Source organism: Haladaptatus sp. AB643, from assembly GCF_024136975.1.
In the GTDB taxonomy this organism is placed as follows: domain Archaea; phylum Halobacteriota; class Halobacteria; order Halobacteriales; family Haladaptataceae; genus Haladaptatus.
This window is the reverse complement of record NZ_JAMYJW010000002.1, coordinates 230,687-288,357: the sequence shown is the minus strand read 5'-3', so window position 1 is coordinate 288,357 and position 57,671 is coordinate 230,687. Positions and strand designations below refer to the sequence as shown.

Below are 57,671 nucleotides of genomic sequence, written 5' to 3'. Positions count from 1 at the left end.
GAACACGAGAAGCCCGAAGCCGACGATCGGAAGCGGAGCCCCCGTCCGAACGACGGCCGCAACCGCGAGGAGTGTGGCGGTTAGTAGTCCGAGCGTGATTCCCCACGCTCGAACGACTACTGAACTCATTATATAAACAGACACTCTCGGGGAGAATAATAACCGAATCGGTCAGCGACCAATCGAGCGGCGAACGCTCGCCGTATGGCGAAGACAGTGGGGAGAGTTATCAATCTCAGCACACACTGTCTTCAGACGTATCATAGCGATCGACGGACATCTGTGTCTCTCTCGAGACAAATTACGATACTACCGATTCCGATCTAAACCTGCCGATCTGACAGTCACTGCTGTCTGTTCTCCGGGACGAGTGCGAACACCGCCGTGGAGTGGTGTCTGTAACACGTCTTGATTCATCGGCCATTGTTAGACGAGCGTCAGACATACATCGAGAAAATTCGAAAACACATATATTAATTCTCCAATATATGGATATTATGTTCCGTAGTAACCCTCCAATAAATTCTCTGGGTCAGCCGATCTGTGGTCGCGCTAATCCCATCGCCGACGAGCCGTGTCAATGTGTCGTCCCGTTTCCTGGGAGAGCGTGTCCACAACATAGAACGTGAACCGGACACCGAGTACACGAACGCACTCGTAACTGGCTCTCGAACGGTCGGTCGATCTATCATCTATTCTCGACAGTGACGCTCGCTCTCGAACCCTTCGACGGGGTCGCGTTCACACGAACCTAGCCGCTCACTTGGCCAGCGAGACCCTCGACGTCACCCAAATCGTCCGGTACCAAGATCAACCGAAGTCGTGGCCGACCGACATCGATCGGGACCTTTTCCGTATCGATGAGGCCACGGTCTTCGAGCCGTGTCTTCGTCCGCGAGAAGGTTGCTTTACTCGCGACACCGGTGTCCTCACCCCATTTGCTGATGTCGTAGAGGAGCACCTCGTTGTTCGCCGCCACCAACAAGGCGATGGCCACTTCATCCAACTCGTCGTCTTCGCCGGGAATCGTATCGACCGAGTCGACGACCATCATGAAGTCCTCTTCGACGTCGTCGCCGAAGTCCTCACTGAGCGTTTCCTGGATGCGCGACAGCGGTGGCGTTCGCAGGGAATACACATCCCCGTCCTCCCAGTCGTCCGAAAACGTCGATTGGACGTTTTCGACCAAATCGCCATCCGTCGAGCGAAGCCCCGTCAACTCCCCATCCAACGTGATGACGGTTACGACCTCGTCATCGCTGACGAGCAACGAACTACGTGCGATATCGCCCGTCGTCCGGAGTTCGAGGGAGTCCTGGTCGATCAAATCCGAAACCTGGCTCGCGAGGATGAAATCATCCAGCGACGCTTTCAGCACGTCCGGATCGGCAAGTACCTGCATGTGCGGCAGATCACCGTCGAACGAGGCTGCCGTCAACATCACCGTTTGGAAGACGTTCGGCGCTGGATTGACGATGAGCACCGTGTCTGCGTCTTCGAAGAACGAATCGATCATATCGGCGAATTCCTGGTCCATGACTGTTGCATCTGCGGACATACTTTTTCAAACGAGTAGTGCTTCCATTGTTCTACGCACATTACTACTCGAAGGTCGTTCCTAAAAATAGGAGATGGAACGGAGTAACTCCATGAATTTCGAGCCGAAAAGCCGTTTTGCCACGAGTTTGTACGAAGTCGAATCGTGTCCGATTCGGAGGAAATCTCGGAGATGCTGGGAAGAACGATACTGCCCGTCCTACCGCCAAACCTCGTGAAATCCGACGGTACGAGCGTGCTCCTCCTCCCGACGAACGATCGTTCACGTCCGACGTTGTCGATCATTGAACGTATCGATGACCTCTAGTTATGTGCTTCTACCCCGTTATCCTCCCCTTATCACTAACTACGAGGGGAGCGAACGCCCATTCGATGCGTGTCGCAGCTTTCAATGATCTTTCCGGCCCGGATGGCGTCTCGATAATCAACCGACCGATTCCCGAACCGGGACGTCGAGAGGCGGTGGTTTCGGTCGAGGCGTGTTCGATCAACCGTCACGACCTCTGGATTCTCGAAGGCGACTCCGCGATGGTCGATACGGACGATCTGCCGTTCGTCAGCGGTCTCGATGTCGCCGGAACCGTCCGGGACGTTGGCGATGACGTCCCCGATATCGAACCCGGTGACCGCGTTGTACTCTGCCCGAACGAGACGTGCGGGACGTGTCGCTACTGTCGGGAGGGTCCGGAGAACCTCTGTGAGAACTTCTCCCTCTACCACGGCGGCCTCGCCGAGGCCGCTCGCGTCCAAGCTGACCGCCTCGTTCCGCTCCCGGATTCCGTGGGTATGGTCGAAGCGGCCGCGCTCCCGACGGCCTACATGACCGCGTATCACATGCTCCGTCGGGTCGAAGCCGGTCCGACCGACGTGGTGTTCATCCCCGGCGTGACCGGCGGTGTCGGCGTCGCTGGCGTGCAACTCGTGGCCGTCCTCGATGCACGGAGCGTCGGGACGTCCTCCTCGCGGGCGAAACTCGACCGCCTCGAATCGCTCGGCCTCGACCACCCGGTCGAGGGAACCGACCCGAACGACATCCGGGATTTGGTCGCCGACATCGGACCGGTCGATGGCGTCCTCAACCACCTCGGCGGCGCGTATACCCAACTCGGCTTGGACGTTCTGCGACGCGGTGGCCGAATGGCGGTCTGTGGGCGGACGGCCGGTGGAACGTCCGAGATCGACATACCTGACCTCTTCCTCGGTCACAAACACGTCATCGGCAGCACGATGGGGACACAGGGCGATCTGGAGACGCTCGTCGAACTCGTCGCCGACGGCGCGTTCACACCGGAGATCGACGAAACCTACTCGCTCGAACGAACCGACGCCGCGTTCGCGACGATGCAGGACCGTGAGAGCGTCGGTAAGCTCGTCGTAACGCCGTAGTCGTCATTCCGATCTCTCCCCCGTGATGAGAACCGCTCAACGCGGATAATCGATGCCTACCCCTCACAGCCCGTGCCTACCGGAACGGTTCGTTTTCGTAGCCTTCCCGAAACGTGCAGTAGACTCGGTCCGTCCTCCGATAGGTGGTCCTCCTCGGTCGTCTATCCGACTAGCTACATCGTGGCGAGACCCAAAACGCCGAGACAGTAGAGGGAGAGTACCAGCAGTGAGTCGATTCCCATCCGGAACCGTTGCCGACGCGGTCGGACGATGAGGCCGATGCTGTAAATGCTCGTGAGGAGAATGCCGAGGGCGGTGAGATAGAGGGTGCTCGGCGGCATCGTGGCGAGTACGGCCCGACCGGAAAGGAGCGAGGCTACGAGGAACAGCGTCGGCAGAAACCCGTTGCCGCCGAAGATGTCGCTGATGGCGAGTTCGCAGTCGCCGAGTTTGATCGCCGCCATTCCCGTCGCGACCTCAGGCAGCGAGGTGACCGCCGCCAACGCTGTCGCTCCGAAGATTGCGCCACTGACCCCAGTCCTGCGTGCGATCAGGTCGCTGGTGCGTTCGAGCACCACGCCACCGACGAGCGTCGCAAGCGCGGCGAGCAGGAAGACGCCCACGACGTACCGCGTCGAATTACCGGCTGCTTTCATTCGGCGATGTTTCTTCCGTTTGGCGGTTCCCCGCGGCGCTTGCTGCCCGCCGGGGGCCGCACCCTCCCGTTCCCACGGCAACCCCGTGCGGGCCTTCGCGATGATCCACACGCCGCCGAGCCAGAGGCACACGATCAGTATCTCCGGTGGTGTCACGCGAAACACGAGAAACGCCGATGACAGTTGGCTCCCCATCACCGTCACGGAGAGGACCGCGACCACGACGCTCGCCTCGATGACCAACTGTAGTGATGATGCCCAGTACGTGAGTCCCTTCGACCGTCCGGTACCGAAGACGTCGAACACGACCAGAACGACCGTTTGAATCGCGATTCCGCCGAGAACGTTCCCCACCGCCAAGTCCACGTTGTCGGCGAGCGCGGCACTCACCGTGATGACGAGTTCCGGGAGGTTCGTGACGACCGCGAGCAGGACGAGCCCACTCAGCGCCTGTCCCAGTTTCCACCGTATCGAGAGGACGTCGGTCGTGTCCGAGACGTAGATGCTGGCGACGTACACGACCGCGGCCGCGCCGAGGAACACCACCGAGAGAAGGGGAAGCGAGGCACTTTGCAGCATCCGCTCACTGCCTCGTGATTTCGAGAACCGTCATCAGGTCGGTCCGTGTGACCAAGCCGATGATCTCCCCGTAAGGATCGACCACGAACATGCGGCCGACGTTACTGCGTTGGAAATCCGTCATGAACTCCTCGACGCTCTCGTCGGCGGACACGGTTTCGAGGTCACTGCTCATCACGGATCGAATCGTGTTCTCGTCGCGCTTTTCGACCGGAACGCGAGCGGCGTCGTCCAGTGTGACGATGCCGACCACCTGGCCGTCCTCGATCACGGGATAGCCGACGTGTCGCTGGTCCAACATCCGTTCGAACAGCTCCGAGACGGTCGATTCGGGTTCGACGGTATCCCAGTCGGCGACCGGAGTCATGATGTCGCTCACCGGGATGTCCTCGACCCCGGATAGCGTCTCTTGGACCACTTCGCTGGTGGCGCTGAGATACACGAAGAAGGCGACACCGATGAGAAAGATGTTGAGCGACAGGAGTCCGACGATACCGAAGACGACCGCCACGCCCTTCCCGACGGTCGCGGCGATTTGCGTGGCACGGGCGTGAGAGCGGGTTCGGGAGAGGAGCGCACGGAGGATTCGGCCACCGTCCATCGGAAACCCGGGTAACAGGTTGAACAGCGCGAGAACGAAGTTGAGCAGACCGAGATAGGCGACGATGAACCGAACCGCATCGAGACCGGCCGGGACGACCACGAGAGCCCCGTAACAGATCACGCCGAGAACGATACTCACGAGCGGACCGGCGATGGCGACCAGAAACTCCTGACGCCAATCCTCCGGGATTTCTTCGAGGGCGGAAACACCACCCAAAAACCAGAGCGTGATCGATTCGGTGCCGAACCCGAACCGTCGTGCGACGAGCGAATGACCCAGTTCGTGAAGGATCACGCAGACGAACAACCCGACCGCCGACAGAACCCCGAGTATCCACGGCATCCACCCGCCGACGAGCGTGCCCGTCTCGATCCGAGCGTTCCACAACTGATTGAGGACGTCGGCGAGCGGGGCGATTTGAATGCCGATCAGATACGCGACTAACGGGAGGACGATGAGAAAGCTCAGGTTCAGTTGGATGGGAATCCCGAACAACGACCCGAGACGGATGTTCCTCATCGTTCGATCGGACCGGTGGTGAACGACGGTTTCTCACCGCTTCGGCTGCTCGACACCCGCCGTGCTCGTTTTACAGAGTCGTCACGACGCCCGCAGGCGCTCGTAACGGATAGACGACAGCACCTCATGTACGTGTTCCAAACACCGAACGACTCAATAAGAAACGGTGATCGTTTGCCTCGACGGGTGGCCTCGAAAGACCAGCCTACGGTGCGGTAGGGGGAGTTGGAGAGACGCAGTTCAACTCGACGGGGGTAGTTTCACTGTGGTGCGCGACGAGTGTGCTGACGGGGGGAATTATCGTGGGGAACGATCAGTTCGTACGACAGCTTGCGGACGTAGGGAGTGCCAACGTCGATATAGTCGGGGGCAAAAGCGCGAACCTCGGAGAGCTTACCACGCTCAACGTACCCGTACTTCCGGGATTCACGACCACCGCGGCGGGGTACGACCACTACTTGTCGGAAACGGGCCTCGAAGAATCGATCGCCGCTCGACTCGTTGGCCTCGACCCGGACGATATCGATACGTTGCAGCGGCGAGGATCGGAGATCCGAGCCGACATCGAACCGGCGACGATACCTGCAGACCTCGAACGGGCAATCGTCGAGGAGTATCGTCTGCTGGGCGGACGACTGGGCGTCGAGAACCCCACCGTCGCCGTTCGGAGTTCCGCGACGGCGGAGGATTTACCGACCGCGTCGTTCGCGGGCCAACAGGAGACGTTTCTCAACGTCTCCGGGGAGACGGAGCTAATCGAGGCGATCGAAGGCTGTTATGCGTCGCTGTTCACCGACCGTGCCATCACCTACCGCTTCGACCACGGGTTCGACCACCTCGCGGTCAAACTCGCCTGCATCGTTCAGGCGATGGGCCGGGCGGACATCGGTTGTTCCGGAGTGGCGTTCACCCTCGACCCCGATACGGGGTTCGAGAACGCCGTCGTCATCGAGGCGACCTACGGGTTGGGGGAACTACTCGTCCAAGGGCAGGTCGATCCGGACCGATACGTCGCCTTCAAACCGACGAACGGCATCATCGAGCGGGAACTCGGGACGAAAGAACGACGGATGATCAGGCGGGGAACCGACACCGCCATCGAAGCGGTGCCTGACAACGAACGGGATCGCTTGACGCTCACTGACGAGCAGGTCACATTGCTCACGACGTACGCGAAACGCATCGAGGACCACTTCGACCGACCGATGGATATCGAGTGGTTGCTCGACGGCGAGCGGGACGAACTGTTCATCGTCCAAGCGCGACCGGAAACGGTGCACGCGGCGACGACGGAACGAACCGTCCGAACCTACCGCCGAACCGAGGAAGGCGACGTTCTACTGGAAGGCGTTTCGGTCGGGACTGCAATCGGCACCGGACCGGTTCGAATCCTCTCCGATGTCCGCGAGATGGATCGGTTCGAAGCGGGGGACGTTCTCGTCACCGAGACGACCGACCCCGACTGGGAACCGGTGATGCGGAAGGCGGCGGGAATCATCACGGAGCACGGCGGGAAAACGTCGCACGCGGCCATCGTCTCGCGGGAACTCGGACTGCCCGCCATCGTCGGTGCCGACGACGCGATGAAAACGCTCCGCGACGGCGACGAGGTGACGGTCGATTGTACCGAAACGACGGGTCGCGTGTACGCCGGAACGCTCGTCTACGACGTTCACGAGGAGCGGATCGACGAGATCCCCGAGACGGAAACGGACGTGATGCTGACCCTCGGGGACCCGTCCCGTGCGTTCTCGCTTTCCGATCTTCCGGTCGATGGGATCGGACTCGCCCGCGAGGAGTTCATCATCACGTCCGCCATCGGCGACCACCCGCTGTACGCCATCGAACACGACGCGTCGGAGCTGTTCATCGAACAGCTTCGAACCGGCATCGCGATGATCGCCGCCGCGTTCCACCCCCGGGACGTGATCGTCCGTCTCAGCGACTTCAAGACGGACGAGTATCGAAACCTCCGCGGCGGCCGTCGGTACGAACCCACGGAGGCGAACCCGATGCTCGGTTGGCGCGGTGCCTCCCGATACTACGACTCGCGGTTTCGGGAGGCGTTTCGCCTCGAATGCGAAGCGCTTCGTCGCGTTCGGGAGGACGTCGGTCTCGACAACGTGATCGTGATGGTACCGTTCTGTCGAACGCCGGACGAGGGTCGGAAGGTGAAGCGACTCATGGCGGAGTTCGGGTTGGCGATGGACGACCTCGACGTGTACGTGATGGCCGAACTCCCATCGAACGTCGTTTCGGCGGATCGGTTCAGCGACGTCTTCGACGGCTTTTCCATCGGCTCGAACGACCTCACGCAACTCACGCTCGGCATCGACCGGAACTCCGCACGGCTCGCACCGTTGTTTCACGAGGACGACGAAGCCGTCGAACGCTCCATCCGTTCGCTGATCGAAACGGCACATCGCCACGACCGTCGCGTCGGTATCTGTGGCGATGCCCCATCGACCGTCCCCGGGTTCGTCGAGTTCCTCCTCGACGCGGACATCGACTCGATCTCGGTCACCCCCGACGTCGCGCTCGAAACGATGCTTCGGGTCGCCGAACTGGAGGGCGATTGAAGGGAACGGCGATTCCTGTTCGGCTCTCCAGAACCGCTTTCCCCCCGGTTCACGCTTGTTTCGCCTCGGAAACCAGACGCTGGACATCGACGGTTCGCTCTTCGGCGGCGGCCATGTATGCCGCCTCCGTCAGCGCAGTGACGTGGACGGCTTCGTCCGGGACGATCGGCCGTTCGCCGTCGTCGATGGCGGTGACGAAATCCGCCACCTTCCGTCTCGTCGCGATATCGAAGTTCGACTTCGTCCCCGTCGGTACCGTGTATCTGGTCGCTCCCTTGTGTTCGATGTACAGGTAGTCACCGGTGTACACCACACCGCCGCGTGTCCCCCACACGACGTACCCCTCGCGTGGATCCATCTCGACACCATCCCCCGTCACGGTGATACTCGCGATTGCCGCCCTCCCGTCCAGTCGCAGTCGTGTCGTGAGCGCCGCACTCACGTCGATGTCCGGCTTGGCGAACTCGATGGACGCAGTTGCCGTCTCCGGAACCCCGTTCGTCACCCACAGGAGCGCATCGAGGAGGTGTGAACCGGTGTCGTACAGTTGGCCGCCACCCGATATCGACGGGTCGACCCGCCACGACCCCCGATGTGAGGAGAACCAATTCTGTCCAATGTAACAGGCAACGGTGTGGACATTCCCGATACGATCGCTGGCGATGAGGTGCCGAATCATCTGAAAGACTGGATGAAAATGGCGCTGGTACCCGATTTTGAGGACACGGTCGTGTCGTCGTGCCGTTTCGACCAGATCGACGGCATCCCGTACGTCGGTCGTCATCGGTTTTTCCAACAAAACGTCGATTCCCGCTTCCAAGCAAGCGGTCGCTTGCTCGTAGTGATAGGCGTGCGGCGTCGCGATCACCATCCCGTCCAACTCCCCGCCATGCTCGTCGAGAAGCGTCCGATAGTCCTCGTACCCGGGCGCATCGAACTCGGATTCGAACACGGCACGCGCCCCCGTCGCTGTATCCGCGCCAGCAACGATGGTGACATCGTCCATCTCCGCTGCCAAATTCAACTCCAGTTGGCCGATTCCCCCGATTCCTATCCCTCCCATCCGTACGACCATGACTCTCACACACCGCGGTCGTGTAAAAACGTGAGGAGAGTGGACATCTTGTGGCCGGTAAGTTATTTTCCGTCGCTATCCGTATCGAGAAGTAGATGAACTATCGAACGCTCGGCTCGACGGGTACGAAAGTCTCGGAACTCTGTTTCGGCACGTGGCGATTCGGGAAACGCACCGGTGACGTCCTCGAAACGGACCGCGAGGAAGCACACGAACTGCTCGACGCCGCGTGGGAGAACGGTATCAACTTCATCGATACCGCAAACGTGTACGGCACCCCGAACGGCAGGAGCGAGGAGTACATCGGGGAATGGCTAGACGACCACGACCGCGAGGACTTCGTCATCGCCTCGAAGGTGTACTTCCCGTTCGACGGTTGGGGCGAACCCGGTCCCAACGACTCGGGACTCTCGCGTAAACATATCCGCGCCCAGATAGAGGGGACGCTCGACCGCCTCGGTACGGACTACCTCGACCTGTACTACATCCACCGCTGGGACGACGAAACCCCGATAGAGGAGACGCTGGCGACGCTGACGGAACTCGTAGAGGACGGGAAAGTGAACTACCTCGGCGCGTCCACGATGGCGGCGTGGCAACTCACGAAGGCGCTCTGGAAATCCGACGTGAACGGCTTCGAGCGCTTCGACGTAACCCAACCGCTCCACCACGCGGGCTACTACACGGACGTCGCCGATTTCCTCGACGTCTGTGCGGATCAGGATATCGCGGTCTGTCCGTACTCCCCGCTCGCGGGGGGCTTCCTGACCGGGAAATACGAACGCGCGGACCCGGACGACCCGAAGGCGGTGAAAGGCCCCGACGATGCCCGCGGGGATTTCGACGACATGTTCGGCGACTATTACGTCTCCGAGCGCGGGTGGAAAGTGCTCGACGCGATTCGATCGGTCGCGGACGAGGTGGATGCGACGCCTGCACAGGTGTCGCTTCGGTGGTTGATGGACCACGACGACTTCACCTGTGTTCCGATCATCGGCGCACGCACGCCCGAGCAGTTGGACGAGAATGTCGCGGCATGTGACATCGACCTCTCCGGGGAACAGTGGGACCGTATCATGGACGCCCGATACAAGGACGATGACACGCTCTGGGGGCACTGACCGTACTTACGGTGACTGTCCACCGTAACCGCTCACGGGGAGACGTCCGAGCGGAACTCCGGACGACCGGCGACGCCCGGCGAGAACCGAAACAGGGCACCCGCACCGTCGCCTTCTTCCTCCCGCGATCTCGGTTCGCCCTCACCCGGACCGAGAGCGGTCGTGACGTACGCGTCCTCGTATCCCTCGCCGCCGAACGTCACGCAGGAGACCTTCCGCGCGGGAAAGTCGATGCGTCGATCCTCTTCGCCGTCCGGCGTGTAGCGGACGAGACACCCCCCGTTCCAGTAGGCGGTCCAAACGTACCCGTCCGCATCGACGGTCATCCCGTCGGGACTTCCCTCCTCGTCTTCCGTATCGACGAACACGTCCCGGTTCGAAATCTCCCCCGTCTCCGCGTCGTACTCGAATCGATACACCGACTCCGCCTCGGTCTCGTTGAAGTAGAATCCGGAGCGGTTCGGGGTGAACCCCATCCCGTTCGGGATCTGCAACCCGTCGAGCACCTTCGTGATCGTCCCGTCGGGGTCGAGTCGATACAGACTACCGAGGTGGTCGTCGCTCGGCATCGTGCCGCAGAACACCCGTCCTTCCGGGTCGGCGATCACGTCGTTGAAGCGCGTGTCGCGTTCTTCCGGAATCTCCTCGATGACGGTCTCCGTCGTTCCGTCGCGCCAGATTTCGACCTTCCCGGCGTCCTCGAACAGCAGCAGCGATCCGTCCTTCTGGATGGTGAACCCGCCGATGGCGTCCGCCTCGTAGCAACGTTCGTGCTCGTCCGTCGCCGGGTCGTATCGAAGCAACTCGCCGTTCGGGATGTCGAGCCAGTAGAGGCGCTTTTCGTCCGGGTGCCAGAGCGGTCCTTCGCCGGTGTGATTGTGGGTATCCGCGACGCGTGTCGGTTCGGGCATGCGTTCCGTTTCGTCTGTGTGCCAGATAAAATTTGATGCGAGCGCTCCCGTCAGGTATCCAACCCTTCGACGATTCTGTCCGGGTCGATGTCGCGAGCGCGAAGGCGTTCCTCGATGGCACAAAGGGCCTGTATCGTCCGGTCGTCGATACCGTACTCCCGGAGGAGGAGGCTATTGCGTCGGTACCCATCGACCAATCGTTCGTCGGACCACTCGTCGTACGGTGACGCCGGGGAGGTCCCGACGTCACTCCGACGAAGGTTTCGATTCATCTTTTCGGCGATCCGGACGGTTTCGTCGACCATCGTTAGAAGTCCCCCTTGATGATATCCGCGACTTCTTGACGGTCGAACAGTTGTTCGTCCGCCGGGAACTCGGGGTACGGTCCGCCGTCGGAGGTGGACCACTCGCCGAACTGGTCGGGGTAGAACTGCTTGGCGCTCATCTCCAACTGGAAGAGGTTCAGGATCGGCCCCTGATAACGCGCCCCTTGCGGGTAGACGTGGCCGTTCTCGACCGCGGAAATCTTCGCGGCGACGGGATCGGATTCGAGCGTCGAGCGGAGGTCGTTCATGCTCACGTCCGGTTGCATCCCGCCGAGGAACAGTATCACGTCCGGATTCGCCTCCAACATCGCTTCCAAGTCGACCGTCGCCCCGGAATCGACCGATCCACCGAACGCATCCTTGGGCCGTAGCGGTCGCGTGTGTGCCGTCAGGAATCCCGGACTGACGACCGGATACGCCCAGATCTGCTTCGTCACGTCGCCGGCGGTGATCATCGCCACGCTCGGACGCTCGTCCTTCGGCGGGAGACCGTCTCGTATCGTTGCGAGAAGGTCGTCGTGAACGCTGGCGAGCGCCTCGTAGCGCTTCTCCTCGCGGAACACCTTTGCGACCTTCTCGAACTGCTCCCACAGGGTGTAGTACTGATAATCGCCGGTCCACTCGGAAGTCACCTTCTGCTCGCGCGCGCTCAACGAATTGCCGAACCACGGCGCGATGTTGTCGGCGATTTCGTCGATGTCCTTCATGTTCCAATTGTCGAGTTGAATCACCGACGCGGGGTCGGCCAAGTGAACGTCGCTGTCGAGTGCGTAGAGTTTCTCCTTGCTCACTTCCCACGACGGGTACAAATCCGACCAGTCCACCGAAACGCCCGGGAGACGAGGTGTGAACTGGTTCCACGTCGTGTCGTAGTACTCCGGCCCGTTGACGGCGTTGACGTCGTCGCCGCGGCCGAGCGCGAACGCCATACCGGTGTGATGTGACAACCGAGTGAATATCTTCTTCGGGACGGCATCGAACTCGACGGTCCCCACGGGGGACATCGTCACTGAGTACGAACCGTCCCCGGACGTCTTCGTCTCCGATTCCGTTTCGGTTGTCGTCGTGGAGTCGGTGTCGGTCGCCTGCGTCGTGGTCGTTTCGGATTTATTGCCGGAACAACCGGCGAGCAGGCCGCCGCCGATGACTGCGCCGCCGCCTTTGAGGTAGTCCCGTCGTGTCGGTGCATCGCGCGTGTCGCCGCCTTGTGGCATACGTTTTAGGCTCGCCTAAACCACTAAAGCAGTTTCGATTTTTTGGCCAGCCTAAAACACTCGTTTGGTGAGAATCACGGTCGTGTGGAAAGAACGATGATACCCCCCGTGGGACCATATCGACCGCCAACCAGCACGCCACCCCACCGACGCCGTTTCCTCGCCGTTATCTCGCCGTTCTATCGGCGTGACCGGCGGTCTTCGACCGTCCGGATCTTCTCTCAGTTTAAATCGCACTTTACTTCTAGATATTATATTGTATATTATACTATTCATATATTTATAATTAAGGTTATAACCATCCCTCCCACATCGTTAATGATGCCATCCGTTACCAGAAGACGATATCTCGCCGGCACCGGTGCGGTCACGCTCTCGGGCCTCGCTGGCTGTTCGGGATTTTTCAGTACCAGTAGCGGCCCCCGGAGCGGTGAATTGAACAAACTCGGTATCTCGATGTACGTTCGCGGCGGTTCCTGGATTACCGCGTTCAAGGAAGCCGCGGAGTTCTACTGCAAGGATCAAGGGATCAAAGTCGATATCGTCCCGAACCAACAGAGTGCCAACAAGCAGGCATCGGACATCCGTCAATTCGCGAATCAGGGATACGACGGTATCCTCGCGAGCATCTGGTCGACCGGTGCTATCAAATCCGCCATCGACTCCTCGGAGAAACAGGGCGTTCCGGTGTTCACTGCCAACGCGGACACGGCGAGTTCGAAGGCCAAAATGTACGTCGGATTCAGTAACACCGCAGGCGGGCAGAAATCCGGCGAGCAGATGATCAAGTCGCTGAAAGAACAGAAAGGCGGCAAGGACAAATGGCGCGTGCTGAACGTCCGCGGTCCGCAGGGGAACCAATCCGCGAACCAGCGCAGTCAGGGGTTCCTCGACGCCGTGAAGAAAAACGACAAGATCGAAGTGGCGGACACCATCAACGCGGAGTTCGCTCAGGACGAGGCCAAGAGCAAGGTGAGCCAGTGGCTCAACTCCAACGGTAACGTCGACGGCATCTACTCAGCCAACCTTTCAATGGGGCTCGGGACGAAGACGGCCGTCGAACAGGTGGGAAAACTGAAGAAGAAAGGGGAGAAGGGACACATCGTCCTCACGCAGATGGACGGAAGCCCGCAGGTCAACCCGCTCGTCAAAAAGGGGTACATCGACGCCGCCGTCGACCAACCCAACTACTTCTACATGCCCATCGCCATCGAGTACATGCGCAAGTACATCGAGAACGGCGACGATGCGATACCGAAGGTCGGAAAGCAAGTCTCGAAGAGCGACCTCAGTGTCAAAGCGCATAAGCACAAGGGCGTGGACCTGTGGAAGAAGGCCATCTGGAGTCCGGCGTCCATCAAAAAGCAGAACGGTCACCCGTGGTTCCAGACGAACAGCATCGTCATCACGCAGGAAAACGCCGACAAACCCTACCTTTGGGGGAACATTTGGGGCTGATCGAGATCCATGAGCACATCAACTAGTGGGATTCTCGGGCGGTTCGCCGACGATTCTGAGGACCTCGTCCTCACGTTGCTGGAGTACATGATCTGGCCGATCCTCCTCCTCGTCGTCGTCTGCGTGGCGGTGCTCGTCCCGAACACGTTCCGGAACATCATCTCGGTCCAGTTGATCCTGTGGCAGGCGGTTCCCATCGGACTGCTCGTCCTCGGGGAGAGCATCTGTCTCCTCTCGGGTCACTTCGACCTCTCGGTCGGGGCGATAATGGGTTTCTCGGCCATGTTCACCGGGATGTTGCTCGGCAACTGCCCGAGTTGCTGGGGCGTCATCGGGAGTCCGGCGCTCGGCTTCGTCATCATCCTCGTCGTCGGGGGACTGATCGGCGTTTTCAACGGCGCGATGATCAGCAAACTCGGCATCAACCCGTTCCTGCAGACCCTCTCGACGCTCATCATCCTAGAGGGGGCGAAAACCGCGCTCAACACACAGCCCGTTCCCGTTCCCAAGGGCTACCTCGTTCCCGGTTCGATTCCCAACCTCGCCATCCTGCTCACCCTCGTCGCCTTCGTCATCGTCGGCTACGCGATGAAGTACACCGAGTTCGGGCAGGAGGTGTACGCACTGGGAAGCGACAAGGATTCGGCGCGTGCCGTCGGCGTCAACACCGACCACATCACCATCGCCGTTTACGCGATCAGCGGAGTTCTCGCCGGACTCGCCGGATTGATGAGCACCGGCTACACCGGTGTCGTTCCACCGCTCATCGGGGAAGGGCAGGTATTCCCCGCGTTCGCCGCGGCGGTGATCGGCGGTATCAGCCTGTTCGGTGGCCGAGGGAAGATTTCGGGCGCGCTCGGCGGCGTCCTCCTGCTCGGCGTGATTCAGGCGGCCCTGAACATCAGCGGCGTTCCGGCGACGCAAGTGCAGGTCGTCAACGGTTTCGTCCTGCTCGTCGCCATCCTCCTGTACAACACGCAAGAAAGCATTCGAAACCGCATTCTCGCGGCAAGCGCCTGATTATGAACGCGAACCCCAACGAAACGACCCGAACGACGGCGGAACCGGACGTGAAAATGCGGTTGGAAGGCGTGGAGAAGCGCTTCGGCCGCATCGTCGCGCTCGAAAACATCGACCTCGACGTGTACGAGGACCAAATCTTCGCGCTCGTCGGCGACAACGGTGCCGGAAAGTCGACCATGATGAACGTGCTGTGCGGCGTGCACGAACCGACGGCCGGTCAGTTGTACTTCGACGGCGAACCGGTGTCGTTCTCCAACCCGAACGACGCTCGGGAGACCGGGATCGAAACCGTGTATCAGGATCTGGCCCTGATGAACGACCTCGACGTCGCCACGAACATCTTCATGGGACAGTTCCCGAAGCGTGGCGTCGGACCGCTCAGCGTCATCGATTGGGAGGAAACGTACGAACGCGCCGACCACATCATGTCGGACCTGCTCGGCCGCAACATCGACGCGGAAACCGAAGTGGAGTTCCTCTCCGGCGGGCAGCGGCAACTCGTCGCGGTGGGACGCGCGCTCGCGTTCGACCCCGACGTCATCATTCTCGACGAACCGACCAGCGCTCTCTCGGTCGATGCGACCGAACTCGTTTACGAAACGATTCGGCGATTGCAACAGGACGGTCACACCATCATCATCGTCAGCCATAGCTTGGAGACGGTCATGGAGTACGCGGACCGTATCGCGGTTCTCTATCAGGGCGAACTGGTCGAAGTCGAATCCACGACCGAAACGGACGTCGAGACGCTTACCGAACTGATGATCGCCGGAACGGCGTCGTCGGGTGACTGAGAAGTAAATCCGTTTTCGGTGGACGTCGTTTCCGTCGTGTGCCACCCAATCAGCCGACCACACCCGTCGTCCGATACCGATTTTCCACCGGTCGTACCGATCAGACACCGGCAATAGTTCGACGGTGTCGAGGAGAAGACAAATCCGCGAATGATAGTAACTTATATTCTCGCGCACTGGATGCCGGATACGATGCTGCGAGTGGAATTCCGAACACGACCGACCGGTGTCATAGAACACCTCGGGGATCTGATCGACGGTGTTCGGAGCGTCGAACTCGACAACGCATTTTACATCGAGGACGGAACGTGGATCGAGTCGCTCACCGTCTCGGCGACCGATTCGTTCGATTTTTCGAGTATCTGTGAAGCCATCTCCGGCGTCAGTATCTTCAACCGTTCCCCGCTCCCGACCGGACCGATGGGAATTCAATCCGAGCGGGCGATCATCACCGCGAGGGAACCGTATCCATCGATACTCGGACTCGTCCTCAGGAACGAAGCGATTCCGAACCGAATCGTCCTCGCCAACGATCAAATCACGGTCGTCGCGACCGTCCGCGATTGGGAGCAGTTCAGGGAGTTGGGTGACGATATCGAGCACAAACTCGGCACGTTCGGCTTGGAGAGCGTCACGCAGGTCGATACCATCGGCGAACCGCTCGACAGCGGCCGATTGACGGCTACCGTCCTCTCGAAACTCTCCGACGAACAGCTCCAGACGCTCGAAACCGCGTACGAGATGGGGTATTTCGACGTCCCGCGACGGACCTCCGCGACGGACGTCGCGGACCGCATCGGCGTCAGCCAATCGAGTTTCAGCGAACGGCTCCGACGAGCCGAACGGAACCTCGTTTCACTTCTCTTCGGTCCGACCTCGTCGGAGGCCGACGGCTGAATATCGTGCTCGAAACCTTGCCATAACTTCATACCCCATTTAAAGAAAAATCCATATCGGACCCCTTCGGACATAGGACCATGAATCAAGAGTATATAGAGCACCAATGTCCATGGAAGAACATGGGAGATCAACAGAGGCAAACGGTCAGGAGGGGACGCTCTCACGCAGGAGATATCTCTCCACCGCTCTCGCTACGACGGCCGCAGTCGGGTCGTTAGCTGGGTGTAACGGCAACGCCGGAGAATCCATCGCGGCGAACGTCCCTTCGGGCGTCCCGCACTCGGTAGAAACACGGTACTGGCACGATTGGCCGACCATCGACGCCGACGCACCTGGAATGGAGTACACGGCATCGGCAGGTGCACGGCTCGATCCGATCACGGTCGAATATTCGAGCGAGGACGACCCCTGGATGCGCGAACACGCGCTGATGTTTCGGCGCGCACTCGGCGACTTGGGGGCTCCGATGAAGCTCATCGACCGGCCGCTCAACCAGTTGTACGCACAGAGTTGGGAGACCGGCGGCCTCGAAAACATGATTTCGATGAGTTCGCAGGGTCCGGACCCGCAGCGTGGACTCGACCCGAACCCGTTCCTGATGCGGTTGTACGAGGAGAACTCCTCGAACTACACGAACTACTGGGACGACCGGATCAATCGGCTCCTCGAAAAACAGCGCCAGATGACCGGCGAAGAGGAAAAGCGCAAGAAGCTGGTTTCGAAGGTTCAGCGGCTGTTCGGCGAGGACGTCGGCGACATAATCACGCTGTTTCCGAACGTGATCACGGCTGTCAACACCGACAAATGGAAGGGATACGTTCCGACGCCCGGAAACGGGCCGACGGGCGATTCGTTCCAGTGGACGGAGGTGAACCTCCAACCGAAGACGAACGAGCGGACGTACGTGAAGGGGGTTTCGACCTCGATGAACTCGCTCAACCTCCCCTGGTCCGCCGGTGGGGCCGAGGAGGCGCGTCTCAAGTTCATCTACGACGGACTGTTCGACGCGTCCCCGTCGCTCGAAGTGATCCCCGGATTGGCGACGAGCGCCGAGTTCACCGGCGACACCACCGTCGAAGTCTCGCTTCGAGACGGCGTCGAGTGGCACGACGGGAAACCGTTCAGCGCCGACGACGTCGTTTTCTCGACGAACCTCTACATCGAGAAGACGTCGACGAGTCAGGGGACGTTTTACGAGCCAATCGAGTCGGTGGAGAAACTCTCGGACTCGCGGGTCCGGTTCGAACTGAAACGCCCCGACGCTTCGTTCACGACCCAGCGCATGGTCCGGAGCATCATCGTTCCGAAACACCGCTGGAAGGACGTCGAAACGCCGTCGCAACACAATCCGGGCTCCCCCGTCGGAACCGGTCCGTTCCGGTTCGAGGATTGGGACCAAGGAACCCGATTCGCCGTCTCGCGCAACGACGGCCACTGGATGTTCGACGACGAGTGGCGACGGAACCACCTCGGTGACGCCGCCGTGAGCGGTCCGGGAATCGAGCGCGTGGTCTGGATCAACGTCGGGAACATCGACGCGATGATCGGGGCGCTGAAAAACGAGGAACTCGACGCCATCGGGACGACGCTCTCGAACACGCAAGCCGACCGGGCCGCGAACTCGGCCCACATCGAACGGATGTCGACGAAGAACTTCGCCCCCGTCGCGGTGAAGCTCATGCACTCGAACCCGCTGATTCGGGACAAGGAGTTCCGCGTTGCCCTCGCCAAATCGCTGCCAAAGCAACAGTTCGTCGACGACGTGCTGCTCGGCGAGGCGACGGTTCCGGACGGCGAGAACTACATCTCGGAACTGACGAAGTGGCACGCAACGGGCGTCAAACACTACGAGTACGAGCCGAAACGCGCGCGGAGAATCCTGGAACGGGCGGGTTACATCTGGGACGACGACGGCGTAATGCACTTCCCGAACGGGAAGGCATGGAAAGCGTTCGTCGAACGAACCAAACCCGGAAAGACGCACGAACGCCGGACGGAACTCGGCCAACCCGACTTCTCGGACGAAACGAACACGACCACAACATAAAAACACATGACACGAACCCTTTCGACCACGACGACGGTGACAATCGACCGTTTCCACCCCGTCTCGACTCGGGTTTCGATGCCCGAGCGTGACGTGAACCGACCGCACGACCGGCGGGCCGCTTCGCATCGGAGGCAGCGCGATGAGTGACTTCCGACGGGTGTTCCTGAAGCGAATCGGCATCGCGGCGGTGCTCACGCTCGTCGCCGTCACGGTGATTTTCGTCGTCCTGCGAATGCTCCCGGGTAGTCCGTTCGAGTCGCTGATCACCACCGGCAATCTGAACGAGGCACAGGCTCACCGGATCATGGCGTTGTACGGCCTCGACAAGCCGCTCTGGCAGCAGTATCTGCTCTACCTTCGGAACCTGCTCACGTTCCAGTTCGGCTACTCCATCCTGCAGAGTCGGCCGGTGTGGGATATCCTCGCCCCGAAACTGGCGAACACGCTCGTCCTGCTCGTTCCGGCGCTGATAACGACGGCCGTCCTGAGTTCCCTCTTGGGAATGGTCGCCGGGTGGAACCGCGGTTCGGCGCTCGAAACGGGGAGTATCCTCACGACGACGGCGCTCCGCTCGACCCCGGTGTTCATCACCGCCATCCTCTTCATCATCCTCTTTTCCTACACGTTGGACCTCACCCCCGCGTTCGGCATGCGCGACATCACGGCGACGCCCGACGGGTTGGGCGCGACCTATCTCTCCGTCGATTTCCTTCACCACTACGTCCTCCCGTTCACCGTCGCCGTCCTCTACTACAGCGGCGATTTCCTTCTCCTGGCGCGAAACGGCGTCGTCGAGAAACAGGGGTCCGAGTTCCTCAAACTGCACCGGGCGAAGGGGTTGTCCGAGTTCGAACAACTCCTCCGCGCCGGTCGGAACTCGATGCTTCCGATACTGACCTACTTCGCGCTTCGACTCGGGATGATCTTTCAGGGGCTCATCCTCCTCGAAGTCGTCTTCGGGTGGCCGGGTATCGGACGGGAACTCGTGCTCGCCATCCAGCAACAGGACTATCCGTTGGTTCAGGCGGCCGTGTTCATCATGGCGCTCGCGGTCATCGTCATGAACCTCGTCGCTGACCTCCTCTACGCCTACTTCGACCCGACGGTTTCGGCCACCGGAGGTGCCGCCTGATGAGCACCGAATCCGTCTCGTACCGCACTCGCCTTTCGGACCGAGCCAGCCAAATCCAGTCCCAACTCCTGTTCCTCGCCCGGGACCGCCTCGCGCTCGCGGGAATGTTAATCCTCGGCGCGTTCGTCTTCCTGGGTCTGTTCGGACCGTATCTCGCACCGCACGACCCGATCATCTCGGACGTGCACACGAAGAACGGCGAGATCATGCGGTTGGCGTCGCCGAACGCGGCGGCCCCGTTCGGCACTACCGAGTTCGGCAAGGACGTGCTCAGCCAGTTCCTGGCGGGCGCACGACCGACGCTCATCGTGGGTCTGATCGGCGGCGTCGGAACCGGCGCGCTCGGGTTTCTGATCGGCCTCGTGAGCGGCTACTTCGGCGGGTGGGTCGACGAACTCCTGATGCGGTTGACCGACCTCACGTTCTCGCTCCCGTTCATGCCGATGGCGTTGTTGCTGTTGACGTTCGTGACGCCCTCGATTTGGCTCATCACGGCGATCATCGTCCTCTTCCTCTGGAAGATGCCCGCTCGCGTCGTTCGGGCGGAAGTCCTCTCGGTCCGCGAGCAGACGTTCGTTCGCTCGGCGCGGGCGAGCGGTGCCGGTCACCTGCGGACGATGTTCGTCCACGTCGCGCCGAACGTCCTCCCCATCGGGTTCCTCTACGTGGCCTACGGCGTCGCGTGGGCGATTGCCTCGCAGGCGAGTCTGGCGTTCCTGGGCTTCGGCGACCCGACCTCAACGAGTTGGGGGCGGATGCTCAGGATGGTGTTCGAATCCGGCGCGATCCGAGTCGCCTGGTGGTGGGTCGTCCCACCGGCCGTCGGTATCGCCGCCGTCACGACCGCAGTGTTCCTCATCGGCCGCGCGTACGAGGAAGTCATCAACCCCGAAATTCAATCAGACAAATGACGCTCTTGGAGATAACCGACCTCGAAGTCGAGTACCGAACGCAGAAGGGATCGATCCACGCCGTCAACGGCGTCTCGTTCACCGTTGACGAAGGTGTCAACTACGGCCTCGCGGGCGAAAGCGGGTCCGGAAAGTCGACGGCGGCGGAAGCCGTCCTCGGCTTGCTTCCCGATAACGGCTCCGTCACCGGTGGCGAAGTCCTGTACAAAGGCCGGGACTTGCTTTCGCTCTCCGAACAGGAACGGCGGGACATCCTCTGGGAGGAGATAGCGTACATCCCACAGAGCGCGATGGACGCCCTCGATCCCGTCATGACGACCGGCGCACAGATCCGGCAGGCGATTCAGAAACATCGGAACGTCTCGAAGCCGAACGCCCGCGAGAGGGTGCGAGAACTGTTCGATCTGGTCGGTCTCGACCCGAACCGAATCGACGATTACCCGCACGAGTTCTCGGGCGGGATGCGACAGCGGGTGACCATCGCGATGGCGCTCGCGCTCGAACCGGACCTCATCATCGCCGACGAGCCAACGACCGGGTTGGACGTCATCGTCCAGGACAAGATCATCGAGACGATTCTCGACATTCAGGAGCGCGTCGATAGCTCGTTGTTGCTCATCACGCACGAAATCGGCGTCATCGCCGAGACCTGCGACGAACTCTCGATACTCTACGGGGGGAAGGTGATGGAACAGGGGAGCACGGGCAACGTGCTCATCAATCCGACGAACCCGTACACGATGGGGCTGAAGAACTCCTTCCCGGAGATCGAATCCGGGACGGAGGACGCGGTGTCCATCCCCGGGTCACCGCCCGACTTGGCCACGCCGCAGACCGGCTGTGCGTTCGTCGAGCGGTGCCCGTTCGCCGACGAGACCTGCGAAGCGTCCCATCCGGAGTTCGTGGACCTGCCGAATCGAAACCAACGCTCGGCCTGTCACCACGTCGAGCGCGCCGCACAGATCCGACGTGAAGCCCGGAAACCAGAGACGTGGGGCGTCGAAACGGCCGAGGATGAGATACGGACGGAGCGGGACGTCATCCTCTCGGTTTCAGATCTGGAGAAACACTACGCACAGAGTCAGCCGCTGATGGATAAATTCCGGGGGAACGAACCGCCCAAAGTCCGGGCGGTGGACGGCGTTTCGTTCTCGGTCTCCCGGTCGGAAATCCTCGGCATCGCCGGTGAGAGCGGCTGTGGGAAATCGACGCTCGGCGAGACGGTCGCGCTCCTCGAAGAGCCGACCGGCGGCGAGATACTGTTCGATGGCAAGTCGGCGTCGGAGTATCAGAGCGGCGAAATGAAGCAGTTCCGGGAAAAGGCACAGATCGTCTTTCAGGACCCCTTCGACTCGCTCAATCCGCGGATGACCGTCTGGAAGCTCGTGAGCGAACCGCTCACGATCCACGACCGAAACCCGGCCGACCGCGAGTCCGTGGTCCGGGAGACGTTGGAACGGGTCGGACTGACGCCCCCCTCGAAGTTCCTCGATCAGTATCCGCACGAACTCTCGGGAGGACAGCGCCAACGCGTGGCCATCGCTCGGGCGTTGGTGCTCGACCCAGACTTCCTGGTCTGTGACGAACCGGCGTCGATGCTCGACGTCTCGTTGAAAGTCAACCTGCTCAACCTCCTCCGCTCGCTCGCGGACGAGGAGGACATCGGAATCATCTACATCTCACACGACTTGGCGAGTCTCGCCCAGGTGTCGGACCAACTGGCGATCATGTATCTGGGTCGAATCGTCGAAATCGGCGACACCGAACGCGTCGTCGATGAACCGCTGCACCCCTACACGGAACGGTTGCTCTCGGCGACGCCGGAGAAGGACCCGTCCACCGACCGCGACCGGGTCACGCTCGACGGGGAACCGCCAAACCCCATCGACCTCCCGTCGGGGTGCGTCTTCGCGCCACGGTGTCCGAAAGCCCGCGAGGAGTGCCGAGCCACGGACCCCGACGTCGATACGACGGGAGACGACGACCACTCCGCGGCGTGTCTCTTCCCGGTCGAAGGCGAGTTGATCGACCAACCCTCCTCGTCCGACTGACGTCCGGCTATCCGCTTTCCTCCCTCATCGGGATTCGATACGCACACCTGCTCGGTTACGAGCGAAACAAAAGGTCGATCGTAGGTCGGCTCAGCAGCCGTCTTCGGAATCGTCTTCCGAGGACGAGTCCTTCGAATCGGAACCGCTGGATTCATCGGATCCGTTATCTTCGGTGTCTTCGCTTCCATCGGATCCACCGTCGTCACCCGACTGCTCGTCGTCTCCCGACTGATTATCGTCACCGGATTGCGTGTCGTCGGACGAATCGTCACTCGACCCATCTTCGGAATTCGATCCGATAGGGGCGACGTCGTAGTCCGACGACGCCACCACCGTCCCGTCCTCATCGAGTAACGCGATCACGTCCGAATCGTCATCGGCGATCACGTCGTGGTCGTAATCGAACTCCACGAAGTTGTTATCGCCGGGATTGATCTTCTCGTCATCGACGGCACCGGTCGCCACGTAGAGGTACATACCGGGATCGATGGTGCTCCCCTCCGGGAGTTGCCGACGTTGATCGACGTCGTCGTTCCCGTATTCGAAGTCGACCCAGTACCCGGACGCGTCGTAGGTCTCGCTGCCGTCGTTGCCGAAGACGACGAACTCGTACTCGGGGTCCGAATGTTTGAAACTCACCGCCGGACCGAGCGCATCGTCGTGGCCGTCGCCCTCGTTTTGATCCTCCGATGTTCCCGCTCCCGATTGGCCCAACACCTGCGTCGTACCGAGACCGAGTGCCGTCAGCGTTCCTACTCCTGCCAGTACCTTTCGACGATTGCTATCCATAATCCAGTCAATCGGTTGTAGTATTCCGGCAAATACTTTGTGTCCGATTGGGATTCCGATAGATTATCGAAAAATCGCTTTATGAACAACAGCGATCTGATCGTAGAACGGTAATTGATCTGTCGATTAATCGTCTCCGATTGCTGCTGTCCGTAGCGACACTCGGGTCCCTGCACGGCACGACGGGATTCGATATCGTCGTCACGAAAATGTCCCAATATCTACTAATAACCTTTCACCGAAGATAGGTGACGTCAGTAACCGCCGTGGTCACCGACTCTAGATTCTTACGAGAAGGGACGGTTCCCACGTTCCGTGTGACAGCCCTGTGGAGATTTCACGACCAAATCCATACTTGGACGACTTTATTTTTAATCAGCCAACATCAATAAGTATCTCTGGGATACTCGCTAACGAGTAGCACTCCTTGACGACGATTCGGCGGAAAAACGCAAGGAGACGTGAAAATAGGACGAAATCATGACTGTAATCGGCCTTCCAACCACGACGTTTGTAATGATCATCGCGACGCTCCTCGCGGGTAGTTTGGGAGCGATCCATTACGTTGTCGTCCACAAAGTGATGGGGAAACCGTTCTCGGACACCGCTCGCGGGGGGACTGACTGATGGTGAATCGAACGTATCTCGCCGCGTTCGTTCTCTACCTCCTCATTGTCCTCGCTATCGGCGCGTGGGGATACCTGAAAACGAACACGAAGGACGATTTCTGGGTGTACGGCCGAAACCTCGGGAAGTGGCTCGCGACCTGGTCGCTCGTCGCGAACTTCTTCAGCGCCGTCGCCGCTATCGGCGTCATCGGCGAATTTTCGAAGACCGGCTACGCCATCATGGTCGGCGTGAACTTCGGACTCGCACTCGGCATGAGCGGCCTCTATTTCGTCTCGCACAAGATACGGGAGTTGAACAAGGTGACCCTCTCGGACATCGTCGCGAACGTTACCGGTCGGCAGTATGCCCGTCCCGTCACTGGCCTTCTCCTATTGAGTAACGCGTGGGTGTATCTCGTCATTCAACTCGTCGGCGCGAGCGTGTTGGTGACCGAAATCACCGGCGTTCCGTACGAGTACATGGTGTGGGTGATCGGTCTCGTCTTCATCGTCTACACGGTGCTCGGCGGGTTGGTGAGCGTCGCGTGGACCGACCTCCTTCAGGGAACCGTCATGGTCGCGCTGATGACGATCGCGGTGGTGTACCTCGTCACGGATTTGGGCGGCCTCACGGCCATGAACCAACAGTTCGCCGCCATCGACCCCTCCAACGTTACGCCGCTCGGCGGTGGATCGTACACCCTGATCACCATCGTGAGTTCCATCGTCGCCTTCTTCGGGACCATCTTCACGGGCCAGAACGTCATCATCCGCATCAACGCGACGAAGGACATCGAAACGACGAAATTCCACATCGCCGCCGGTGGCGTCATCATCGCGATGTTTCTCGTCGTCACGTCGCTCCTCGGTGCCGCAACCGGCGTCGCGCTCCACAACGCCGGGATAACCGTCTCGAATACGGACCGGGCGTTTCCCGTCCTCATCATGCGGGTCCTCCCCACCACGCTGGGAACCATCGTCATCCTCGGGATCATGAGCGCAATCCTCTCGACGACCGACACGCGGTTACACTCCATCGGGGTCACGCTCACGCGGGACATCTACGACTACTTCAACCCGGACACGTCCGACGCCCACCAACTGAAAATTTCGAGGGCCGCCACCATCGGATTCGGACTTCTCGCGACGGCCATCAGCGCGTCCCCGCCCGGATCTATCTTCGACCTGTACGATTTCAGGGCGGTACTGCTGACCACCGGACTTCTGGTTCCAGTGTACGTCGCGCTGTACTGGCGGGGAATCGACGGCCGAGTCATCCTCTCCTCGATGGTGCTCGGAGCGGTGTTCGGGATCAGTACTAAGCTAACGGGAGGCACACTACTGGGCGTGCCAGCGACCATCCTCGGCGTCGGTATCGCGATGTTGGTTCTGGTCGCCGGACAGGTCGTCATCGGTCAATCCTCCCGAACGACGCCGGTCAACTGAGAACCATCCTCGTTCCGGTCCAGCGTTTGAGGAGGGTGACGGGGACGAAACCGAGTTAGTGGTCCGCCTCGTGCGGATTGGGTTCGGTGCCGTACTGCTCGGCGTGATCCGTGTACTCGATGAACCGCGGCGCGTCCGGATCGAACTGCCGTTCCAACGACGAGAACGCGTTTTTCTTGTCCCAGCTCTGTAGTTTACCGATCGCTTTCCGACTGTAGAGGTCCTCGTATTCGAGGTCGGGTTCGGCCAACTCCCACGCTTTCAGTCCGGTTTCGGTCCGGACGATGACGCTCGAATACTCGTTCGGGCTGCCGACCGAACCGACGGTGAGGTCGGCACAGTAGCCGGTGAAGTCCGCACATTCGTCACAACCCTTGAGTGTGGCACCGTGGAAGTTCTTGATGGATTCCTCGACGATGAGTTCCTCGTCGTGGTCGTACACTCGAAACTCCCCGTCGAGAACGTCGAGTTTGCCGATCTCCTCGGGCTGAATGTCCCGCTTTTCCTGCAGTTGGTCCCCGATAAGCCGCTCGTAGTTGAAGTTCTTCGTGCACATCAGCGCGATGGTGTACTCGATGGCGCGAACACCATCCTCGTGGGACTGGTGGTCCCACGCGAAATCCTGGAGTGCACGGATCCCTTCGATCTCACACGGCGTCCCGACGAGCGCAAGCGAGAGGTCCTCCGGGTCCTTGTCCGGAAGCTGTTCCTCCCACTGCTCCATGTCGAGGTTGCCGAGCGCCATCGTCTGGTTGTAGAAGCTCCCGGCGTTCTCGATCAACTCCTCGCGGCTCGTCGCGAGGAAACTCTCGGCCTTCCACGGCTCCTCGTCGGATTCCGTGGCGACGAGCGCCCCGTCGATTTCACCCGCTTCGAGGAGATGCACGAGGACGGATGTCACGATCCCGCCGTCCTGTGCGTTCGCCCGCCAGCTATCGGAAACTTTTGCCGAGAACTCGGTGATCGGATCACCCGCACCCGACACGTTGTCGTCGCCGCCGGTGATCTTCCACTGTCGTTCGTACCGGAGGCCGCCCCGAGGACAGAAGTCCCAACAGAGCGAACACCCCGTACACATCTTCACCAGTTCCGGCAGGCCGTCGTCGCCGATGCCGATAGAATCGGACGGACACGCCGCGACACACGTCCCACACTGGATACACCGGTCCTCCTCGATGACCGCCTCGTCCAACTCCATGAACCACGTCTTCTCGTCGGGCGTGTCGATGTCGTTCATCTCGCTCCGGATGGAGTACCCCGGCGTGTCCAGTTCGACGCCCTCCGGGACGCCGGGTCTGGCCGTCGGATTCGCGTCGGAGCCCTCGACGTCCTGACTCGTTCCCACCGTGGGTTCGGTGAACTGGATCTCGCCGAGGCTCCCGTCGGCATCGACGTTGCTGGGGGTGCTCCCGCCGTCCGAGCGGAGCCGTGGCGGAGACGAACCCGCCCCGTCTTCACCCACGGCACACGTACATTGGCCGTTCTCACAGCAGTCGTCCGTCGAATCGGCCGAACCGGATTCGCCCGGGACGCCCGGGAATCGCCGCTCAGTCATCCTGCGCCACCCCCTTCGAGACGGGGGCGTCTGCACGGCGCATGATGTCGCGGAGGCGGTCGTTGCCGACCCGGCGATGCCACTCGTAGAAGCGTTCGCCCTCGACTCGGTCCTCGACGTACACCTCGAAGAGCCGTTCGAGCGCGGGGATGACCGCGTTCGCGGGAACCGCTGTTTCGACCCAGTCGATGAACTCGTTGTCAGCACCCAACGAGCCGCCGAGGCCGACGTCCATCCCTTCGACCACCGCGTCGCCCTCCTCGTTCGTGGTCTCCTCGGAGCCTTCGACCTTCACCGTCTCGCCGCGGAAGCCGATGTCCGCGATTTGTGGTTGGGCGCACGACGCCGAACAGCCACTCATGTGCATCCGAACGACGTCCAACCCGTCCGGCGTCTCGACCCGCTCGTCCAGTTCCTTGGCCCACCGTCGGACGCGCTTTTTCGTCTCGATGATGCCGTAATTGCAGAACTCCGACCCGGTACAGCCGACGGCACCGCGCGAGAACGGGCCGGGGTCGGGTTGGTAATCGCGTGCGAACGGTTCGTCGAGCAACTCGGCGGTACGGTCGGCGGGCACGTGGGAGATCAGGAAGTTCTGATCCGTGGCGAGACGAATCGTCGCCTCGTCCGTCCCGTACTCCCGCGCGGCCCGGGCCGCTTCGGCGAACTCGTCCCCGCCCATGCGTCCCGCGATGACGTTGAACCCGACGTACTGCAGTCCATCCTGTTTCTGGTCGTGGACGCCGACGTGATCACCCGTGTAGCTCTCGCTGAGGTCGGTACCACGGGATTCGAGGGGGACGTCGCATCGCTCGCGAACCGCCGCTTCGAAGTTCCCGGGACCGAGTTGTTCCACGAGATAGCGCATCCGACAGACGCCGCGGTTGTTCCGGTCGCCGAGTTCCTTGAACACCTGCGCGACGGCACGGCAGAACTCGACGGCGTCCTCCGGTTGGATGAAGACGTCGAGCGGGGACGCCATCCGTGGCCCGTCGGAGAGGCCGCCGCCGACCTTCACGTGGAAGCCGTAGTACTCCTCGCCGTCGATCCGCTTCCGGGCGGGCGTCAGTCCGACGTCGTTGATCTGTGACTGGGCACAGTCCTCCTGACAGCCGGTGATGGTCATCTTGAACTTCCGCGGCAGGTTCGCGTACTCGCGGTTGCCCGTGAAGAAGCCCGAAACCGCGTCGATGACGGGTTGTGCGTCGAAACATTCGTGCTCCGACAGCCCAGCGGCCGGACATCCAAGCACGTTCCGAGCACCGTCACCGCAGCCCTGGACGGTAGTGAGACCGACCTCGTCGTAGCGCCGCCAAATCTCCGGCAGATCCTCGATCTCGATCCAGTGCATCTGAATGTCCTGCCGTGTCGTGATGTCCAGATAGGCGTCTCCCCACACGGGATTCTGCTCGTCGCCACCGTGTTCCGCGGGTGCGGTGGCGAACTCCTCGGCGACTTCGCCGATGACTTCGGCTTGCTCCGTGGTGAGGCGACCGCCCGGGGCCTTCGTGCGAAGCATGAAGTAATCCTCGTGTTGTCCGTGCGCGTATAGCCCGGCCCATTTCAATCGTTCCCACTCGCCGTCCCCGGCGCGCGCTTCGATTTCGTCGAAGGACAATCCTTCTTCGGCATACGCGTACACGTCGTCGATGACGTCGAGCGGGTGTTTCTCCTGTTTCCAGCGTTCGACTGTATTCATGTTGTGTGTTCTCCTCGGCATCCGTCCGCGTCGGATGCCAAACGAGTGGCTGCTAACTTCTAGCGCACTATCTAAACACCCCGATTGGCTTTGACCTCGGCATCGAGGCAGTATCTGTTGCTGGTCCTCGAAACCAGCTATTCTTGCACCTATCTCTCACAACATACATCAGAAAAAACCCATTAGGGCTCGTCCCGTCGCTGTCAGGTGGACAAATACGGCTTCGTAGGCGACTCTTGTGATCGGGCGGCGTGAAGGGAGTTCTTTGTTACCGAAGTCAGGAGATGAATAACTAAACTACTGTTTGTCGTTAGTTCGGCGACAACGAATGACCGACGAAACTTCTCCGAAAACGGACGCGGACGGTTCACCAACCCAACGAACGCGACGCGCACTCGTTCAGCTCCTCGGCTCGGCGGTCGCCATGGGGGCCTTTTCCGGGTCCGTTACCGGTAGTGGCACCCACGACACCTACTGCACGGACACCGGTCACGAGGGGAAACGCAATGATCGCTTCGAGGTGACCGGTCTCTCCCTCTCCGATGACGAATTCCGCCTCGACAGGTTGCGGTTCGCACCGACTCTCGATGGTGAGATGGAGGAGTTATTCGCCATCGAAGGGTTCGTGGCGACAGTCACGAACGGGAAGGTGATCCGGATGGACGTCGGTTCCGTCGAAATTCACCACGACTTCCTCGACGCCATCGCGGGGGTACTCGACTCCCTCGCGGAAGGAGACGTTCCCGACGAATTCGATACCCCTCCAGCGGCGGTCCATGCATATCTCGATCGGATCGATACCCGGGAGTTCGAGCGTCTTCGAGCGACTTTGGAGAACGAAGGTGGTGCGGATGCGCTCGAACGCCGCCTTCGGAGCGGTGTCCGAACCGAGACGGACTCCGACGGGTACGCAGGGGGATTCGTACTGATTTTGGTCCTTTTCATTCTGCTCGTCATCATCGGTGCGGGCTTCGGTAGTGGGATCGATCACGCTTCCGGGATGAATCGCTGACAGTGACTGGTAGTCGAAAGTCGGAGCCGATATGGACGCGGAATCCGGACGTCTCGAACGGTACGGATCGTTCTCACAGGAACCCCGTCTCGGTTCGTGGGAATCACTCGCGTTTCGATTTTCGAATTTCCTTCAGTTGAGGGTGTTCGGGTCGGTCGAAACCTCAACAGCTTCCGTGATTCCGGAACTCGTCGCTGTCACACTTCGAACACTGGGTCGGATTCGAAATAAACGTCGTACCGCACTCCTGACATTCGAATATATCTCCGAATCTTGACGAATTCTCGTCCACTTGTTGGGAGGGTTCTTTCGAGCTGAATGCGTCTCGTAACTGGTGAAGGATTTCCATGGGTTGGTAGGGGATACAGGTGACTCGTATATAGTTCTTCATTCTCGGAAAGTTATAAAATAATTGTCCACGCATCCAGGAATAAATATCGATATATTGCTGTATGGATGCAGTATGTCCAACAATTGTGCTGGGGTTCGTCGCGAGATGGGTCAAAGGATGAGGGCACCCGGAAAATGGGCCCGTGGCTTGTGGCCCGCCGGGTGCACTGAAACGCCGTCAGTGACCGACGGTGACCCCACCGATGTGCACTCCGAGTTCCGTGAGATCACCGTTCGTCGGGAGGACTATCGTCGTCGGTTCGACGATAATCGTAATATCGCCCATCGGTGTCGGTACCGTCGCCGCACCGGTTCCGGCGACCGTCACCGTCGTATCGCCCTCGACGATTGTCACGTCACCATCCGCACCCGCATGAGCGGGAACGACTGGCGTCACCGGCGCGTCGGTGGGACTGTCGGTAACGAGTGAACCGAGCCAAATTCCACCGAGGAACACTGCAAAGAGGAGACCGACCACCACGGCCAGGGTGACGACGACCCCGAGAACGGTGCCGACGATTCCCCGACGGTTCGACCGGCGAGTACGACGCCGGGCGTCCTCGTATCCTTCGTCGTAGCCACGGTCGTATTCTGTTCCTCTCCCCTGTTGCTTATCCGTCATTATTACTACCCCCGTGGAGACTGTCCGGTACGAACTCCGTGCTCCATCGCTGAACGGAGAACGAACGTCGATGAGATGCGTCACGTCGTGGGCGCAAGGACTCGTTCCTCCGACTCGGAGTATCACCCCCCTACATGGTCATCGACTGCATCGCGTCCGCCGTGACGTATCCCACACTCCCGTGGTTCGTCGGTATCGGTCCGCGACGGGCGTGTCTCCCGCTCGACTACGTGTCCCCCACTCGACTGTTTCTATCGCCCGCGTAAACGAGGAGATTCGACTCCTCCTTCCTCCACTAGTACATATACGCTCACAATCATAATAAAGATTTGTAGCCGCTGGTGAAGGTTCCCGTCTTCGAAGTTCGAACCCGGCGACGTTCCCCTGTGTCCATAGATATTCGATGAGTATCGAATATCGACTGATTCGATCAAATTTGAGGAAGACATTAATTGGGGGTGTCGAACGAGAGTCGCGTGAATATGGAACAAGAGATAATGATCTCCTCCGAGACGGAAGGTCTCGACACCGAGAACCTCCGAGCAGCAGTTATCGGCACCGGAGCGATCGCGCAGCGACTTCACCTCCCGGCATATCGAAAGAGCGAACAAGTCGACCTGGTCGCCGTCTGTGACGTCGAGGAGAAGAAAGCCGCGACCGTCGCGGCGGAGTTCGGGATCGGATCGTACTACACGGATTACGTCGAAATGCTCGAATCCGGTGCCGTCGATGCCGTGAGCGTCTGTCTTCCGAACCATCTGCACAAGGAAGTCGTCTGCACCGCGCTCGAACACGATGTCCACGTTCTCTGTGAGAAGCCGATCAGCACCTCCCTGACGGAAGCGGACGCGATGATCGACGCGGCGGACGCCAGCGACGCGTTCCTGATGATCGACCAGACCGAACGGTTCAACCCGGTGTACGAGAAGACCAAGGAGATACTCGAAAAGGGCGTTATCGGCGACTTACTGTCGGTGCGAAGTCGGTTTAGCCACCCCGGCCCGGAGGGTTGGTCACCCCGTTCGACGTGGTTCACCGACGCGGCGACGTCCGGTGGCGGCGCGCTCATCGACATCGGCGTCCACAACGCCGACCTCGTCAACTATCTGTTCGGCTCGGTTTCCTCCCTCTCCGGGTACAGCGACACGCTGTCGATGGATGCTGACGTCGAGGATACGGCCGTCGCCGCTCTCCGCTTCGAAAACGGTGCCCTGGGAACCTTCGAGACGGCGTGGCGAACGGACCCCGAGTCCATCGAGATGCAAATCGTCGGCGAAGAGGGCGTCATCTACGTCGACAAAGTCGCACCATCGCTCAGGCTCGAATTGGGCAACGACTGTGGGACCGTCGACGTTCCGATTCCGGACCGATCCAAGTACGACGGTCCGGTGGAACACTTCATTCAGTCGGCGAAGGACGACAGCGAGCCAACCGTGACGGGACGGGACGGCAAGCGTGCACTCGAAGTGGTCATGGCCATCTATCGGTCGTCGGAGTCCGAGAACCGGGTTCACTTCCCGCTCGAAACGGAGGCGGAGGAATGAAGCTCGCCTGCAGTTCGTACTCCTACCACGACGAACTCGAAGACGGAATGTCCCTGGAGGAGTTCCTCGAAATCTGTAGCACGGAACTCGAAATTTCGGGGGTCGAACTGCTCGACGGCCACCTTCCGGGCGACGACGAGGAGACCATCGCGGAGGTCGGCGACCTCCTCTCCGAGTATGATCTGGAACTCGCGTGCCTGTCGGTCTTCTACAACGACTTCGCCAAGGGGACGCCCGAAGAGCGACGTGAAGACGTCGAGGTGGTCAAGACGTGGCTGGACCACGGCGATCAACTCGGCGCGCCGGTACTTCGAGCGTTCACCGGATTTCCGGGGCTCCACGACCGCGAACACGACGACCCGCAGGTGTGGACGGACGTCTCGACGTGCCTGCAGGAGTGTATCGACTACGGTGAAACCGTGGAGACGACGCTCGCGGTCGAAAACCACAACCACGATGGTCTCATTCGAACCGCCGACGACATCTTCCGGATTCGAAGCCTCGTGAACGGCGACCTCGGTCTCGTTCTGGATTTGGCGAACTACGTCGACGGGAAACCGTCTATCGACCGGACGCTGCACTTGGCGGACCACGTCCACGCCGCCTACGACGACCTCGCGGCGGACGGCTCCGAACCGAACTACCCGTACTACGACGAATCGCTGACGGCGCTTTCCGAGCGCGGCTACGACGACTTCGTGACGCTCGAATACGAGGGCGAAGCGGACGACTTCGAGGCCGTACCGCAGGCCATCGACTATCTTCGTAGCTGTCTGTAGCGCTTCGACGACGTCCAAATCGACGATTTTCCCCGCTCGATGTGGGTCGGTACGTCGCCATTCGTCCCTCGGTTGGGAATGTTAGTAATCGACAATCTACTGCCCTTTTCGTTCAGTTATTCCTCTTTTCTTCGGCGAACACATTACTTGCTGGCGGTATAGTATCGGTCTCTCTCAAATCCGTTTGACGCAAATCAAATCCGAGAGCGAGGTTTATACATCACAATTGATTGCACAGTTGTGGAGCAGTCCTATGACGAGGCAAAACACACTACGGCGTCGACGATTCATGAGAGCCACGGCCGGGGCGGGTACGGCAGCCATGCTATCCCTCGCCGGTTGTACGGGTGGATTGGGTGGGTCGGACGGATCGAAAAGCGGCAAGACCGAGTTTTGGTCGTCGCCGAACAAAGAGGAACTGGCGTTTCACAAGAACGCAAAGAAAGCGTTCCTCGAATCCCACGACTCGAAACTGAAAGTGAAACCGGTCCCCGAGGGGGATAGCTCCGAACAAGTCGTCCTCTCGGCGCTCGCCTCCGGTACCGAACCGGACGTGTTCGCGAACGTGTTTCCCGGGTTCGCCGCCCAACTGCAGGAGAACGGTGCCGCGAAGAACCTGTACGACATCGAGGGCGCGGAGAAGTCCGTGACCGAGCGGTGCGGCGAGACCATTTTGAAACGCTACGAGGCGCCCGACGGGGGCCTGTATCAAGCGCCGTGGAAGGCGAATCCGGTGTTGTTCCAATACAACGATACCGTTCTCGAGAAAGCCGGATTCAAAAGCAAGGATGAGTATCCGACGACGTTGTCCGGATTGATCGAGGCCGGGAAAAAGATCGTCGGCAACGGCGATGCGAAGGTCCTGTGGGATCGAGCACCCAAACCGACGTGGTACGAGCGGTGGTTCGACTTCATCCCGCTGTACCTCGCCGCGTCGGAGGGGAAGGAGTCGATGTTCACCCAAAAGGGTGACAGCGTCGAACCCGCGTTCAACAACGAGACGGCGAAGACGGTTCTCCAGTTCTTCACCGACCTCTACGGTGCCGACCTCGCCCCGACACAGGGAAGCGAGAAGCCGAAATTCCCGCACGACGAGGCGGTTATCAATTCCGGTGGACCGTGGGTCATCCCGTACTTCGAAGGCGTCAACAAGGACGTCTCGATGTCACACTTGACTCCGCCTGTCCCGGAGGGAACGACGCCGAACGGCCACACGTACGCCGATCCGAAGAACACCTCGATCTTCGCGTCGGCGAAACAGCCGAAGCAGGCGTGGGAGTTCGTGAGTTTCGAACAGGGCTCGAAGTGGGATACGAAACTCCTGAAAAAGACGCTCCAACTGCCGCTCAGAAAGAATCTCGTCGATTCGGCAAGCGGCTTCTTCGATAAGAACCCCGATGTCAAACCGTACGCACAGGCCCTCGAAACGTCACATCCGCCTGCGTACACGCCGGAGTATTCGAAGGTCATGAACATCTTCGGCGAACAGTGTTTCGTGCCCGTCGCGCTGGGGAAGAAACCACCGCAAAAAGGGCTCGACGACGCCGAGAGCGACATCAACCAAGCACTCAACGGACAGTAACGGACACAATCTATGCCAGACGCGACAACCGAACCAGGAACGAGGAAGACGGACACGGCGACCACGAGGGGTGGATTTCGGCGGCGGTTAGCATCCCTGCCCCTTCTCGGCACCGCAACGGAACGCCTCGGCGACCACGACGACAACCTGATGGGATGGGCGCTCCTCATCCCGTGGTTCCTCTGGGCGTCGGTGTTCCTCATCGTCCCGTTTCTCTTCGCACTCTACCTGAGTTTCCACAAGTGGTCCATCATCAGCCCCGAAACGCCGTTCGTCGGCCTCGACCATTACGTGCAGTTACTGACGAGCGACCTCTTCTGGAAACTGCTCGAAAACACGCTGTACTTCTTCGTCGTGAACGTGCCGACGCAGATAGTGCTCGCTCTCGGCGTCGCGGTGTTGTTGGACCGCATCGTTCGCGGCCGGGCGCTGTACATGGCGGGGTACTTCGTCCCGTACGTCACGAGCGGCGTCGTCGTCGCCGTCGTCTTCAAGTGGATTTACGCGCCCGACGGCTACATCAATCAGTTGTTGGCCGTCGCCGGTACGAAGATCGATTTCCTCGGCAGCACCTCGTGGGCGATGCCCGCCATCGCGCTGATGGTTTCCTGGAAGTTCGTGGGTTACTACGCGATCATCTTCCTCGCGAACCTCCAGTCGCTTCCGGAAACGATCTACGAATCCGCCTCGCTCGACGGTGCCAGCGAGTGGCAACAGTTCCGGTACATCACCCTGCCGTTGTTGAACCCGAGCATTCTGGTCGTCGTGATCCTCTCGACGATCACGGCGTTTCAGATCTTCACCGAACCGTTCATCATGACGAGCGGCGGGCCGAACGGCGCGACCAAAACGTTCGTCCTCGTCATCTATCGTAACGCCTTCTCGTATCTGGACATGGGCTATGCGAGCACCATCGGCGTCATTCTCGCGGCGATGATCTTCGTCATCAGCTACGTCGAGCGGAACTACGTCGATCAGGAGGTGTCGATGTAATGAGCATCGAAACCGACGATTCCGGCGTGTTCGCGGACGGCCACGAACGGTTGTCCGGACTCTCGGGCAGGAAAATACTGGTGTATATCGTCCTGACGCTCGGCGTCATCCTCCCGGTGTTTCCGTTCGCGCTGATGGTCTCGATGTCGTTCAAACCGGCGAGCGACATCTACTCGTTACACGTGATTCCGTCGTCGTTCACGCTGGAGAACTATCGGTTCCTCCTGCACAACGTTCCGATCGTTCGGCAGTTCATCAACAGCATCATCGTCACGGGGGCCGTCGTCGTCTCGGTGGTCATCACGTCGTGTATCGTCGCCTACTCCCTCGCGAAACTGGATTGGTACGGACGCGGCGTCACGTACAACTTCATCCTCGCGACCATGATGATCCCCGGCATCCTGCTGTTGATCCCGCAGTTCGTCATCATCGTCAAACTCGGCTGGGTCAACACGTATCAGGCGATGATCGCCCCCTTCGCGATCAGTTCGTTCGGAATCTTCCTCCTGACCCAGTTCTTCAAGCAGTTCCCGGACAGCCTCATCGATGCCGCACGGATGGACGGCTGTAACGAACTCGATATCGTCTTCCGTATCGTGCTCCCCAACTCGATGCCAGCCATCGCGACGGTCGCTATCTTCACCTTCATGAACCGCTGGAATCAGATGCTCTGGGACCTCATCGTCATCAAAAACGAGAACCTGTACACGCTCCCGGTGAGTATCACCCTGTTCGCCAAAACGGGCCTCTACGGCAACAGTTTGGGGCCGTTGATGGCCGGTGCGACGCTCCTTTCGGTGCCAACGATACTGCTGTTCCTCCTGTTACGGCGGTATTTCATCAGGGGTGTCACGATGTCCGGGCTCAAAGTATAGCAGACCGAAAAAGGAGAATACCATCAATGGTTTACGACACTCACCGAAATCGAGTCAACTTCATCGGACTCTCGAAGGAGGCCGTCGCCGCAGCGTATCGGTCACTCCCCGTCATCGTCGCCGTGAGCGTCTGTTGGTGTCTTTTGGCACCGACTATCGTTCTCCTCGGTCCGGCGACCGCCACCGCCGTCGCCGCCGCCGGTGCCGTGCTCCGCGGCGACCGGTTTCGACTCGGTGCCGCGACGACCACGTTCCGACGGTATTTCTGGCGAAGTCAGTTCCCGCTCGTACCGACGTTCGTTCTCATCGACGTCGTGGTGTTTTCGTGGCTGCAGTTCCGACGGACCGGCGAGTTTGCATACGGCGTTCTCGCGTTTTTCGCGGTCGATACGCTGGTCGTGCTCCTCGTGCTGTTGCTGTACTACTACCCCCTCCTGGTCGATGCCGACCGTTCGGCTCGGGAGACGGCACGACGCTCCGCGGAACTCGCGTTCGAGCGGTTCGTTCCGACCGTCGGACTGGTCGCGTTCTGTCTCTCGATCGGTCTCCTCTTCGGGTTTACCGTCGCTGGTTTCGTCCTCCTCGCCCCCGGCGTGGTCGCGACGGTCCTGACGCTCGCAACGCGATATCTCTCGACAGGAGCATCGTAGCGGTGTGGAACCTCCCGACGGAAACACCGTAGCGGTGTGGGCCGATGGACGTTTGTTCGTCCTCTTTCGGACCGATGGGAACCCGCCCCACGCGTAAAAGAACGTCAGGTGTCGCTCAGATCAGATGTCGCTCAGATCGACCGTAATCTCGTCGACCGCGAGCGATATCTCCTTCTCGACGCCGCCGTTGTCACTCACGTTGAACCGCGAGGCGGCGAGTCCAGCCTCTTCGAGTTGTTTCACGTGTACGGAAACCGTCCCCTTCGAGAGACCGACCAGTTCGGTGAGTTCGTGAATCGTTCGCGTTTCGGTCGATAACGCCTTTATGATCTCCCACCTGGTGTCCGACCCCATCGCCGTCGCAACGGACAGGATTTCGGACCCGTCGGGTTCGAGCGTCCGTCGCGGACGCGGGTGGGACCGTGCGTTGGGAACTTGCCGAGTAAAGCGTGAATTGTTCATGGTGAGTGGTGGCTGGTTCGCCTCGTGAGAGACTCTCTATCGGGGTGTATTGAAATTAGGGGTGATATTCGATAATATCCGAAGATGTTTGATAGAGCCCAAAGATAGAAGAATTCGGTCGATAGGAGCCATAGAGTTAAACTTCCGCATGTATTCGAATAGAACATTGCGATGTCCGGAGGGAACACAGCCGAGTCATGGTGGAACACGCAGTTACTACGGGCAGTAACCCTCTACCCATGGGCGACGATGCGACCCGACGCGGAATTGAAACGACTCGCCAACAACGGCGTGAACACGGTCTTCGTCGTGACCAAGGAGAGCGACGGGCGGGTCTTCTACGATTCCGACGTCGCGCCGAACGAGGTCCCTGGTCGCGATCTGCTCGGCGAACTCGCCGATGCCGCAGCGGTCCACGACATCAACATCGTTCCGACGCTCTTCGTCCTCTGTGACAAATTCCTCCTCGAACAGTACCCCGAAACGGTCCAGATAGCGAAGGAGGGGACGGAAATCAGGTATCCGAACGTCTCGGCCGAGCACATGCACTGGGCGTGCCCGAGTCACGATGTCGTCTCGGAGCATCTCCAAGCGATCACCCGCGAGATAGCCGAGTACGACGTCGATGGGATTCAGTTCACCCACTTCGAATTTCAGCCGATAGTCAACGGCGAATCCAGCTACCTCTCCTGTTACTGTGATAACTGCCGGGAGCAGTACGAACTCGGTGACGTCCCGGACCGATCGACGGAATGGGTCGACCGACGGTGTAAGCAGACCGACTCGCTCCTTCGGAAACTGAGCGATCCGTTCCGCGACCGATCCGATTTCCTCGTCAACATAGAACTGGAAGCGTTCTCGGACCTCGAAACGGCCATCGACGACAGTCGGAGGATTCTCGGCGTCGATCAACGCGACGTTGCGCAGTATGCCGACATGCTCACCCCACGGACGGCACACATCGACCTCGACATGCATCCGGTGTGGATCCGTGAAGTCGTCCGCTCGCTTCGGGAGGAGACGAACTGCCCGATCACACCCTCCATTCGAACCGGGCGGGGCGAACGACCGTTCAATCGGTTGGAGGAGGACGAACTGGTCAGCGCGATTCAACTCGCGTTACACGGCGGCGCACACGGCGTTTCGCTCTTCTCGGACGGGGCGAACATCGGCCGGTTAACCGCTGATCAGTGGGACACCGCGACCGAGATGTTCGACGAACTCGATTACTTCGACAGGGAATACGGTCCGGCGAGCAGGCGCTAGGCGGAATCGACCGTTCCCCGTCGTAGTTTGAATATTTTCGAAGATGTTCGTCTCCGGGCCACTTCGAGGCCAATCGTTTTGGTATCCCTTCACAGACTACAGAATTAGTATGGGTACGCTTCGGATCGATCGATTGGTCAAGTCGTTCACTACGGCGGACAGTACGGGCGAAGTCGTCGCGGTCGATACGTTGGATATCACCGTCGAAGAGGGGGAGTTCCTCGTCCTTCTCGGACCGAGCGGGTGCGGGAAATCGACGACGCTCCGCTGCATCGCGGGTCTCGAAACACCGACGACCGGTGCGATACGTCTCGACGAAACGGATATCACGGACGATTCGCCACAGCAACGGGATATGGCGATGGTGTTCCAGGACTTCGCGCTCTATCCGCACATGACCGCCGCTGAAAACATGAGTTTCGGGTTGAAGATGACGACCGACCTGTCGGACGACGAACGGTCGAAACGCGTCGACGATGCGGCATCCATCATGGATATCGAGGACATCCTCGACAAAAAACCGGCACAGGTCTCGGGAGGGCAGAAACAACGGATCGCACTCGGCCGCGCCATCGTCCGCGACCCGGAGGTGTTCCTGATGGACGAACCGTTGTCGAACCTCGACGCGAAGCTTCGGGCACAGATGCGGACCGAGATCCAGCGGCTTCACCGGAAACTCGGTGTGACGACGATCTACGTCACCCACGACCAAACGGAAGCGATGACCATGTCCGACCGTATCGCCGTGTTGAACAACGGAGAGCTTCAACAGATCGGTACACCGGAGTACGTCTATCACCATCCCGTGAACCGGTTCGTCGCGGGCTTCCTCGGCGAACCGTCGATGAACTTCCTCGAAGTCGAACTGGACGAGACGGACGGCCGGTACGTTTTGACGGCCGACGACGCCGACGCTCCGTTCGCCTATCCGATCGACGAGACGACGGTCCGGCGCTGCGAGTTGACGGTGGGCCAGCGACTGACGATCGGCGTCCGACCGGAGGACATCTCGGTGACGGACGACGGGACGACGAACGACCGTCGTCAGACCGCGATGCTCGACGTCGTCGAACCGATGGGGAGCGACGATTTCCTCCACCTTCTCGTCGCTTCCGACTCGTGGACCGCCCGCGTCGATGACGACGTGGAGGCCACGGAGGGAGAGTCAATCTCCTACGTCTTCGAGGAAACCGACCTCCACCTCTTCGCGGACGACGGAACCACGCTCAAATCCGCAGGACTCGGCGAGGAGGCCTTCCACACCGATTCCGAGCCAGAACCCATCTCGGAAACGACGCGGTCGGTGGATTCGGAGGCGTGAAAACGAGCGCCGTTTCTACGGCGTCGTCGGCGAGAGGTCTGTCAGTTCGATCCACTCCGTCCCGTTCGAGATGACAAGCTCCGGATGGCCATCGGAATCGGGGTCCCACGAGCGGCCATCGGCGAGCGCGACGCGACCGAGTCGGTGTTCGGGGGCGGCGGAGCGTGGTTCGAATTCGAAGTACGACGCGTCGCGGTAACTCCCCCCGTATCGCTCCCCTTCGAAGGTTTGCTGTGTGGCGGCTGGCCACTTCCTGGTTGACCCGTCCACGTACAGGGTTCCGCCGCCGTGTTCGACGATGTTCTCGACGGCTCCCGCGACGAACGGGTTGTGGAAGTACGTCCCCTGTTCGGCCGAGGCGGGAAATCGGGGGCCGTCCTCGTCGATATCCTGGATTACCGCCGTCCCGCGAACGTTGGCAAAGTAGGCGTTCTGGAAGACGTTGTATATCGCCCGCGAGTCCGCGATGTGGATCCCGTCGTACGTCGCTTCGACGTCCAAGTAGCGGAAGTGATTTGCGAACGAGTACTCCCGAACCCGCAACGCGGTGTCACCGGCGTTCTCGCCGGAACTGACGCTCCCTTCGATGCCGGAGAATTGGACGCGGCGTAGTTCCACTCCGACGCCCCCTGCCGCGTTGTGGACGCCGTAATGGTAGGAATTCAGGGCGAAGTTCAATTGACAGGCCCCCGCTCCGTCCGGGTTGCTGTTGGACGTCGAGAACCGCGACCAGCAACTGTTGTACGCGTCACCCAAATCGTCGGACCCCCAGACGAAGGAAAATCCGGCACAATCCCCCTCGAATCGGACACCGACGATTTCGGTGTAGAACATGGCCGTCCCTGTCGAATCATGAATCCTGATTCCGTTTCCGTCGTCGGAACCGCATCTGATCCGTGAGGATTCCAATCCGTCGCCGTGGATCGACCAGTTGTTCCGCAAACCGTCGTATTCGGCGAGGTCGATCTCCCACGCGGTCGTTCCCGTCCCATAGTACCCGCTCGGGTAGTAGACGACGCCGCCCTCGATTTCGTTCAAGCGTTCGAAGGCTTCCCGCATTCCACCGGTCTCCGAGGGGGAAACGTACGGGTCGTCGGGGGTGCCGCTCCCGGAGACGGAGGGAAGCGCCGACACGACGACGGTGTTCGACCGTTGTGTTGCGGTGAGTTCGTCCACCGTGATCGATCCCACTGGCGACGCCCGTCCGAGATGGCTCGTCGATCCGTTTCGTCCGCTGTGATCGTGGTCGCGCGGTGCCCACGGTTGTGTGCCCCCGTGGTTGGGATTCCAACCACGTCCCTCACGGCGTGAGGTGGGCCAGAGTGCGGCGCTTCCGAGTCCCATTGCTCCCAAGAACCCGCGTCGTGTACTCCGGGCCGGTGACCGATCCTCCGCGCCGTCGTCGTGTCCTGTGCTCTTCCCGTGTCGTGTGTCATCACTCATCGCGATTCGTCCATGGTCGAAACGTGGTATACACTTATCCTTCGAATTGGGGCGGAGTAAAATATGTTCGAGAATCGTTCTCCGGAGGTCTCCATACGGAAGGGAAACAAGTGCAGTCGGGCGGATCCCGGTGCCGCTACACGATGACGGGTTTGTCCTTCCGCAGCGCGGCTATCGTCTCCTCGTCGATGTTCAGATGCGCCTGCACCAGTTCGGGAGGCGTCAGGGCCATCCACTGATTGAGCGACACGTCGGCGAAGTGATCACTGCGGAACATTTCGAGGAACCGCAACGTTTCGTCGCCGGTGTTCTCGACGTAGTGGCCCATCGCAAAGGGGACGTAGCCGACGTCCCCTGCTTGGTAATCGAAGGTCCGTGCCATCCCGCTCGACGCGAAGACGGTCATCCGTCCCTTCCCACCGATGTAGTACTGCCACTCGTCGGCGTTGGGGTGCCAGTGCAGTTCACGCATCGCTCCCGGTTCGATTTCGACGAGCGCCGCCGCGATGGTGGTCGCTGCGGGGAAATCGGACGAGTCCACGATGCGAACCTGCCCCCCTTCCACCTCCTTCGGTTCTCGGTCTAGCAAGCGGTACGTGTAGCTCTCCGGAACCGTCCCCTCCGGTGAATCGACCTCGTCCTCGTCCAACGGCGGGGGGACTTCTCCGTCGAAAACGTACCGCGTGTGATCGATGTCGTGCGGCAAGTCGTCGAAGGCTTCCTCGGGAACGCCGAAGTTCTTGGCGAGCACGTCACGCGGCGTGTGTTCGAACCAGTCCGTAATGAGGAACGTCTCGTTCTCAGAGAAATCCCCATCGTCGAACACCAACAGGAACTCACAGCCCTCCTCCAATCCCTGAATCGAGTGTGGGACGCCCGCCGGGAAGTTCCACAGGTCACCTTCGCCGACGTCGTCGATGAAGTTGTGGCCGTCTGCATCGACGGCAGTGACCCGCGCACGACCGGCGAGCATGTACGCCCACTCGGCCTCCGTGTGCCAGTGGAGTTCGCGAATCCCGCCCGGTTTGAGACGCATATTCACCCCGGCGAGGTCGGTTGCGACTGGCAGTTCCCGCTTGGTCACTTCGCGTGCCCACCCACCCGTCGTCAGTCGGTTTCTTGCCTCCGCGAACGGGAACTTGAGGTTGGGAATCGTCCCGGCATCGGTGTCGGGCGAGGCCAACAGATCCGGATTCTCCCGCTCAAGCGGTACGTTCCGTGGACCGAGGATGGAGGCACCTCGGTCGGCTTGAATCGGTTGTGGTTCTCCGTCGGTGGCTCTCTTAGTCTTGTCCGGCATGGTTCGGTCTCCGTTGTCTCGGGCGTCTCGACGAACGTACGCGGGAGACCGGCCGAAGACGTGCGACCAAGAAAACGGTGGCCACGACGAAACTGACCGATGTCCAATTCGATCGTATCTCCCCCACCTGACCGACTGTCACGCCCATCCACTATACGCCGGATAGCGACTTGAACGTGCCGCTGTACCGTTTTCGACGGGAAGCCGACGTCCCCACGTTCCCCCGTCCGAGTTGCGGGGAACCCTCTCGAAACCACGTTTGGACGTCATCGTTTGGCGACCGAGTCGTACGATTTGTACCGACGTCGTTCGTGCGATTCGAAAATAGCACGTCCGTAATGTGTATTCGCTGCTGGATAAATTATTTACCCACGCGGTGGAACCAAAGCTACCATGGGAGCAGATCACAATAGCGATGAGTTAACACGTGTCCTGTCGAAAGTCGATATCTTCGTCCTCGCGTTCGGTGCGATGATCGGTTGGGGGTGGATCATTCAGACGGGATACTGGATCGACGAGGGGGGAACGACCGGGGCGATTCTCGCGTTCGCCATCGGGAGCGTAATGGTGACGACCGTCGGCCTGATCTACGGCGAATTGGCGTCGGCGATGCCCTTCGTCGGTGGCGAACACGTCTACAGTTTACGAGCGCTCGGGCCTGCGGGGTCGTTCGTCTGTACGTGGGCGATCATCCTCGGGTACGTCAGCGTCGTCATCTTCGAAGCGGTCGCGCTGCCGTCCGCACTCGCTTACCTCGTCCCGGGCTTCAACGTCCTCCACCTATGGACGATTGCCGGAGAACCCGTCTATGCGACGTGGGTACTGACGGGCGGAATCGGTGCGGTCGTGATGACGATGCTCAACTACCGTGGCGTCCGTCCCGCGGCGCAGTTCCAAACCATCCTCACGCTCATCATCGGCCTCGCAGGGGTCACCCTCGTTATCGGTGCGATTTTCAACGGACACTCGACTGCGACGCCGTCGTTCACCGATGCGGGGTGGTCGGGGCTGTTCACGGTCGTCGTCATGACGCCGTTCATGTTCGTTGGATTCGACGTGATTCCGCAAGCCGCCGGTGAAGCCGACGTTTCATATCGGTCCCTCGGCCGTCTGATCGTCCTCTCGGTTGTGATGGCCGCGGCGTTTTACATCGCGGTCATCTGGGCCTCCGGGCAATCGCTTTCCGGTTCCACGCTCGTGGACAGTTCGTTGCCCGCGGCCGCCGCGCTGACCTCGCTGTTCAACAGTACGGTTATCGGTCGAATAATGGCGCTCGCGGGGATTGCCGGGATACTCACGAGTTGGAACTCGTTCATCATCGGCGGCAGTCGCGCCATGTACGCGCTCGCCGAAGCCGACATGTTACCGAGTCGGCTTGCGACCCTTCACCCACAGCACGGCACGCCATCGGCCGCCATCGCTCTCATCGGAGGTATCTCGGTGCTCGCACCGCTGTTCGGTGAGCAGATGCTCGTCTGGATCGTCGATGCGGGCAGTTTCGGCATCGTTCTCGCGTGGTTCTTCGTCGTGATCTCGTTCCTCGTGCTGCGATACCGCGAACCGAAATTGGAGCGTCCGTTCAAACTTCCCGGCGGGTACGCTATCGGCGTTCTCGGCCTCGTGCTAACCGCGTTCTTCGTCGGTCTGTATCTGCCCGGTGCCCCGTCCGCTCTCGCCTGGCCGTTCGAGTGGCTGATCGTCTTCGCGTGGTGTGTACTTGGAGTGCTCTTCTATCACTTTTCGAGTGGCTCTTCGGAGGACGTTACGATGGAAGACGCGAAAGACGCGTTCGAATCGTTCGAGAACTGAAACATTCTGCCTCGAAGACGGGTTTCGACGACCGTCTTCGATCTTCGGTAACCGTTTTCCGTGTACGATCCCTATGAAAGTTATGTCAGCAACATTCGGCCGGCCGCGCGGGCTCGCGATTCTGGTTGGAGCGTGGCTGCTCGCTCTCGCTGGCGTCGGCCTCCTCTTCGGTACCCGAATCGTCGGTGCCCTCCTCACCAGTACCGATCTCCCGTTCCTGCTTCTCGCTACGGGCGTGGGAGTGCTCGTTTTCAGCTACGTGAACTATCGAACGAGCGCCAAGCGTCTCCTCCTGCGTCTCGACGCGGTTCCGCTCGTCGCTACCCGTACTCCGGGAATCGACGCGAGTATCGACCGGTTGGTTCGGCGGATGCGTATCGACCGACCGGACGTCTACATCGCTCGGCTCGGTCACCCGAACGCGTTCGCCCTCGGGCGGCGGACGCTCGTGATCGACCACTCGCTCGTCCGGTTACTGACGCCCGCGGAACTCGAAGGCGTCCTCGCTCACGAACTCGCTCATCTCGAGGGTCACGATAGCCTCCTCCAAACGCTGGCCATGAGTCTCCTACGGACGATGGCGAGCCTCGCTCTCGTTGTAGTCCTCCCGTTCGTGGTACTCGTCTCCGTGAGTTGCTGGGGGCTGTCGCTGATCATGGGTCGGCCGGTGCGAGGTCCATCCAGCGTCGGTAGCGGCCTACGACGTGGGCTGGCTGGGCTCGTGATGGGGCTGTTCGTCGCTCCGACGCTGACGCTCCAAGCGTACTCCCGCCGGCGGGAGTACGCCGCCGACCGGCGAGCCGTTGCGGTACTCGACGACCCGCTGGCGTTTGCTCGTGCACTCGAAAAGCTCCAACGTGCGAGCGAACCCGGTTGGGGATTGTTTTCGTGGGTGTTCCAGAACCGTGACCGGCGGACGGAGCAGACGCCGCTCGAACGGGCGTTTGCGAGCCATCCGCCGACGGACGAACGCGTGAGTCGCGTCCGCGAGGCTGCAGCTACCACCGGACGCCACGAAACCGGCCGGTGGCACAACGTCGAAATCCGCTGATCCATCGGAACTGGCGGCGTTCGATTTCCCTTTTTCGAACGCTCTAATTCCACGGCGACCGCCCTCCTCGGAACTGTTCGTACCGAACAGTGAACCCCGTTTCCGATGAATTGACTGTGAAACGGTCGCGGGACCACCGCGGTTCACGTCCGAACTGACCCCAGCACACCTCGTTTGTCCTTCTCCCGTTCGTGTGGAAACGAATCTGTCCGGTCGCCGTCAGTTCCTGTAACTCATGTGACTCCGCGATTTCGGGGGTCACCAACCATTGGAAAGTCAAAAAAGGTACAATATTATATGGTCGATACGGATACCCCTCCATAGATAGACATGGGTACAATGGATTCGAACATCTCGTTGAAGAATCACTTCCCTATTTGCTCGATGTTCTCGGATTCCTGTCCATATTCGGAAGATAATCTACTTTACTTCGAATCCCTATCGGATCGGGGCAAAGCTGGATTCGTGAAATACATTCATTCTCTATCGATTGACATAGACACGGCGTCGGAATTATGTTTCATAGAGAGATAATATCAATGCTGATGATCTCTCCCTTCCAAGTATGATTGCAGAGTAATCACAATATAACTGGGTGTTATCCTCGATAACGGATGGTGTTTACTGGCAATTGGTGTTACACTGCTAACCCTGTAATTGTTGTCTCCCTCCTATTGCCCGTAGTCAATGGGTTGCCACCTCTACCGTTTGGAGTTCCACCCGCCGATTTTCGGATCAGGCTCGATCCTGTCATCCCCGTACGCGACTGTTTTCTATCTCCGTCGGGTTTCCTCCTGGCAAACGTCTCGTCGGAGGCAAATTCGGCAGTATCAACGATGAATCGTACGAATGTACTCACGGACGTCGAGCGAGAATCGCATACCAACGGTGGGGTTGATGACCGCTGTGGAACCCATGATTTCACTCGGTAGGAAGGGGGTGGTGCATCGTTCTTCTGGCTGTGACGGTACTTATGGCGCAACTCCATTACGGCGAGTGGTATCGCTACGTTGACCAGGCTATCGAGTGTGACCGGTCGCCTCGGGGACTTCGGTACCGACAGTGGTGATTCCAACACGTACACTATTGCGGTGGTAGGGAACGCTCTACCATCCGTGTTCTCACATCCACATGTGGTGACGTAGCTACGGCACAACGTCGCCGCGACGATACCAGTCCCGTACCGTGTGCCCTTTCACTCGGTCATCGTGTTCCATCCCCCGGACACCGGCCGTAACATCGAACGGATGAGGGGACGAGTCCGGACCTCCTGGCACATGTCGCCTCGGACCGCCCCCCACGACCGATGCGCATTGAGTATAGCGAGATATTGTTTACCTTTTTGGCGTCGAACTTTCCAACTCGTCGGATCCGGAAATCGCTATGGTTTCTCACGATCCGAGATTGGATACCCGTTTCTCACCCGTCTCACGTCGAGTCGGTACGAACGATCGGGTTCGACGAGGTCGTCCACTGACGACCATACTTGCCATCTAATCGAACGCTTCGTCCGCCGCCACGAATTCATCCCAGTCCGTGACGTTCGGTGCGCCGTCAGCATCGTCGACCGCCGCGGCGGCCGATGATTCGTACTCGATCTCACGCCTCGTTTTGGCGCGCAGTACACTAGATGGACAGGTATAATGCATGCACTGACTTGGTTTTCACATGTCGATCGTCGATATCCTGATCGGTTCCGGCCCCGGACAGCGAATCGTCATCCTGGGCACGATCGTCCTCTACGTGTATCTCTCGGTTCGCCGTCCCGACGCCGCCCGTGAGAGTTTCGAAAGCGGTGCTCGGATGCTAGTCGGACTGGCAACCCTCGTCCTCGCGGCGTTGTTGCTCGCCAGTGCGATCGAGACACTCGTCCCCGCGAGCGCCATCAACGGACTCGTCGGTGGGTCGGCGGGGACGACCGGCGTGTTGCTCGCCGGTGTGCTCGGTGGGGTTCTTCCCGGTGGCCCGTACGCGGTCTATCCCATCATCAGCGGGGTCGCCGACAACGGTGCACGAACCGCGTCGGTGCTGGCGATGCTCGTCGGCTACGGCGCGATCGGGTTGGGTCGGGTGTCGTACGGCCTCGTCTTCTTCGAAACGAGAATCGTCGCCGCCCGGGTCGCCGTGGGCGTCGTGGTGACGGTGCTCGTCGGACTCGTCGCCGCGGGGGTGCTCGGTATATGAGCCGACTCGACCTCCTGATCGGCGAATCGTGTGGTCAGCGCGTCGTCATCCTCGGGACGCTCGCCGTCTACGCGTACCTCGTGGTTCGACGCCCGGCGGATGCGTGGACGGGTGCCCAACACGGTGCGACGACCGTCGTCCATCTCGCGACGCTCATCGTCGCCGCCCTCTTCCTTTCGAGTGCCATCGGGACGTTGCTGCCCGAGGACCGACTGAGCGAATTGCTCGGCGAATCGGCAGGCTTCGGCGAAGTCGCCGCCGCCGGACTCATCGCCGGTCTCATTCCCGGCGGTCCGTACGCGACGTACCCGGTCATCAAGCGCATCCAGGAGAGCGGTGCGGAGACCCCGGCAGTGTTGACGATGCTCCTCGGGTACGGCCTCATCAGCGTCGGGCGGGTCCCCTACGGTCTCGTGTTCTTCACGCCGACGATCGTCGGTCTTCGACTTCTGACCGCCGGGACCGCCACTATCATCGTCGGCATGGTGCTCTTCGCGGTTGGCGGCGTGATTCGAAACGGAGCAGTTGGGAGCTAAGCGGTCCAGCAGTCGCTCGTGTTCGGACCTCGTCCTTCGAACCTCCCCGCAACGTCACGTGTCTGGTTCGTAGCTAGTACCGTCGCCGATAGCTTGTCACGGTCGCCATCAGTCGTCCGCAATTCGGGCCGTCGCGTCCATCGCTGCGACAGTTATCGGTGAATCGCCACAGCCGACACAGGCATACGAGCCTTCGACAGTTTCGACGACGGGCGCATTACACGAAATACATTTGATTGCTGCTGCACGAACGGATTTTGGATATCTTGCCATAGTTGGTCGTTTACTGCGTTCTATCTCTATTTGAATCGACAATCGGCTGCACATTTACCGCAAATCTCACCTATCTCAAATATCTATAAACTCTAAACGTCATATTATCTTAATTTTTCCCGGTTATGAAGATACGACAATAAGACATACGTCTTTCGATGGTAGATACAATTATGAAACGTCTCTCACGAAATGCAATTCGGAATTCTCGACGGATGGTTCCTCGGTCAGGAACGACGGGCGATAGCCACACGGTCCACGGGTAACCACGAACTGGCCGAGGGAGGTGTCAGGGATTGAATCTGTGGGACATTCGCATATCTATCTTCTATTTCACGTTATAATTCATAGAAATATTTGGTAGTTCGTTCGAAGTTAACCGTCGGTCGGACGGGACGGCCAACCCGTTCGCGCCGCCGGTGACCGTGGGAACGGTGGTCCGCTCCCACGAAGTTTATCACTGTCCTACTGATACGATCTACCATCGATGACTGATACTAGGCGGGCATACCTCTCGACCATCGGAACCGTGGTAGTTGGAGGGTGTCTCGGGAACTATGCCGGTTCGACCACTGCTAATGGGAGCAGTTCGTCTAGCGACACCGGGGCCACCGGTCAGGAGACGACCGACGCTACCGATTCATCCGGGGTCCGTCCCACGACCGACGACTCGTCCGACGGTCGCGGAACGCACGAAACGACCATCGGATTCGCCGGGGACGCGATGGTCGGACGCAGCCTCAACCGAATTTACGGCGATTCGGGTGTCGATCCCGCAACGATCTGGGGCGACTTTCAGCCACGACTCGACGCCCTCGACGGCGTCTTCTGTAACCTCGAATGCTGTCTCTCGAAGCGCGGTGAACGGTTTCCCGACCGAGTGTACTACTTCCGGGGAAATCCCGAGTGGGCAGTCCCTGCGCTCGACGCCGGGAACGTTCGGTTCACGAACCTGGCGAACAATCACGCGATGGATTTCGGTGCGGTGGCCTTGACCGACACGATAGGCGCGCTCGATGACGGCGGTATCGAGAACGCGGGCACCGGCGCAACCCCGTCGGCCGCGTGGAAGCCAGCCACGTTTACCGTGGGGGACATCGACGTCGCCGTCGTTTCGTTCTCGGACGAGTACGAGGTATACGCCGCCACCAGCGACCGACCGGGAATCGCGTGGGCCGAGACCGACCCCCGGAACCGGCGAACCAGACGACTCGTCGGGAACGCCATCGAACGCGCCAAATCCGGGGACCCGGACCTCCTCGTCGTCTCGCTCCATTGGGGGGAGAACTGGATCGAGAAACCCACCGACCGACTCGTCGCGTTCGGCCACTGGCTCGTCGATCAGGGCGCGGACCTCGTTCACGGCCACAGCGCGCACGTCGTCCAAGCCGTCGAGCGGTACGGCGACGGCGTTATCCTCCACGACACCGGCGACCTCGTCGATGACTTCGGCATCAAGGACGACCTGGGAAATCACGACAGCTATCTGTTCGAACTCACGCTCGACGGCGGGAGTTTCGAGAAAATCCGGCTCGTTCCGTTCCATATCGACGACGGCGTCTCCCCCGCAACCGAGGACCAGGCGGCGTGGCTCCGGAAGACGATGCGTGACCGCTCGGATCAGTTCGACACGACGTACGAACGGGATGGCGACGGTCTCGTGGTCAGACTGTAAACCGTCCTCGACCGGCGTTCTACGGCGTCGATAACGGTGGTCGAAGTTTCGCAACTCATCCAGTTCGAAGCGTACGCGGCGTCAGAGTATGCCGTCATCGGACAGTCGCTCGATATCGCGTTCGGAATAGCCGTACTCGGAGAGGATTTCCTCGGTGTGCTCGCCGAGTAACGGCGGATGCGTACGGACCCCGTCGGTGTCTTCGAGGGATGCATCGGGCTTCCCGCCATCTCGACCTCACGTGCGGTATAACGGCGTAGGGACTCCAAAAGGGACGACAATGGATCAACTTCGGAGTAAATTGCTTTCATCGGTGAACCTGATGAAATCTATCGGAATGATCTGTTTAAATATATTCACTTGGGCGATCCCGTCCGAGTGCCGGATAGATGTTCGTATGACGGTGACCCGACCAAACTGGTCCGGGAATATCATTTTCAGCTAATAAGTCGAGTGTCGGTTGGGGGAACCAAAATGAAGCAAACCAGACGTAAGGTACTCAAGATCATCGGCGTGAGCAGCATACCCATTCTTGGGGGGATTTCGAGCGCCCAGGAGATGACTAGCAGTCAAAACGGGAACACGAGTCGCGTTCGGGTCATCCACGCGATTCCGGACGCCCCGGAAGTGGACGTTTACGTCGACGGAAATCGAGTCCTGGAGAACGTCGCGTTCAAAGACGTGAGCGATTATCTCGAACTCGACGCGGGGAAGCACACCATACAGGTCGCGCCAGCGGGGCAAGGGCGGGGGAGCGCGGTCATCGACGAGCAGGTCGCCCTCGACGCGAACACCGATTACACGATCGCTGCCGGGGGAACACTCGACAGTCCGCAGGCGTTCGTGTTCGTCGACGAGAACCAAGTGCCGTCCGGAGACCAGACGCGCTTGCGGGCGGTCCACCTCTCGCCCGACGCACCGGCGGTCGATATTGCAGCGGACGGCGACGTCCTCGTCAAAGGATTGGAGTTCGGCAGCGCCAGCGATTACGTCGAGGTACCCGCGGGGTCGTACACCATCGAAATCCGACCCGCAGGTACGAACGAGGCCGCCGCCACGTTCGACGTGACCCTCGAAAGCGGGACGGTGGTTTCGGCGTTCGCCGTCGGGCTCCTGCAGACGAACGACAAGGCACAGGCCTTCGATCTCCTGCCGACGGTTGATGCTCCAAGCGAGATGACGACGACCACGACGACGATGTAGCGGCGATGTCGTGCGACACGACGCCGCATTTGTTTTTTCGTGGTCTTCGGTGAGAGTGACCGCCTTCGACTCGATGTCGGGTGGCACGTGGGTCCCGTCTCGGTGGGTCGGTAACGGTACAGCGCCTTCCCGCGTTAATGGCATAAGCCGTGCCCAAGGACCTCGAACGTGACCTCAGTCTGGTATCGACGACGTCCATCAGCATCGGTGCGATGGTCGGGAGCGGTATCTTCATTTTACCCGACGAGATGTGGCGGCCGATCAGAGAACATCCTTATCGGACAGTCGCTCGATATCCGCCTCGGTATATCCGTATTCGGAAAGGATTTCTTCCGTGTGCTCGCCGAGGAGCGGCGGATGCGTACGGACCCTCGCAGGTGTCTTCGAGAGGTGCATCGGGCTTCCCGCCATTTCGACCTCGCCTGCGGTCGGATGGGATATCGATCGGTGCATGTTCCGTGCGGCGACCTGCGGGTTCTCGAAGACGTCCTCCATGTCCTTGACGTCGCTCGCCGGAACGCCGTACTCGTCCATCAGGTCGAGAACTTCCTCGGTCGTAATGGCCGCGAACGCCGGTTCGAGCGCCGCATCGAGCGCATCGCGGTTCTCGACGCGGTCCGCGTTCGTCGCGAACCGGTCGTCATCGACGAGGTCCTCGCGGTCGATGGCGGCGCAGAACTTCGGCCAGAGATTCGGTGAGGGAACCGCGACGACGACGTATCCGTCCATCGTCGGAAACGCTTGATACGGCGCGAGGGTCGGATGTTTGCTGCCCATCCGACCCGGCGGTGCCCCCGTCGCGAAGTAGTTGGAGGCCATGTAACTCATCCACGCGACCTGCCCGTCGAGCAGCGAAACGTCGATTTTTTGGCCGGTCCCGTCGCCGAGTTCGCGTTCGAGGAGCGCGGCGAGGATGGCCTGTGTGGCGTACATCCCCGCGCCGATGTCGGCGATGGCGACACCTACCCGAACGGGGGCACCGTCGGCTTCGCCGGTGATGCTCATCAGTCCCCCTTCCGCCTGCATGATGAGGTCGTAGGCGGGACGATCCTTGTCCGGTCCCCACTCACCGTATCCCGAGAGGGCACAGTAGACGAGGCCGGGATTGTCCTCCCGGAGCGTCGCGTAATCGAGTCCCCACTCCTCCATCGTGCCGACACGGAAGTTCGAGACGACGACGTCGGCTTCGCTCGCGAGGTCGCGGAAGAGCGCACGGCCGTCGTCGCTCGCGAGGTCAAGCGTCATCGAACGCTTGTTACGGTTCACGCTGAGGTAGTATGCGCTCTCGTCCGATTCGCCGTACGTCGGTGGATGCCACCCGCGCGTCTGATCACCGACGTCCGGTTGTTCTATCTTGATGACGTCCGCGCCGAGGTCCCCCAACTGCATGGTGCAGAACGGACCGACGAGGACGCGAGACGCATCGAGAACCGTGACACCGTCGAGAGGACCGGTATCGGTATCCGGATGGCGGGCTTCTCCGACCATCTACCGGTCACCCACGGGACGTTCGGTCGTCCTGTGCCCGACCATCTCGTGATCATCGCCCGTCCGGCCGCGACGGGGTCGGTCCTCGATCATCGATTCCTCGGCAAGCGAAATGGTTTGTCCCATCGTCTACGACGTGATTCGAACAATCCGGGTTAAACTGTTTCGGCGAACCGGAATCGGAGGCGACCCTCGAACGCTCGCGACCGAAGGGGACGACGTATAACCGTTCCGACCGAAGTGGGTTTCCGTTTCCTTCGATTCCCCCTCGCGGGAGGGCCAGATACTGCTATAATATTGCAATTATAAAACAATACAATCGTCGGTTCTCGTCTATTTCGACCCGGATAAAGACAGCACGTTCTCCTTCCACTTCCGATCTACTGGTGGCCCTTTACGGAACTCTGTTGTGTGATGAAAATTAAAAACATGGATTTAGTAGCGAGAAAACAGGGTTACTATCGTAAAAACCGGCAGACAAATATCACTATAAACACCATTCACAAAGGAGTCATCGTAGCCGACCACACGTGTTTGACGTCTGGTCAATAGCCGAATCTATCCAAATAGTATTCTAATATTCATGCAATATTATGGTCGGTGAAACGGGCGGCAGCCCAGAACTCAGGGCCCGATTTGGCGACCCAGCGTTTCTGTCTACTTTCAGATATCTCCGCCGAAGAACGACCTCGTCCTTCGACCCGAACCTGCTGTCGCGTGGACGTGGCCGAATAGCAGTCCGACGAGCGTCGACACATATTCGTGCGGCCAGCGTCCGTCGTTCGCGGTCAGGTGGGCAATAAGCGACCAACCCTTCATCGGAACTCCTCGTTACGGAGTTCGTTTTACCATATTGTCAAACGCTAAGTGGGTACCGTACGAACGGCGTACTAGGTGGAACCTGGACGTCGCAGCGCGGCCAGTTGACGCTTCCGAGCCTATACATGAATTCGACGAATCCAACGAAGAGACCGACTGACGCGGAGTATCTGGACGAAGATGACCGCTCGTACCCGCGGGAACTCCTCAACTTACCCTGGTTCGACGGCCACAACCACGCACACACCCTCTCCTGGGACGACAGGGAACGCTACGCGCTCTCGGGGTGCGAGGGGATGGTCATGGTTGCGTCCGGATATCACTGGACTCCCTACAAACCGGTTCGTGCCGAGGACGTACGGTTTCTCTGGGACGACGCTATCAACCGCCGGGCGGCGATAGAACGCAACCACTTCTTCGAGGCGCGACTCGGCCTGGGTATCCACACCGGGGTCCGGATAGAAAACCCGGACGAACTCATCGAGGCGATGGACCGGTACTGCGAGTTGGACGAAGTCGTCGCCGTCGGGGAGACGGGAGTCACTCCCGCCCAACACGTCGAAGCCTGGGACGTGGACGAACAGCGTGCCATCGTTCGCGCCCAGATGGAACTCGCTGAACGTCACAACCTGCCCATCATCCTCCACACGCCGAACCAGTCCGGTTCGTCCGGGCGGTCCTATCGTCCGGAATTCGGCATCCCGGGATACGAGAAGAACACCTCGTTGGGACAGGACCCCGTCATCACGGGAGAGAACCCGGCGTTACGGGCCGTCGAGATGGATATCGAGGCGGCGCGCGACGCCGGACTGCCCGAGGAGCAAGTCGTCGCGTCTCACGCCGACCGGAACAACGTCGACTACCTCATGCGCGAAACCGACTGCTACCTCAGTTTCACCATCGGTCACTCGTGGCTCGTCGGCGTCGGACCGGCGGACGTCGCGAACGCCATCGACGAGTACGGACCGGAGCGGATCATGATCGACACCGACTGCGCCAACGTCCTTCGCACCGACCCGGACGCGATAAAACGAGCGATGTTCGAGCTGTACCGGTACGGCATCGACACGGAGTCGATTCGAAAAGTCGTGTTCGAAAACCCCCGCGACGTGTTCGGCTTCTCCGACTGACGGTTCCGATTCGATATTCTTTGCCGCGTTCGATGACGAGGGAGCACACGAACGTCCCCCACAAACGCGTCAGTCGAACGCGCAGGTGTTCGTGAGCTCACCGAGTTCTTCCACGCCGACGGTGACCTCGTCGCCGTCCGACAACAACACCGGCGGCTCCCGATACACGCCGACACCGGGCGGCGTTCCGGTGAAGAGCAGGTCGCCCGGTTCGAGCGTGAACGCCTGACTACAGAAGGAGACGAGTTCGTCGATGCCGAAGATGAGGTTCGACGTCGAGGAATCCTGGAGTCGCTCGCCGTTGACTTCCGCCCAGATGTCCAAATCGTGCGGGTCGGACACCTCGTCTGTCGTCACGAGTTCCGGCCCGATGGGTGCAAAGGAGTCGAGACTCTTTCCGCGTACCCACTGTCCGTCCCCGTGCTGTAAGTCCCGGGCGGAGACGTCGTTGCCGACGAGGAACCCCGCGACGTGGTCGAGCGCGTCCGCTCGGCTCACACGCCGTGTCTCGCGCCCGATGACGGCGACGAACTCGGCCTCGTAGTCGACCTTCTCGGTGAGGTCGGGGTCCCAGCGAATCTCGTCGTCCGGGCCGGTAACCGCGGTCGGAAACTTCGAGAACAGGACGGGGGTCTCTGGGATCGGATTGTCCCCTTCCTCCGCGTGATCGCGGTAGTTCAGACCCACGCAGACGACCTTGTCCGGGTTCGTGATCGGGGCGTATCTGGTTAGCTCGTCGAATTCGTACGTCCCTTCCCCGGACGCGGCGGCACGTTCCAGAGCGAGGTCGGCTTTCGCTTCCCACTCCCAGGTGGCGAGGAGGTCGGTGCTCGTTTCGGGAAGGTCGACTCCCGCCGCGGCTCCGGCTTCCGCGAGGTTTACGACCGTCCGCTCGTCGAGTCGCGCTCCCGTCCACGGTGCTTCGTCGTCGGTGGCTGTGTATTGTCCTAGTCGCATCGTTCGGTATCGCGTGTAGTCGACCGGGGCGGTATTGAATCTGTCCTCATAGGTCGATACCGGCCTCCTCGACGAGGCGGTATCCCGAATCGACGAATCGGTCGAACTCCTCGTCCACCGCGGGGTTCAGGAGTGCTCCATCGCGTTTGACGGGTTTCCCGTCGACGAGCACCGTGTCGATGTGCGACGGGTCGGACTGGAAGACGACGGTCTGGACCGGCGAATGAGCCGGGGCCGTCGCGAAGTCGTCGGTGTCGATCATGATGATGTCGGCCCGTTTGCCGGGTGTGAGTGTCCCGATTTCGTCCTCCATGCCGAGCGCTCTCGCCCCCTCGATGGTCGCCATTTCGAGCGTGTCGCGGGCCGTCAGTCCCACTTCCAAAACCTCCTCGCCGTTTTCGAGGAGGTTTTGATTTTCGAGCATCCGTTGGACTTGGAGTCCGATGCGCATCTGCGTTCCCATGTCCCCGCTGATGTTCGAACAGACGTCGACGCCCCATGTCGGGCGGCCACCCGCTTCGAGCACTTTCCCGGTGACGGGGATGCCGTGGCCCATCTGCATCTCCACCTCAGGTGTCGACGAAAAGGACGCGCCCGCGTCGACCGCGTGCTGGATGTCCTCCTGCGTGAAGTGGTTACCGTGGGCGATGTTGACGTCAGGTCCGAGCATGTCGTGGATGGCGCCGAAGCCCTGGTAGTCGTCGTTGTACTCCGACGACGTCCACTGTGCCGCACCCATGTGGATCGTCGCGAGAGCCCCTAGCTCTCGCGCCAGTTCCATGTCGCTGCGGGAGATTTCATCGGTACAGAAGTCGGGTCCCCGGAGCCCGAGCGCCAGACTGAGCAAGTTGTCGTCGCGGATCTTCTCGTCGTAGAGCTCGCGGATGTTCTGCTCGGGGAGACCGACATCGCTCTCGTACCACCACTTCGGCGCGTCGTCACCCGGTGGGCCGTAGGTGTACACCGCACGCAGTCCAGCATCCTTGAGCGCGTCGACGGCCCGTTCGCCGTGTTCAAGCGTGTTGGGGTAAGACCAGTCCAGGGCCGTGGTCGTTCCTGTATGGAGCTTCTCCAGCGCGCCGAAGAGGCCGCCGAGGTACATGTCTTCGGGCTGGTAGAGCCCGGTGATATTGCCGAGCATGTGCTCGAAGTATTCACCCATGAGCGACCAGTCCCCGGCGATACCCCTGACTTGGGTCTGTGCGATGTGAATGTGTGAGTCGACGAACCCGGGCAGTACGATGTGGTCGCTCGCGTCGATGACCTCGGCGTTCTCCGTCGAGAGCCCGTGCCCGATTTCGACTATTTCGCCATCCTCGATGAGGATATCGGCGTCTTCTACATCTCCGATGTCTGTGTCGAGT

At 60.3% G+C, this 57,671-nt stretch carries 51 protein-coding genes (2 of these 51 running past the window's edge); 31 read left to right on the top strand and 20 right to left on the bottom strand.

Annotated elements, in window-relative coordinates; translation table 11 throughout:
• Nucleotides 1–129, bottom strand: the 5' portion of a protein-coding gene (locus tag NKF25_RS06155; RefSeq protein WP_253225821.1) for a M48 family metalloprotease. 780 nt of this gene lie to the left of the window's left edge; the window shows 129 of its 909 coding nt (coding positions 1–129); it begins with the start codon at nt 127–129; its stop codon lies beyond the left edge, outside the window.
• A 622-nt stretch (nt 130–751) separates the two neighbouring features.
• Nucleotides 752–1,558 carry a DUF5821 family protein gene (locus NKF25_RS06150; protein WP_253225820.1) on the bottom strand — a complete coding sequence of 269 codons (807 nt, stop codon included), beginning with the start codon at nt 1,556–1,558 and terminating at the stop codon, nt 752–754.
• Between the two features lie 371 nt (nt 1,559–1,929).
• Between NKF25_RS06150 and NKF25_RS06145 the strand changes: the two genes are divergently transcribed.
• Nucleotides 1,930–2,943, top strand: a complete 1,014-nt coding sequence (locus NKF25_RS06145; protein ID WP_253225819.1) for an alcohol dehydrogenase catalytic domain-containing protein — start codon at nt 1,930–1,932, stop codon at nt 2,941–2,943.
• 173 nt (nt 2,944–3,116) lie between these two features.
• Here NKF25_RS06145 and NKF25_RS06140 read toward each other — a convergent pair whose 3' ends face one another.
• Together NKF25_RS06140 and NKF25_RS06135 are read right to left on the bottom strand one after the other, a co-directional pair.
• On the bottom strand, nt 3,117–4,178 hold the full coding sequence (locus tag NKF25_RS06140) for a hypothetical protein (protein ID WP_253225818.1): 1,062 nt from the start codon (nt 4,176–4,178) through the stop codon (nt 3,117–3,119).
• Between the two features lie 4 nt (nt 4,179–4,182).
• Nucleotides 4,183–5,301 carry a site-2 protease family protein gene (locus tag NKF25_RS06135; protein ID WP_253225817.1) on the bottom strand — a complete coding sequence of 373 codons (1,119 nt, stop codon included), beginning with the start codon at nt 5,299–5,301 and terminating at the stop codon, nt 4,183–4,185.
• Between the two features lie 302 nt (nt 5,302–5,603).
• Here NKF25_RS06135 and ppsA point away from each other — a divergent pair, with 302 nt between their 5' ends.
• Complete coding sequence (gene ppsA / locus NKF25_RS06130; RefSeq protein ID WP_253225816.1) at nt 5,604–7,880, top strand: pyruvate, water dikinase; 2,277 nt, start codon at nt 5,604–5,606, stop codon at nt 7,878–7,880.
• Between the two features lie 49 nt (nt 7,881–7,929).
• Here ppsA and NKF25_RS06125 read toward each other — a convergent pair whose 3' ends face one another.
• A complete protein-coding gene (locus NKF25_RS06125) occupies nt 7,930–8,955 on the bottom strand; it encodes a Gfo/Idh/MocA family oxidoreductase (protein WP_253225815.1) in 1,026 nt (341 codons plus the stop codon).
• 95 nt (nt 8,956–9,050) lie between these two features.
• Between NKF25_RS06125 and NKF25_RS06120 the strand changes: the two genes are divergently transcribed.
• The gene (locus NKF25_RS06120) at nt 9,051–10,076 is read left to right on the top strand and encodes an aldo/keto reductase (RefSeq protein WP_253225814.1); all 1,026 of its coding nucleotides are present in this window, start codon (nt 9,051–9,053) and stop codon (nt 10,074–10,076) included.
• Nucleotides 10,077–10,108: 32 nt separating this feature from the next.
• On the opposite strand, the gene NKF25_RS06115 is transcribed toward NKF25_RS06120, so the two are convergent.
• The 3 genes from NKF25_RS06115 to NKF25_RS06105 are packed head-to-tail and all read right to left on the bottom strand — an operon-like array spanning nt 10,109 to nt 12,527.
• Nucleotides 10,109–10,987, bottom strand: coding sequence for an SMP-30/gluconolactonase/LRE family protein (locus NKF25_RS06115; RefSeq protein ID WP_253225813.1), 879 nt, complete (start codon nt 10,985–10,987; stop codon nt 10,109–10,111).
• Between the two features lie 50 nt (nt 10,988–11,037).
• Nucleotides 11,038–11,292 carry a hypothetical protein gene (locus tag NKF25_RS06110; RefSeq protein WP_253225812.1) on the bottom strand — a complete coding sequence of 85 codons (255 nt, stop codon included), beginning with the start codon at nt 11,290–11,292 and terminating at the stop codon, nt 11,038–11,040.
• Between the two features lie 2 nt (nt 11,293–11,294).
• The gene (locus tag NKF25_RS06105) at nt 11,295–12,527 is read right to left on the bottom strand and encodes an ABC transporter substrate-binding protein (protein ID WP_253225811.1); all 1,233 of its coding nucleotides are present in this window, start codon (nt 12,525–12,527) and stop codon (nt 11,295–11,297) included.
• Between the two features lie 321 nt (nt 12,528–12,848).
• Here NKF25_RS06105 and NKF25_RS06100 point away from each other — a divergent pair, with 321 nt between their 5' ends.
• From NKF25_RS06100 to NKF25_RS06065, 8 genes are all read left to right on the top strand, one after another.
• Entirely contained in the window at nt 12,849–13,985 is a 1,137-nt protein-coding gene (locus tag NKF25_RS06100) for a sugar ABC transporter substrate-binding protein (protein WP_253225810.1), read from the top strand.
• Nucleotides 13,986–13,994: 9 nt separating this feature from the next.
• Nucleotides 13,995–15,005, top strand: a complete 1,011-nt coding sequence (locus NKF25_RS06095) for an ABC transporter permease (protein WP_253225809.1) — start codon at nt 13,995–13,997, stop codon at nt 15,003–15,005.
• 2 nt (nt 15,006–15,007) lie between these two features.
• Nucleotides 15,008–15,802 (top strand): ATP-binding cassette domain-containing protein, encoded by a 795-nt coding sequence (locus tag NKF25_RS06090; protein ID WP_253225808.1) that lies wholly within the window; start codon nt 15,008–15,010, stop codon nt 15,800–15,802.
• A gap of 192 nt (nt 15,803–15,994) precedes the next feature.
• Entirely contained in the window at nt 15,995–16,699 is a 705-nt protein-coding gene (locus tag NKF25_RS06085) for a helix-turn-helix domain-containing protein (RefSeq protein ID WP_253225807.1), read from the top strand.
• Nucleotides 16,700–16,811: 112 nt separating this feature from the next.
• The gene (locus NKF25_RS06080) at nt 16,812–18,749 is read left to right on the top strand and encodes an ABC transporter substrate-binding protein (protein ID WP_253225806.1); all 1,938 of its coding nucleotides are present in this window, start codon (nt 16,812–16,814) and stop codon (nt 18,747–18,749) included.
• A 142-nt stretch (nt 18,750–18,891) separates the two neighbouring features.
• Nucleotides 18,892–19,884 carry an ABC transporter permease gene (locus NKF25_RS06075; RefSeq protein WP_066147133.1) on the top strand — a complete coding sequence of 331 codons (993 nt, stop codon included), beginning with the start codon at nt 18,892–18,894 and terminating at the stop codon, nt 19,882–19,884.
• Entirely contained in the window at nt 19,884–20,795 is a 912-nt protein-coding gene (locus tag NKF25_RS06070; RefSeq protein ID WP_253225805.1) for an ABC transporter permease, read from the top strand. The genes NKF25_RS06075 and NKF25_RS06070 overlap by 1 nt, the downstream gene beginning before the upstream one ends.
• Complete coding sequence (locus tag NKF25_RS06065) at nt 20,792–22,846, top strand: ABC transporter ATP-binding protein (protein WP_253225804.1); 2,055 nt, start codon at nt 20,792–20,794, stop codon at nt 22,844–22,846. Before NKF25_RS06070 ends, NKF25_RS06065 begins: the two co-directional genes overlap by 4 nt.
• Before the next feature lie 90 nt (nt 22,847–22,936).
• Here NKF25_RS06065 and NKF25_RS06060 read toward each other — a convergent pair whose 3' ends face one another.
• Entirely contained in the window at nt 22,937–23,635 is a 699-nt protein-coding gene (locus NKF25_RS06060; protein ID WP_253225803.1) for a lamin tail domain-containing protein, read from the bottom strand.
• Nucleotides 23,636–24,115: 480 nt separating this feature from the next.
• On the opposite strand from NKF25_RS06060, the gene NKF25_RS06055 reads away from it, so the two are divergent.
• A complete protein-coding gene (locus NKF25_RS06055; RefSeq protein ID WP_253225802.1) occupies nt 24,116–24,262 on the top strand; it encodes a hypothetical protein in 147 nt (48 codons plus the stop codon).
• Nucleotides 24,262–25,689 (top strand): hypothetical protein, encoded by a 1,428-nt coding sequence (locus NKF25_RS06050; RefSeq protein WP_253225801.1) that lies wholly within the window; start codon nt 24,262–24,264, stop codon nt 25,687–25,689. The genes NKF25_RS06055 and NKF25_RS06050 overlap by 1 nt, the downstream gene beginning before the upstream one ends.
• Before the next feature lie 55 nt (nt 25,690–25,744).
• Here NKF25_RS06050 and NKF25_RS06045 read toward each other — a convergent pair whose 3' ends face one another.
• Together NKF25_RS06045 and NKF25_RS06040 are read right to left on the bottom strand one after the other, a co-directional pair.
• Nucleotides 25,745–27,244 carry a Coenzyme F420 hydrogenase/dehydrogenase, beta subunit C-terminal domain gene (locus tag NKF25_RS06045; RefSeq protein ID WP_253225800.1) on the bottom strand — a complete coding sequence of 500 codons (1,500 nt, stop codon included), beginning with the start codon at nt 27,242–27,244 and terminating at the stop codon, nt 25,745–25,747.
• On the bottom strand, nt 27,237–28,943 hold the full coding sequence (locus NKF25_RS06040; protein WP_253225799.1) for a ferredoxin--nitrite reductase: 1,707 nt from the start codon (nt 28,941–28,943) through the stop codon (nt 27,237–27,239). Before NKF25_RS06040 ends, NKF25_RS06045 begins: the two co-directional genes overlap by 8 nt.
• Before the next feature lie 328 nt (nt 28,944–29,271).
• Here NKF25_RS06040 and NKF25_RS06035 point away from each other — a divergent pair, with 328 nt between their 5' ends.
• Complete coding sequence (locus NKF25_RS06035) at nt 29,272–29,955, top strand: YjcZ family sporulation protein (RefSeq protein WP_253225798.1); 684 nt, start codon at nt 29,272–29,274, stop codon at nt 29,953–29,955.
• A 568-nt stretch (nt 29,956–30,523) separates the two neighbouring features.
• Here the strand turns inward: NKF25_RS06035 and NKF25_RS06030 are convergent.
• Entirely contained in the window at nt 30,524–30,967 is a 444-nt protein-coding gene (locus tag NKF25_RS06030) for a hypothetical protein (RefSeq protein ID WP_253225797.1), read from the bottom strand.
• Between the two features lie 134 nt (nt 30,968–31,101).
• On the opposite strand from NKF25_RS06030, the gene NKF25_RS24160 reads away from it, so the two are divergent.
• The 7 genes from NKF25_RS24160 to NKF25_RS06000 all read left to right on the top strand — a co-directional run bounded on the left by NKF25_RS24160 (nt 31,102) and on the right by NKF25_RS06000 (nt 37,390).
• Nucleotides 31,102–31,233, top strand: coding sequence for a hypothetical protein (locus NKF25_RS24160; protein WP_256490488.1), 132 nt, complete (start codon nt 31,102–31,104; stop codon nt 31,231–31,233).
• Between the two features lie 216 nt (nt 31,234–31,449).
• Nucleotides 31,450–32,511, top strand: a complete 1,062-nt coding sequence (locus tag NKF25_RS06025) for a Gfo/Idh/MocA family oxidoreductase (protein WP_253225796.1) — start codon at nt 31,450–31,452, stop codon at nt 32,509–32,511.
• Nucleotides 32,508–33,290 carry a sugar phosphate isomerase/epimerase gene (locus NKF25_RS06020; protein WP_253225795.1) on the top strand — a complete coding sequence of 261 codons (783 nt, stop codon included), beginning with the start codon at nt 32,508–32,510 and terminating at the stop codon, nt 33,288–33,290. Before NKF25_RS06025 ends, NKF25_RS06020 begins: the two co-directional genes overlap by 4 nt.
• Before the next feature lie 289 nt (nt 33,291–33,579).
• Nucleotides 33,580–34,872 carry an extracellular solute-binding protein gene (locus NKF25_RS06015; RefSeq protein WP_253225794.1) on the top strand — a complete coding sequence of 431 codons (1,293 nt, stop codon included), beginning with the start codon at nt 33,580–33,582 and terminating at the stop codon, nt 34,870–34,872.
• A 12-nt stretch (nt 34,873–34,884) separates the two neighbouring features.
• Nucleotides 34,885–35,865 carry a sugar ABC transporter permease gene (locus NKF25_RS06010; RefSeq protein ID WP_253225793.1) on the top strand — a complete coding sequence of 327 codons (981 nt, stop codon included), beginning with the start codon at nt 34,885–34,887 and terminating at the stop codon, nt 35,863–35,865.
• Nucleotides 35,865–36,740 (top strand): carbohydrate ABC transporter permease, encoded by an 876-nt coding sequence (locus tag NKF25_RS06005; RefSeq protein ID WP_253225792.1) that lies wholly within the window; start codon nt 35,865–35,867, stop codon nt 36,738–36,740. Before NKF25_RS06010 ends, NKF25_RS06005 begins: the two co-directional genes overlap by 1 nt.
• A gap of 26 nt (nt 36,741–36,766) precedes the next feature.
• On the top strand, nt 36,767–37,390 hold the full coding sequence (locus NKF25_RS06000; protein WP_253225791.1) for a hypothetical protein: 624 nt from the start codon (nt 36,767–36,769) through the stop codon (nt 37,388–37,390).
• 120 nt (nt 37,391–37,510) lie between these two features.
• Here NKF25_RS06000 and NKF25_RS05995 read toward each other — a convergent pair whose 3' ends face one another.
• Nucleotides 37,511–37,852 carry a winged helix-turn-helix domain-containing protein gene (locus tag NKF25_RS05995; protein ID WP_082837914.1) on the bottom strand — a complete coding sequence of 114 codons (342 nt, stop codon included), beginning with the start codon at nt 37,850–37,852 and terminating at the stop codon, nt 37,511–37,513.
• Nucleotides 37,853–38,023: 171 nt separating this feature from the next.
• On the opposite strand from NKF25_RS05995, the gene NKF25_RS05990 reads away from it, so the two are divergent.
• Entirely contained in the window at nt 38,024–39,118 is a 1,095-nt protein-coding gene (locus NKF25_RS05990; RefSeq protein ID WP_253225790.1) for a family 10 glycosylhydrolase, read from the top strand.
• Between the two features lie 109 nt (nt 39,119–39,227).
• Nucleotides 39,228–40,439, top strand: a complete 1,212-nt coding sequence (locus NKF25_RS05985; RefSeq protein WP_253225789.1) for an ABC transporter ATP-binding protein — start codon at nt 39,228–39,230, stop codon at nt 40,437–40,439.
• A gap of 15 nt (nt 40,440–40,454) precedes the next feature.
• Here the strand turns inward: NKF25_RS05985 and NKF25_RS05980 are convergent, their stop codons facing one another.
• Both NKF25_RS05980 and NKF25_RS05975 read right to left on the bottom strand, forming a co-directional pair.
• Nucleotides 40,455–41,882 carry a hypothetical protein gene (locus NKF25_RS05980; protein WP_253225788.1) on the bottom strand — a complete coding sequence of 476 codons (1,428 nt, stop codon included), beginning with the start codon at nt 41,880–41,882 and terminating at the stop codon, nt 40,455–40,457.
• 136 nt (nt 41,883–42,018) lie between these two features.
• Nucleotides 42,019–43,182 carry an oxalate decarboxylase family bicupin gene (locus NKF25_RS05975; protein WP_253225787.1) on the bottom strand — a complete coding sequence of 388 codons (1,164 nt, stop codon included), beginning with the start codon at nt 43,180–43,182 and terminating at the stop codon, nt 42,019–42,021.
• Nucleotides 43,183–43,575: 393 nt separating this feature from the next.
• On the opposite strand from NKF25_RS05975, the gene NKF25_RS05970 reads away from it, so the two are divergent.
• Both NKF25_RS05970 and NKF25_RS05965 read left to right on the top strand, forming a co-directional pair.
• A complete protein-coding gene (locus tag NKF25_RS05970; protein WP_253225786.1) occupies nt 43,576–44,991 on the top strand; it encodes an APC family permease in 1,416 nt (471 codons plus the stop codon).
• Between the two features lie 82 nt (nt 44,992–45,073).
• A complete protein-coding gene (locus NKF25_RS05965; RefSeq protein WP_253225785.1) occupies nt 45,074–46,042 on the top strand; it encodes a M48 family metalloprotease in 969 nt (322 codons plus the stop codon).
• A gap of 1,493 nt (nt 46,043–47,535) precedes the next feature.
• Here NKF25_RS05965 and NKF25_RS05960 read toward each other — a convergent pair.
• Entirely contained in the window at nt 47,536–47,691 is a 156-nt protein-coding gene (locus NKF25_RS05960) for a hypothetical protein (RefSeq protein ID WP_253225784.1), read from the bottom strand.
• A 19-nt stretch (nt 47,692–47,710) separates the two neighbouring features.
• Between NKF25_RS05960 and NKF25_RS05955 the strand changes: the two genes are divergently transcribed.
• From NKF25_RS05955 to NKF25_RS05940, 5 genes are all read left to right on the top strand, one after another.
• Nucleotides 47,711–48,226 (top strand): hypothetical protein, encoded by a 516-nt coding sequence (locus tag NKF25_RS05955; RefSeq protein WP_253225783.1) that lies wholly within the window; start codon nt 47,711–47,713, stop codon nt 48,224–48,226.
• Nucleotides 48,223–48,762, top strand: coding sequence for a permease (locus NKF25_RS05950; RefSeq protein ID WP_253225782.1), 540 nt, complete (start codon nt 48,223–48,225; stop codon nt 48,760–48,762). Before NKF25_RS05955 ends, NKF25_RS05950 begins: the two co-directional genes overlap by 4 nt.
• A 760-nt stretch (nt 48,763–49,522) precedes the next feature.
• Entirely contained in the window at nt 49,523–50,710 is a 1,188-nt protein-coding gene (locus NKF25_RS05945) for a CapA family protein (RefSeq protein ID WP_253225781.1), read from the top strand.
• Nucleotides 50,711–50,746: 36 nt separating this feature from the next.
• Nucleotides 50,747–50,881, top strand: coding sequence for a hypothetical protein (locus NKF25_RS24155; protein WP_256487205.1), 135 nt, complete (start codon nt 50,747–50,749; stop codon nt 50,879–50,881).
• Nucleotides 50,882–51,268: 387 nt separating this feature from the next.
• Nucleotides 51,269–51,913: a DUF4397 domain-containing protein gene (locus NKF25_RS05940; RefSeq protein WP_253225780.1), complete on the top strand. Its 645-nt coding sequence runs from the start codon at nt 51,269–51,271 to the stop codon at nt 51,911–51,913.
• Nucleotides 51,914–52,174: 261 nt separating this feature from the next.
• Here NKF25_RS05940 and NKF25_RS05935 read toward each other — a convergent pair whose 3' ends face one another.
• Nucleotides 52,175–53,401: a CoA transferase gene (locus NKF25_RS05935; protein ID WP_253225779.1), complete on the bottom strand. Its 1,227-nt coding sequence runs from the start codon at nt 53,399–53,401 to the stop codon at nt 52,175–52,177.
• Nucleotides 53,402–53,527 carry a hypothetical protein gene (locus NKF25_RS24150; RefSeq protein ID WP_256487204.1) on the bottom strand — a complete coding sequence of 42 codons (126 nt, stop codon included), beginning with the start codon at nt 53,525–53,527 and terminating at the stop codon, nt 53,402–53,404.
• Between the two features lie 818 nt (nt 53,528–54,345).
• Between NKF25_RS24150 and NKF25_RS05930 the strand changes: the two genes are divergently transcribed.
• Nucleotides 54,346–55,350, top strand: coding sequence for a TatD family hydrolase (locus tag NKF25_RS05930; RefSeq protein WP_253225778.1), 1,005 nt, complete (start codon nt 54,346–54,348; stop codon nt 55,348–55,350).
• A gap of 69 nt (nt 55,351–55,419) precedes the next feature.
• On the opposite strand, the gene NKF25_RS05925 is transcribed toward NKF25_RS05930, so the two are convergent.
• Together NKF25_RS05925 and NKF25_RS05920 are read right to left on the bottom strand one after the other, a co-directional pair.
• Nucleotides 55,420–56,307, bottom strand: coding sequence for a fumarylacetoacetate hydrolase family protein (locus NKF25_RS05925; RefSeq protein ID WP_253225777.1), 888 nt, complete (start codon nt 56,305–56,307; stop codon nt 55,420–55,422).
• A gap of 46 nt (nt 56,308–56,353) precedes the next feature.
• On the bottom strand, nt 56,354–57,671 hold the 3' portion of the coding sequence (locus NKF25_RS05920) for an amidohydrolase family protein (RefSeq protein WP_256490487.1). It continues 38 nt past the right edge of the window; 1,318 of the gene's 1,356 nt are visible here — the last part of the coding sequence; its start codon lies off the right edge, out of view — the gene reads right to left on this strand; it ends in the stop codon at nt 56,354–56,356.

Coding starts and splice junctions, on each gene's coding strand:
- NKF25_RS06150 (WP_253225820.1), bottom strand. CDS start 1,558: ATGTCCGCAGATGCAACAGTCATGGACCAGGAATTCGCCGATATGATC.
- NKF25_RS06145 (WP_253225819.1), top strand. CDS start 1,930: ATGCGTGTCGCAGCTTTCAATGATCTTTCCGGCCCGGATGGCGTCTCG.
- NKF25_RS06140 (WP_253225818.1), bottom strand. CDS start 4,178: ATGCTGCAAAGTGCCTCGCTTCCCCTTCTCTCGGTGGTGTTCCTCGGC.
- NKF25_RS06135 (WP_253225817.1), bottom strand. CDS start 5,301: ATGAGGAACATCCGTCTCGGGTCGTTGTTCGGGATTCCCATCCAACTG.
- NKF25_RS06125 (WP_253225815.1), bottom strand. CDS start 8,955: ATGGTCGTACGGATGGGAGGGATAGGAATCGGGGGAATCGGCCAACTG.
- NKF25_RS06120 (WP_253225814.1), top strand. CDS start 9,051: ATGAACTATCGAACGCTCGGCTCGACGGGTACGAAAGTCTCGGAACTC.
- NKF25_RS06115 (WP_253225813.1), bottom strand. CDS start 10,987: ATGCCCGAACCGACACGCGTCGCGGATACCCACAATCACACCGGCGAA.
- NKF25_RS06110 (WP_253225812.1), bottom strand. CDS start 11,292: ATGGTCGACGAAACCGTCCGGATCGCCGAAAAGATGAATCGAAACCTT.
- NKF25_RS06105 (WP_253225811.1), bottom strand. CDS start 12,527: ATGCCACAAGGCGGCGACACGCGCGATGCACCGACACGACGGGACTAC.
- NKF25_RS06100 (WP_253225810.1), top strand. CDS start 12,849: ATGCCATCCGTTACCAGAAGACGATATCTCGCCGGCACCGGTGCGGTC.
- NKF25_RS06095 (WP_253225809.1), top strand. CDS start 13,995: ATGAGCACATCAACTAGTGGGATTCTCGGGCGGTTCGCCGACGATTCT.
- NKF25_RS06090 (WP_253225808.1), top strand. CDS start 15,008: ATGAACGCGAACCCCAACGAAACGACCCGAACGACGGCGGAACCGGAC.
- NKF25_RS06085 (WP_253225807.1), top strand. CDS start 15,995: ATGCTGCGAGTGGAATTCCGAACACGACCGACCGGTGTCATAGAACAC.
- NKF25_RS06080 (WP_253225806.1), top strand. CDS start 16,812: ATGGAAGAACATGGGAGATCAACAGAGGCAAACGGTCAGGAGGGGACG.
- NKF25_RS06075 (WP_066147133.1), top strand. CDS start 18,892: ATGAGTGACTTCCGACGGGTGTTCCTGAAGCGAATCGGCATCGCGGCG.
- NKF25_RS06070 (WP_253225805.1), top strand. CDS start 19,884: ATGAGCACCGAATCCGTCTCGTACCGCACTCGCCTTTCGGACCGAGCC.
- NKF25_RS06065 (WP_253225804.1), top strand. CDS start 20,792: ATGACGCTCTTGGAGATAACCGACCTCGAAGTCGAGTACCGAACGCAG.
- NKF25_RS06060 (WP_253225803.1), bottom strand. CDS start 23,635: ATGGATAGCAATCGTCGAAAGGTACTGGCAGGAGTAGGAACGCTGACG.
- NKF25_RS06055 (WP_253225802.1), top strand. CDS start 24,116: ATGACTGTAATCGGCCTTCCAACCACGACGTTTGTAATGATCATCGCG.
- NKF25_RS06050 (WP_253225801.1), top strand. CDS start 24,262: ATGGTGAATCGAACGTATCTCGCCGCGTTCGTTCTCTACCTCCTCATT.
- NKF25_RS06045 (WP_253225800.1), bottom strand. CDS start 27,244: ATGACTGAGCGGCGATTCCCGGGCGTCCCGGGCGAATCCGGTTCGGCC.
- NKF25_RS06040 (WP_253225799.1), bottom strand. CDS start 28,943: ATGAATACAGTCGAACGCTGGAAACAGGAGAAACACCCGCTCGACGTC.
- NKF25_RS06035 (WP_253225798.1), top strand. CDS start 29,272: ATGACCGACGAAACTTCTCCGAAAACGGACGCGGACGGTTCACCAACC.
- NKF25_RS06030 (WP_253225797.1), bottom strand. CDS start 30,967: ATGACGGATAAGCAACAGGGGAGAGGAACAGAATACGACCGTGGCTAC.
- NKF25_RS24160 (WP_256490488.1), top strand. CDS start 31,102: ATGGTCATCGACTGCATCGCGTCCGCCGTGACGTATCCCACACTCCCG.
- NKF25_RS06025 (WP_253225796.1), top strand. CDS start 31,450: ATGGAACAAGAGATAATGATCTCCTCCGAGACGGAAGGTCTCGACACC.
- NKF25_RS06020 (WP_253225795.1), top strand. CDS start 32,508: ATGAAGCTCGCCTGCAGTTCGTACTCCTACCACGACGAACTCGAAGAC.
- NKF25_RS06015 (WP_253225794.1), top strand. CDS start 33,580: ATGAGAGCCACGGCCGGGGCGGGTACGGCAGCCATGCTATCCCTCGCC.
- NKF25_RS06010 (WP_253225793.1), top strand. CDS start 34,885: ATGCCAGACGCGACAACCGAACCAGGAACGAGGAAGACGGACACGGCG.
- NKF25_RS06005 (WP_253225792.1), top strand. CDS start 35,865: ATGAGCATCGAAACCGACGATTCCGGCGTGTTCGCGGACGGCCACGAA.
- NKF25_RS06000 (WP_253225791.1), top strand. CDS start 36,767: ATGGTTTACGACACTCACCGAAATCGAGTCAACTTCATCGGACTCTCG.
- NKF25_RS05995 (WP_082837914.1), bottom strand. CDS start 37,852: ATGAACAATTCACGCTTTACTCGGCAAGTTCCCAACGCACGGTCCCAC.
- NKF25_RS05990 (WP_253225790.1), top strand. CDS start 38,024: ATGTCCGGAGGGAACACAGCCGAGTCATGGTGGAACACGCAGTTACTA.
- NKF25_RS05985 (WP_253225789.1), top strand. CDS start 39,228: ATGGGTACGCTTCGGATCGATCGATTGGTCAAGTCGTTCACTACGGCG.
- NKF25_RS05980 (WP_253225788.1), bottom strand. CDS start 41,882: ATGAGTGATGACACACGACACGGGAAGAGCACAGGACACGACGACGGC.
- NKF25_RS05975 (WP_253225787.1), bottom strand. CDS start 43,182: ATGCCGGACAAGACTAAGAGAGCCACCGACGGAGAACCACAACCGATT.
- NKF25_RS05970 (WP_253225786.1), top strand. CDS start 43,576: ATGGGAGCAGATCACAATAGCGATGAGTTAACACGTGTCCTGTCGAAA.
- NKF25_RS05965 (WP_253225785.1), top strand. CDS start 45,074: ATGTCAGCAACATTCGGCCGGCCGCGCGGGCTCGCGATTCTGGTTGGA.
- NKF25_RS05960 (WP_253225784.1), bottom strand. CDS start 47,691: ATGCATTATACCTGTCCATCTAGTGTACTGCGCGCCAAAACGAGGCGT.
- NKF25_RS05955 (WP_253225783.1), top strand. CDS start 47,711: ATGTCGATCGTCGATATCCTGATCGGTTCCGGCCCCGGACAGCGAATC.
- NKF25_RS05950 (WP_253225782.1), top strand. CDS start 48,223: ATGAGCCGACTCGACCTCCTGATCGGCGAATCGTGTGGTCAGCGCGTC.
- NKF25_RS05945 (WP_253225781.1), top strand. CDS start 49,523: ATGACTGATACTAGGCGGGCATACCTCTCGACCATCGGAACCGTGGTA.
- NKF25_RS05940 (WP_253225780.1), top strand. CDS start 51,269: ATGACTAGCAGTCAAAACGGGAACACGAGTCGCGTTCGGGTCATCCAC.
- NKF25_RS05935 (WP_253225779.1), bottom strand. CDS start 53,401: ATGGTCGGAGAAGCCCGCCATCCGGATACCGATACCGGTCCTCTCGAC.
- NKF25_RS24150 (WP_256487204.1), bottom strand. CDS start 53,527: ATGGGACAAACCATTTCGCTTGCCGAGGAATCGATGATCGAGGACCGA.
- NKF25_RS05930 (WP_253225778.1), top strand. CDS start 54,346: ATGAATTCGACGAATCCAACGAAGAGACCGACTGACGCGGAGTATCTG.
- NKF25_RS05925 (WP_253225777.1), bottom strand. CDS start 56,307: ATGCGACTAGGACAATACACAGCCACCGACGACGAAGCACCGTGGACG.